This is a genomic window from Nostoc sp. DSM 114161 (genome assembly GCF_052692665.1).
The window spans coordinates 8,603,881-8,661,551 of sequence record NZ_CP195141.1; the positions used below are offsets into that span (position 1 = coordinate 8,603,881).

Annotated in this window: 45 protein-coding genes (2 of these 45 only partly in view); 24 read left to right on the forward strand and 21 right to left on the reverse strand. The window is 40.6% G+C overall.

The features are described from left to right. The 4 genes from NSTC745_RS35925 to NSTC745_RS35940 form a co-directional block, all read left to right on the forward strand. Nucleotides 1-560: the 3' portion of an ABC exporter membrane fusion protein gene (locus NSTC745_RS35925; RefSeq protein ID WP_445635286.1), read on the forward strand. It extends 658 nt beyond the left edge of the window; only the last 560 of its 1,218 coding nucleotides appear in the window; the start codon falls outside the window, past its left edge; its stop codon occupies nucleotides 558-560. Between the two features lie 162 nt (nucleotides 561-722). Next, nucleotides 723-1,895 carry an ABC transporter permease DevC gene (devC, locus tag NSTC745_RS35930; RefSeq protein WP_445635287.1) on the forward strand — a complete coding sequence of 391 codons (1,173 nt, stop codon included), beginning with the start codon at nucleotides 723-725 and terminating at the stop codon, nucleotides 1,893-1,895. 21 nt (nucleotides 1,896-1,916) lie between these two features. Then, nucleotides 1,917-2,609 carry a DevA family ABC transporter ATP-binding protein gene (locus tag NSTC745_RS35935; protein WP_445635288.1) on the forward strand — a complete coding sequence of 231 codons (693 nt, stop codon included), beginning with the start codon at nucleotides 1,917-1,919 and terminating at the stop codon, nucleotides 2,607-2,609. A gap of 881 nt (nucleotides 2,610-3,490) precedes the next feature. After that, nucleotides 3,491-4,261 carry a WGxxGxxG-CTERM domain-containing protein gene (locus tag NSTC745_RS35940; protein WP_445635289.1) on the forward strand — a complete coding sequence of 257 codons (771 nt, stop codon included), beginning with the start codon at nucleotides 3,491-3,493 and terminating at the stop codon, nucleotides 4,259-4,261. 70 nt (nucleotides 4,262-4,331) lie between these two features. Here NSTC745_RS35940 and NSTC745_RS35945 read toward each other — a convergent pair whose 3' ends face one another. Beyond that, entirely contained in the window at nucleotides 4,332-5,111 is a 780-nt protein-coding gene (locus NSTC745_RS35945) for a glucosamine-6-phosphate deaminase (RefSeq protein ID WP_445635290.1), read from the reverse strand. A gap of 836 nt (nucleotides 5,112-5,947) precedes the next feature. Between NSTC745_RS35945 and NSTC745_RS35950 the strand changes: the two genes are divergently transcribed. Continuing rightward, the gene (locus tag NSTC745_RS35950; RefSeq protein ID WP_445635291.1) at nucleotides 5,948-6,634 is read left to right on the forward strand and encodes an HAD family hydrolase; all 687 of its coding nucleotides are present in this window, start codon (nucleotides 5,948-5,950) and stop codon (nucleotides 6,632-6,634) included. 86 nt (nucleotides 6,635-6,720) lie between these two features. Here NSTC745_RS35950 and NSTC745_RS35955 read toward each other — a convergent pair whose 3' ends face one another. The 7 genes from NSTC745_RS35955 to NSTC745_RS35985 form a co-directional block, all read right to left on the reverse strand. Further along, nucleotides 6,721-7,344 carry a PadR family transcriptional regulator gene (locus NSTC745_RS35955; protein ID WP_445635292.1) on the reverse strand — a complete coding sequence of 208 codons (624 nt, stop codon included), beginning with the start codon at nucleotides 7,342-7,344 and terminating at the stop codon, nucleotides 6,721-6,723. A gap of 360 nt (nucleotides 7,345-7,704) precedes the next feature. Continuing rightward, the gene (locus tag NSTC745_RS35960; protein WP_445635293.1) at nucleotides 7,705-8,472 is read right to left on the reverse strand and encodes a ChaB family protein; all 768 of its coding nucleotides are present in this window, start codon (nucleotides 8,470-8,472) and stop codon (nucleotides 7,705-7,707) included. Nucleotides 8,473-8,689: 217 nt separating this feature from the next. Beyond that, nucleotides 8,690-9,229: a Dps family protein gene (locus NSTC745_RS35965; RefSeq protein ID WP_445635294.1), complete on the reverse strand. Its 540-nt coding sequence runs from the start codon at nucleotides 9,227-9,229 to the stop codon at nucleotides 8,690-8,692. Between the two features lie 325 nt (nucleotides 9,230-9,554). Then, nucleotides 9,555-9,911 (reverse strand): hypothetical protein, encoded by a 357-nt coding sequence (locus tag NSTC745_RS35970; protein ID WP_445635295.1) that lies wholly within the window; start codon nucleotides 9,909-9,911, stop codon nucleotides 9,555-9,557. A gap of 720 nt (nucleotides 9,912-10,631) precedes the next feature. After that, on the reverse strand, nucleotides 10,632-12,377 hold the full coding sequence (gene mutL / locus NSTC745_RS35975; RefSeq protein WP_445635296.1) for a DNA mismatch repair endonuclease MutL: 1,746 nt from the start codon (nucleotides 12,375-12,377) through the stop codon (nucleotides 10,632-10,634). A gap of 295 nt (nucleotides 12,378-12,672) precedes the next feature. Continuing rightward, on the reverse strand, nucleotides 12,673-13,722 hold the full coding sequence (locus NSTC745_RS35980) for an adenosine deaminase (protein ID WP_445635297.1): 1,050 nt from the start codon (nucleotides 13,720-13,722) through the stop codon (nucleotides 12,673-12,675). Between the two features lie 146 nt (nucleotides 13,723-13,868). Next, nucleotides 13,869-14,066: a hypothetical protein gene (locus NSTC745_RS35985; protein ID WP_445635298.1), complete on the reverse strand. Its 198-nt coding sequence runs from the start codon at nucleotides 14,064-14,066 to the stop codon at nucleotides 13,869-13,871. A gap of 441 nt (nucleotides 14,067-14,507) precedes the next feature. On the opposite strand from NSTC745_RS35985, the gene NSTC745_RS35990 reads away from it, so the two are divergent. Then, nucleotides 14,508-14,744 (forward strand): hypothetical protein, encoded by a 237-nt coding sequence (locus NSTC745_RS35990; protein ID WP_445635299.1) that lies wholly within the window; start codon nucleotides 14,508-14,510, stop codon nucleotides 14,742-14,744. A gap of 282 nt (nucleotides 14,745-15,026) precedes the next feature. Here the strand turns inward: NSTC745_RS35990 and NSTC745_RS35995 are convergent, their stop codons facing one another. Next, on the reverse strand, nucleotides 15,027-16,769 hold the full coding sequence (locus NSTC745_RS35995) for an ATP-binding protein (protein ID WP_445635300.1): 1,743 nt from the start codon (nucleotides 16,767-16,769) through the stop codon (nucleotides 15,027-15,029). Nucleotides 16,770-17,427: 658 nt separating this feature from the next. Between NSTC745_RS35995 and NSTC745_RS36000 the strand changes: the two genes are divergently transcribed. The 7 genes from NSTC745_RS36000 to NSTC745_RS36030 all read left to right on the forward strand — a co-directional run bounded on the left by NSTC745_RS36000 (nucleotide 17,428) and on the right by NSTC745_RS36030 (nucleotide 24,362). After that, nucleotides 17,428-18,771, forward strand: a complete 1,344-nt coding sequence (locus NSTC745_RS36000; protein ID WP_445635301.1) for an adenylosuccinate synthase — start codon at nucleotides 17,428-17,430, stop codon at nucleotides 18,769-18,771. 104 nt (nucleotides 18,772-18,875) lie between these two features. After that, nucleotides 18,876-19,478: a 50S ribosomal protein L25/general stress protein Ctc gene (locus tag NSTC745_RS36005; RefSeq protein WP_445635302.1), complete on the forward strand. Its 603-nt coding sequence runs from the start codon at nucleotides 18,876-18,878 to the stop codon at nucleotides 19,476-19,478. 644 nt (nucleotides 19,479-20,122) lie between these two features. Next, nucleotides 20,123-20,869, forward strand: a complete 747-nt coding sequence (locus tag NSTC745_RS36010; RefSeq protein ID WP_445635303.1) for a hypothetical protein — start codon at nucleotides 20,123-20,125, stop codon at nucleotides 20,867-20,869. 264 nt (nucleotides 20,870-21,133) lie between these two features. Continuing rightward, nucleotides 21,134-22,678 (forward strand): bifunctional aminoglycoside phosphotransferase/ATP-binding protein, encoded by a 1,545-nt coding sequence (locus NSTC745_RS36015; RefSeq protein ID WP_445635304.1) that lies wholly within the window; start codon nucleotides 21,134-21,136, stop codon nucleotides 22,676-22,678. A 12-nt stretch (nucleotides 22,679-22,690) separates the two neighbouring features. Next, complete coding sequence (locus NSTC745_RS36020) at nucleotides 22,691-23,194, forward strand: hypothetical protein (protein WP_445635305.1); 504 nt, start codon at nucleotides 22,691-22,693, stop codon at nucleotides 23,192-23,194. Nucleotides 23,195-23,340: 146 nt separating this feature from the next. Beyond that, nucleotides 23,341-24,132 carry a YdcF family protein gene (locus NSTC745_RS36025; RefSeq protein WP_445635306.1) on the forward strand — a complete coding sequence of 264 codons (792 nt, stop codon included), beginning with the start codon at nucleotides 23,341-23,343 and terminating at the stop codon, nucleotides 24,130-24,132. Between the two features lie 8 nt (nucleotides 24,133-24,140). Further along, nucleotides 24,141-24,362: a hypothetical protein gene (locus tag NSTC745_RS36030; RefSeq protein WP_096537219.1), complete on the forward strand. Its 222-nt coding sequence runs from the start codon at nucleotides 24,141-24,143 to the stop codon at nucleotides 24,360-24,362. A 1-nt stretch (nucleotide 24,363) separates the two neighbouring features. Here NSTC745_RS36030 and NSTC745_RS36035 read toward each other — a convergent pair whose 3' ends face one another. The 4 genes from NSTC745_RS36035 to NSTC745_RS36050 all read right to left on the reverse strand — a co-directional run bounded on the left by NSTC745_RS36035 (nucleotide 24,364) and on the right by NSTC745_RS36050 (nucleotide 31,279). Beyond that, nucleotides 24,364-24,606 carry a ferredoxin-thioredoxin reductase variable chain gene (locus NSTC745_RS36035; protein ID WP_445635307.1) on the reverse strand — a complete coding sequence of 81 codons (243 nt, stop codon included), beginning with the start codon at nucleotides 24,604-24,606 and terminating at the stop codon, nucleotides 24,364-24,366. Between the two features lie 514 nt (nucleotides 24,607-25,120). Then, nucleotides 25,121-28,396, reverse strand: a complete 3,276-nt coding sequence (locus NSTC745_RS36040) for a tetratricopeptide repeat protein (RefSeq protein ID WP_445635308.1) — start codon at nucleotides 28,394-28,396, stop codon at nucleotides 25,121-25,123. Between the two features lie 2 nt (nucleotides 28,397-28,398). After that, nucleotides 28,399-28,812, reverse strand: a complete 414-nt coding sequence (locus tag NSTC745_RS36045) for a hypothetical protein (RefSeq protein WP_445635309.1) — start codon at nucleotides 28,810-28,812, stop codon at nucleotides 28,399-28,401. Between the two features lie 478 nt (nucleotides 28,813-29,290). Next, nucleotides 29,291-31,279: a protein phosphatase 2C domain-containing protein gene (locus tag NSTC745_RS36050; RefSeq protein ID WP_445635310.1), complete on the reverse strand. Its 1,989-nt coding sequence runs from the start codon at nucleotides 31,277-31,279 to the stop codon at nucleotides 29,291-29,293. A gap of 528 nt (nucleotides 31,280-31,807) precedes the next feature. Here NSTC745_RS36050 and NSTC745_RS36055 point away from each other — a divergent pair. Both NSTC745_RS36055 and NSTC745_RS36060 read left to right on the forward strand, forming a co-directional pair. Then, a complete protein-coding gene (locus NSTC745_RS36055; RefSeq protein WP_445635311.1) occupies nucleotides 31,808-32,242 on the forward strand; it encodes an NfeD family protein in 435 nt (144 codons plus the stop codon). A 236-nt stretch (nucleotides 32,243-32,478) separates the two neighbouring features. Next, complete coding sequence (locus NSTC745_RS36060; RefSeq protein ID WP_445635312.1) at nucleotides 32,479-33,489, forward strand: SPFH domain-containing protein; 1,011 nt, start codon at nucleotides 32,479-32,481, stop codon at nucleotides 33,487-33,489. Nucleotides 33,490-33,611: 122 nt separating this feature from the next. Here NSTC745_RS36060 and NSTC745_RS36065 read toward each other — a convergent pair whose 3' ends face one another. After that, nucleotides 33,612-33,995 carry a Fur family transcriptional regulator gene (locus NSTC745_RS36065; protein ID WP_096537212.1) on the reverse strand — a complete coding sequence of 128 codons (384 nt, stop codon included), beginning with the start codon at nucleotides 33,993-33,995 and terminating at the stop codon, nucleotides 33,612-33,614. Between the two features lie 145 nt (nucleotides 33,996-34,140). Here NSTC745_RS36065 and purS point away from each other — a divergent pair, with 145 nt between their 5' ends. Together purS and purQ are read left to right on the forward strand one after the other, a co-directional pair. Continuing rightward, nucleotides 34,141-34,419 carry a phosphoribosylformylglycinamidine synthase subunit PurS gene (gene purS / locus NSTC745_RS36070; RefSeq protein ID WP_096537211.1) on the forward strand — a complete coding sequence of 93 codons (279 nt, stop codon included), beginning with the start codon at nucleotides 34,141-34,143 and terminating at the stop codon, nucleotides 34,417-34,419. Between the two features lie 167 nt (nucleotides 34,420-34,586). Then, the gene (gene purQ, locus NSTC745_RS36075; RefSeq protein ID WP_445635313.1) at nucleotides 34,587-35,264 is read left to right on the forward strand and encodes a phosphoribosylformylglycinamidine synthase subunit PurQ; all 678 of its coding nucleotides are present in this window, start codon (nucleotides 34,587-34,589) and stop codon (nucleotides 35,262-35,264) included. A 47-nt stretch (nucleotides 35,265-35,311) separates the two neighbouring features. Here purQ and NSTC745_RS36080 read toward each other — a convergent pair whose 3' ends face one another. From NSTC745_RS36080 to NSTC745_RS36090, 3 genes are all read right to left on the reverse strand, one after another. Further along, on the reverse strand, nucleotides 35,312-41,479 hold the full coding sequence (locus NSTC745_RS36080; RefSeq protein ID WP_445635314.1) for a WD40 domain-containing protein: 6,168 nt from the start codon (nucleotides 41,477-41,479) through the stop codon (nucleotides 35,312-35,314). Between the two features lie 83 nt (nucleotides 41,480-41,562). Next, complete coding sequence (locus tag NSTC745_RS36085; protein WP_445635315.1) at nucleotides 41,563-42,987, reverse strand: ATP-binding protein; 1,425 nt, start codon at nucleotides 42,985-42,987, stop codon at nucleotides 41,563-41,565. Between the two features lie 118 nt (nucleotides 42,988-43,105). Next, a complete protein-coding gene (locus NSTC745_RS36090; RefSeq protein WP_445635316.1) occupies nucleotides 43,106-44,989 on the reverse strand; it encodes an ABC transporter ATP-binding protein in 1,884 nt (627 codons plus the stop codon). Between the two features lie 268 nt (nucleotides 44,990-45,257). On the opposite strand from NSTC745_RS36090, the gene NSTC745_RS36095 reads away from it, so the two are divergent. The 5 genes from NSTC745_RS36095 (at nucleotide 45,258) to NSTC745_RS36115 (ending at nucleotide 50,806) form a co-directional block, all read left to right on the forward strand. Then, a complete protein-coding gene (locus NSTC745_RS36095) occupies nucleotides 45,258-46,046 on the forward strand; it encodes a DUF4058 family protein (RefSeq protein WP_445635317.1) in 789 nt (262 codons plus the stop codon). A gap of 552 nt (nucleotides 46,047-46,598) precedes the next feature. Next, a complete protein-coding gene (locus NSTC745_RS36100; protein ID WP_445635318.1) occupies nucleotides 46,599-47,621 on the forward strand; it encodes a tetratricopeptide repeat protein in 1,023 nt (340 codons plus the stop codon). Between the two features lie 130 nt (nucleotides 47,622-47,751). Then, the gene (locus NSTC745_RS36105; protein WP_445635319.1) at nucleotides 47,752-48,693 is read left to right on the forward strand and encodes a GNAT family N-acetyltransferase; all 942 of its coding nucleotides are present in this window, start codon (nucleotides 47,752-47,754) and stop codon (nucleotides 48,691-48,693) included. Nucleotides 48,694-48,993: 300 nt separating this feature from the next. Continuing rightward, entirely contained in the window at nucleotides 48,994-50,010 is a 1,017-nt protein-coding gene (locus NSTC745_RS36110; protein ID WP_445635320.1) for a zinc-dependent alcohol dehydrogenase family protein, read from the forward strand. 208 nt (nucleotides 50,011-50,218) lie between these two features. Then, complete coding sequence (locus NSTC745_RS36115; protein ID WP_445635321.1) at nucleotides 50,219-50,806, forward strand: acyltransferase; 588 nt, start codon at nucleotides 50,219-50,221, stop codon at nucleotides 50,804-50,806. A gap of 121 nt (nucleotides 50,807-50,927) precedes the next feature. On the opposite strand, the gene NSTC745_RS36120 is transcribed toward NSTC745_RS36115, so the two are convergent. Further along, nucleotides 50,928-52,514, reverse strand: a complete 1,587-nt coding sequence (locus tag NSTC745_RS36120; protein ID WP_445635322.1) for a glycosyltransferase family 39 protein — start codon at nucleotides 52,512-52,514, stop codon at nucleotides 50,928-50,930. A gap of 347 nt (nucleotides 52,515-52,861) precedes the next feature. Beyond that, nucleotides 52,862-54,244 (reverse strand): cytochrome P450, encoded by a 1,383-nt coding sequence (locus NSTC745_RS36125; RefSeq protein ID WP_445638776.1) that lies wholly within the window; start codon nucleotides 54,242-54,244, stop codon nucleotides 52,862-52,864. A gap of 200 nt (nucleotides 54,245-54,444) precedes the next feature. Here NSTC745_RS36125 and NSTC745_RS36130 point away from each other — a divergent pair, with 200 nt between their 5' ends. Together NSTC745_RS36130 and NSTC745_RS36135 are read left to right on the forward strand one after the other, a co-directional pair. Further along, nucleotides 54,445-55,077: a ParA family protein gene (locus NSTC745_RS36130; protein ID WP_096537204.1), complete on the forward strand. Its 633-nt coding sequence runs from the start codon at nucleotides 54,445-54,447 to the stop codon at nucleotides 55,075-55,077. Next, nucleotides 55,077-55,682: a hypothetical protein gene (locus NSTC745_RS36135; protein ID WP_445635323.1), complete on the forward strand. Its 606-nt coding sequence runs from the start codon at nucleotides 55,077-55,079 to the stop codon at nucleotides 55,680-55,682. Before NSTC745_RS36130 ends, NSTC745_RS36135 begins: the two co-directional genes overlap by 1 nt. Before the next feature lie 213 nt (nucleotides 55,683-55,895). Here the strand turns inward: NSTC745_RS36135 and NSTC745_RS36140 are convergent, their stop codons facing one another. Both NSTC745_RS36140 and NSTC745_RS36145 read right to left on the reverse strand, forming a co-directional pair. Then, a complete protein-coding gene (locus NSTC745_RS36140) occupies nucleotides 55,896-57,068 on the reverse strand; it encodes an acyltransferase family protein (protein ID WP_445635324.1) in 1,173 nt (390 codons plus the stop codon). Between the two features lie 429 nt (nucleotides 57,069-57,497). Then, nucleotides 57,498-57,671: the 3' portion of a glutamyl-tRNA reductase gene (locus tag NSTC745_RS36145; RefSeq protein ID WP_445635325.1), read on the reverse strand. It continues 1,113 nt past the right edge of the window; 174 of the gene's 1,287 nt are visible here — the last part of the coding sequence; its start codon lies off the right edge, out of view — the gene reads right to left on this strand; the stop codon is at nucleotides 57,498-57,500.

The following is a 57,671-nucleotide window of genomic DNA, read 5'->3' on the forward strand; positions in this document are numbered from 1 at the left end:
AAGCCTCTCTGCGTCGGACTATCGAAACTCTACAAAAGCAATTAATCGAGGCCAAAGCCAGACTCAAGAGTATTGCCGAAGTCCGTCCCACCGATATTGCAGCAGCAGAAGCTGATGTTGATAGTGCGATCGCCTCTGTCAAACAAGCTCAGGCGGAATGGGATTTAAGTGTGGTGCGATCGCCCATAACCGGACAAATCATGAAAATTAATACTTGGCCTGGAGAAATTATCGGCACTATGGGAATAGCTGATATAGGTCGCACACAACAAATGTATGTCGTTGCAGAAGTTTATGAAACTGATATCCAAAAAGTGCGTCTAGGTCAATCAGCGATTATTACTAGCGATGCTTTTCCAGGAAAATTACAAGGAAAAGTTGCTGATATTGGTTTACAAGTAGGGAAACAAAATATCTTTAATAACGCTATCCAATCAGACACAGATAACAAAATAGTTGATGTCAAAATTCGTATTGATAACCCAGTAGATAATAATAAAGCTGCTAGTTTGAGTGACTTACAAGTAGAGGTAATGATTTCTCTTGAAGGCAAGAATTAAAAATTGAAAATTTAGAAACCTTTGATACCCAAGTTTAATAATCAATAAGCATCGATAAATCAGGGAAATGTTAGATAAGCACGAATAATAACTCCAAATCAAAAATTAACAGCCAATAGTCAGTACTTACAATGACTAATTTCTATGTTTGAGGTTAACTAAATGATTCTCAATATACCTCTGGCTTGGCTACAACTAGCCCGACAAAGAATTCGCTTTCTTGTAGCTTTGGCTGGGATTGCTTTTGTCGCAGTTCTTATGTTTATGCAAATTGGTTTCCAAGATGCTCTCTATGACAGTGCTACACAGTTACATAATAATTTAAAAGGAGATTTATTTTTAATTAGTGCCCAATATAAATCTCTGACATCGAATCAAAGCTTTTCTCGTGCATATTTATATCAATTAATGGGTTTTGAAAGTGTAGAATCAGTTAATCCTTTATATGTACAATTCGCTAAATTTAAAAATCCTGATAATGGGTTAAAATATCCACTATACGTACTTGGTTTCGATCCAGTAAAATCAATTTTAAAATTTCCTCATCTTCAAGAAAAATTGAATATACTTAGAATTCCTAATATTGTTTTATTTGACCGCGATTCTCGTCCAGAATTTGGAGCGATCGCTAAAAATTTTGAGCAAGGAAAAACTGTAAAAGTTGAAATATACACCTATACTGGATTTGTTGGTTACAAAGTTAAAATTGGTGGTTTATTTAATTTAGGCCCCTCCTTTGGAGTTGATGGCAATTTAATTGTTAGTTCTTCAACTTTTTTGAGGATATTTCAAGATCGTTCGGTACAAAACATAGATATAGGCTTAATTAAACTCAAATCTAATGCCAATCCTGAAAAAGTTTTGGCAGATTTATCAATTAATTTACCCAACGACGTAAAACTTATTACTAAAAAAGACTTTATTGCTCTTGAAAAAAACTATTGGTCTTTAAGAACACCCATTGGGTTTGTGTTTAACTTGATGGTATTAATGGGGTTTGTTGTTGGTGTAATAGTTGTCTATCAAATTCTTTATAGTAATATTTCAACTCATTTAACTGAATATGCAACCTTAAAAGCAATGGGGTTTAAAAACAAATATTTATTAAGTGTGGTTTTTAAACAAGCTTTAATTTTAGCATCTTTAGGTTATGTACCGGGTTTCGTTATCTCTCTAGGTCTGTATGACATTTCCAAAAATGCTACTAAGTTACCAGTGCTCATGAGTACTGACAAAGCAATGATAGTATTAATTTCAGCAACGTTAATGTGTTTAACTTCTGCATTTTTATCTACAAATAAACTCAGAAAGGTAGACCCAGCAGATATTTTTTAATTAATCTGAAATTTATAACACATGGAACCAAAGCATATTGTTAGGATCGCAAACCTCAATCATTATTTTGGCGAAAACAGAATTCGCACCCAAACATTATTCGATATTAATTTTCATATCAAATTTGGCGAAATTGTCATTATGACTGGGCCATCAGGCTCAGGAAAAACAACTTTACTGACTTTAATTGGTGGATTACGCTCTGTTCAAGAGGGAAGTTTAAAATTTCTGGGTCATGAGCTTTTTGGAGCTAGTAACGAGCAATTAGTTAAAGTACGTCGTCATATTGGCTATATTTTCCAAGCTCACAACTTATTAGATTTTTTAACAGCTAGACAAAACGTTCAAATGTCGCTGGAGTTACACAAAAATATTTCCGAATCGGAAGCTCGTAGCAAATCAGAAGCTATTCTCAATGCTGTTAAATTAGAAAATAGGGTTAATTACTACCCATCCGATCTGTCAGGAGGACAAAAACAACGGGTAGCCATTGCGCGTGCTTTAGTAAGTCATCCTAAATTGGTTTTAGCTGATGAACCTACTGCTGCTTTAGACAGCAAGACTGGCCGAGATGTTGTCACTCTGATGCAGGAACTAGCAAAGGAACAGAATTGTGCCATTTTAATGGTTACTCACGACAACAGAATTTTAGATGTTGCCGATCGCATAATCCATATGGAAGATGGTCATCTAGTCAAAGAAGTTTTACAATAGCTCAGCTCGAAGAAAATCAAACTACACTATTCCCGTTTCTTTTAAAGAAGCTGGGAATTTAAGTAAATTGTCATATATCCTTGGTTACAACCTAATCGATAATAAAAATATTCCTTGAGTCTCAAGTCAGACACACCTGGAGTATGAAGTTATAACTTATTAACTGAAAGAAAATATATAAATAACATCATCTGAATAAATTTTCAACATTTGATAATATGATGTTGCTGTTTTAAATTTTTAATTTTTTCAGATAACTCTAAAATTGTCAGTTAACGACATAAAATAAAAATTTATATGGTAAAAGATTTGATTTTTTGTTTGCAAGAAGCAGCTTTACAATTTATCTTTAATAAGTCTTCAACACCCAAAGATGTTTCTGAATGTTATATAAATCCCCCTTGTGGATGTAGTAATCCAGGGCAAAATATAGAATGTGAAGATTGTGTCTATCTTGAGGCTTGTTTATCTAGTTTTAAGCGATGATAGATTTCGTATTGCTGTTAATACAAACCAATTTAATAATAAATTAGCTCCTTTGATATAGCTGGTTTTATTCTGATGATAGAAGTCAGGAAAAATAGCAGAGCGTACTATAAACAAGAGTGAATTAAATCAATAGGCGATTCGGTGTGTGAGTTTAAAGTTATGGAGGTCTCAAAAATAAAAAATTTTACGTTAACGCCATTGTACAAATAATTAATTTCACGCCCAAAGCATGATTTTCTGAGGAAAATGTTTTTTAACATTTTCAACGTATATGGAAGGCTCATCAATCTGTATTGTCTAAATCTACTTCATAAGTAGCAGGTTGAGTAGGAAATATCGGTTTTCAAAATCAACAAATCACAGCAATCTAGAACATACAAGGAACCTTAATCATGAGACCTTTTGATTTATCTAAAGCTGTTTTAGCTAGTCTCTTCGCCATCAGTTTTGCTTCTGCATCCTTACCAATTTCTGTTTCTGCTCAAACCGGAGGCTCTGGTGGTAGCAGTAGCTCAGGAACTACCTCCGGTACTGGTAGTACAGGTACTGGCACAACTGGCACCGGCACAACAGGTACTGGCACAACAGGCACCGGCACAACTGGTACCGGCACAACTGGCACTGGCACAACTGGCACTGGCACCGACACCACTGGAACTGGAACAGGTACAACCGGTACTGGAAGTGGTATAAACGGTACAGGTACAACTGGAACTGGAAGTGGTATAGACGGTACCGGCACAACCGGTACTGGAAGTGGTGTAAACGGTACAGGCACAACCGGTACTGGAACAGGTGCAACAGGAACAGGTACAACCGGTACTGGTGGAACAGGTACAACCGGTACTGGTGGAACAGGCACAACCGGCACTGATACAACTGGCACAACTGGAACAGGCACAACAGGTACTGGTACTGGGACGACCACAGATGGTACTGGTTCTGGTATTACAGGTAGTGATGGTACTGGTACTACTACTGATGGCACAGGTACTAACAGAAATACAGGTGCCACCACTTACCAAGAAAATAACGATCGCGGTTCCAATTGGGGTTGGCTAGGTTTGCTTGGTTTAGCTGGTTTAGCAGGTTTAACTCGTAACCGGGAAAAAGCCAGAGCTTATCAAGATCCTAATGAAGTAACAAGTTCTCGCTATAAATAAGCCGATCGCGGGCTACACCCACGATTTTTTCCTCTTCCAACAGATGTAGAGACGTTGCAATGCAACGTCTCTAACCATTTTGTAGCAAAGTAGCAGAGTTCACATCCAAAAATAACGTTGCTTGGGGTTGCTGACGGAGAATAGAAGCCGGACATTCTGTAGTTATGGCTCCTTGCAACATCTGTTTTACCACATTTGCTTTACGTGTTTCTGGAGCGAGACAAATAATTTTTTTGGCTGAACAAATTGTTGGTAGAGTAACAGTAAAAGCGTATTGTGGGACAGTTTCAATATTTGGAAAATGACCTGTGTTTACCTGTTGCTGACGGTTGACTTTATCTAGTTTGACAAGTTTTACACTGTAAGGATCTTGAAAATTTGCTACTGCTGGATCGTTAAAAGCTAAATGTCCATTTTCACCAACACCAAGACAGCACAAGTCTATTGGTTGTGCTTGCAATAATTTGGTGTAGCGATCGCATTCTGCCACTGGTTGCAGCGTATCACCTTCTATATAGTGAAATTCCTTAGGAGCAACTCTTTTCTCTACACGTTCTCGCATATAACGCCGGAAACTTGCAGAATGATTGGCACTAATTCCTAAATATTCATCTAAATGCAACAGAGTAATCCGCGACCAATCTACACCTCCTAATTTAATCAAACCATCAAGAAATTTCAGTTGGGAATTACCTGTGGCTAATAATATAGCTGCTGTATCCTGTTCGTTGAGAATTTGCTGTAAATATTGTTGGGTGATTTCTGCAACTGAGAACGCCATTTCAGCTTCAGAGTTGTAAATCTGCACTAATAAATCATCAACGCGAAAAAACTTTGTAGCGGCTACCATTTGGTTACACAGAAGGTTATTAATAATGTTGACTAGACCTCTTGCAAAAGTCTCTAAGAGGATGTTTGAAAAGTCTTCTTGTGGCTATCAAAACGTTTTCGATCCCCCTAAATCCACGCTACTTGCTCATGGGGGAAACCCCCAAGACCGCAGTGGCTCCCCTTATAAAGGGGGACTTTGATTCCAGTTCCCCCCTTTTTAAGGGAGGTTAGGGGGGATCTAAAAGTGTCCAAAATCACATAGAAATGCTTTTCAAACAACCTCTAACACCCCACCCCCAAACCCTCCCCTTGCTAAAGGGCTACGGTGTACACACAAGTTTTCTAGAGTTGCGCCGTAGACTTTCGATCCCCCCAACCCCCCTTAAAAAGGGGGGCAAAAACTTCTCAAAGTCCTCCTTTTTAAGGGGGGCAAAAATCTCTCAAAGTCCTCCTTTTTAAGGAGGATTTAGGAGGATCTACGGGGATTTTGGTTTCCTACAGAGATGTCTGTACACCGTAGTTCCTAAGGGGAGGGTAGACAAAGCGTAGCTTTGGCTAGGGTTCTTATTTTCGATTTATGCAAGAGGTCTACTGTTTAACGCGAAATTCCATCGACTTTTAGGGGTGGGATGAACTTTAATCCCTTATTTAGTTATAGAGGATAGATTTTGAGATTTAAAAAATTAATTGGCGGCTCTTAAGGTTAGGTTAAGATACTACACTTCCTAAGCAAATTTATTCCCCAGCCCTTAATCCCTAGTCCCTTGTATTCACAAAATAATAATCGCTAAAAGACAAAAACAATGTAAACTATGTAAATAAAGTTAACATTTATTTACATAATCACCAACAATTATGCTGGCTGCAATTCTTTTTGACTTAGACGGCACTATTGTCAACAGCGATCCTATACACTACCGAGCTTGGAAAGAAATGCTGCTAAGTTTCAGCATAGAAATTGATGAAAAATTTTATAAATCGAAAATTAGCGGGCGCCTAAATCCAGAAATTGTTCGAGACATTTTGCCACAATTATCACTAACAGAAGGGGAAAAATTTGCAGACGAAAAAGAGGCATATTTTCGCAAACTTGCCTCCGATCTACAACCTCTGAGTGGATTTTCGGAACTCTTAGCATGGACGCAGACACATCACTTAAAACGTGCATTAGTGACTAATGCTCCAAGATTAAATGCAGAGTATATGCTAGAAGTTTTAGGGATAAAAGAAGCTTTTCATACAATCGTTTTAGCAGATGATTGTATTGCAGGTAAACCCGACCCCGCACCCTACCAAGTTGCTTTAAACAACTTACGAATTCATGCAGAGGAAGCGATCGCTCTAGAAGATTCTCCTTCTGGAATTCGCGCTGCTGTGGGCGCAAATATTCGCACCATCGGTATAGCATCTACCCACAATCCCCAACTCTTACAGGAAGTCGGCGCATTTATGGCGATTCCAGATTTTACTGATTTGCAGTTGTGGACATTGCTCAACTCGCTTATCGAACCAGATTTAACCGCGATCGCTTCTGATTTTTAAGTCCAAAACCCAGAATTTTCAGAGTAGAGATGCCTAATACCATTCTTAATTTTGAATTTTGAATTGATATTATTTGGTGTCTCTATTTATTTTTCAGCCAAAATAGCGTAAATTTCCCGTTTAACTCGATCTAACAGTTCGCGCACGCGATTTATCCGCTCTACATTGCCGCTGCGGGCAACCTGCACCACTACACCAGCTAATTCTGTTGCAGCATTCCGTAACTCAATTAACTCTTGGGGCTTACCTGTGACGAAACTTTTGAAGGTATCCCAAGGAGAGTCTGAAGTTTCTTGTTGGGTACGTTCTGCCAAAAGTTGTCTACCCTCATCTGTAATGGTGTAAATCCGCTTACCCCCTTCCTGCGAGCTAGTTAAATAACCACCCTCTTCCAGTAATTGGAGTGTTGGATACACTGAGCCAGGGCTGAGACGACGAAAACCACCATAACGAGCTTCCATCTCTTTAATCAGGTCGTAGCCATGACTGGGATGCTCGGATAACAACTCCAACAAGATGAACTTGATGTCACCCCGACGAGTCCGATATTCATCTGGCCAACCACGACCAAATACTTCATCGCGAAAGTGTTTGCCATGATGTCCGCCACGCTCCTTGCGATGCTCAAACCAAGACTTGACAAAAAAATCATCTTCGCTAACTCCAGCCCATGCAGGTACGCCAAAGTGCGATCGAAAGTGTCTAAACATAACTCAATTTCCAATCAACTTTCTCTACTATACGATATATCGGAATATATCGCGATATATCGGAATAGAAGTTTGATGAAGATTTATTACAAGTTCGCTTAATTACTTATAAATTCTGAAACACCCCACCCGCCTAACGGCACCCTCCCCTTGCCAAGGGGAGGGTTGGGGAGTGGTAACGCGAGGACTGTAATCATAACTAATCATCCGAACTTGATATTATTACGGCTTCTAGAGACATTGGCCATTACATACGTTGGGGCACAGCAATGCTGTGCCCCAAAAAAGAAGTTTTAGAAATTGGTAATCTATTACATTTTGAAATTGCACAATTAGTAATGCTGCTAACCCGGAGGCTTATCAAGCTTTTACCTTAGCTTTTGACCAGACACCATTTTCATCTTCATCATATTTCTGGTGAACAGCTTCCCAAGCAGCTTGTTCGGCGTTAAACTCGTCATTTTTTTCATTGATTGCAGCGTTATAGCGGTCAATGAATGTATTCTGAGCTTCACTAGAAAGATGAGCGCGAACTTCAGGCGACAAGTCGTCTGGGCTGTTGCATAATCCCGGACAAGGACGAGCGAGGGTTTTTTCAATTACCTGAGTTTCTTCACCGCCAGCACTTTCGAGGAGCAATTGGAATTCGCCGGTGCGATCGCTTGGAACTTCTGCCATCAATAAGAACTCACCAGCTTGTAAGCGGGTTTGGTAGATAGCGGCCTTATCTTCTGGCATTCCCAAAGTAGTCAGAACCGATACTAAACCGGCACCTGCGCTACCTGCGATCGCTCCGCTAGCAGCCCCTAACAACACTGCACCAATAGGCCCGGCTGCTACAATCGAGCCGACAAAAGGAATAAATAATACACCCACACCCGTGAGTAAGCTGAGAAAGGAACCAAACAAGGAACCAAAAACTGCCCCTGTTCTCAAGCCTCCAAGAATCACATCCTTTTTACTAATAAAGCCAGAAATTCGAGTTTCTGACTCAAAATTTCTGCCCATCACGGAAATATGATCTCTAGGCACACCTCTATCTAATAAACGCCTAATAACATCATCAACTTGTTTTTGTTCTTTAAATACAGCAGAAATAGTACGTTCCGCCTGATACACTTCTGGCATTTAGATACTCCTGGGATTATGTTATTTTTGCCGTAGATATAGTCAAATAATTTTGGATTAACCCCATACTAGAAAGTATGGGGCTGAAAAAAGAATTGTAGATTTTGGATTTGTTCTACAAATAAATTTGCGGGCAATCTACCAGACCTTACACCAAGACACTTTTCTAGACTTTAAATTTGGAATTTACAATCCAAAATCTAAAATCTAAAATTCATTACACACCTACAGGAGTTTTAGCTTCTTTTGCAGGCTGTGTACCGTCTCCCTCAAGTGCTTGTCCTTCGATAAATGAGCGCAACATCCAAGCCATTTCTTCATGTTCTTCCATCAATCCAGTCAGAAAATCGGCAGTTCCTTGATCGTGGAACTGTTCGCCAGACTGATCTACATGATCTCTGAGGTTGCGAATTACTTGCTCGTGATCTTCGACTAGATTAGCTACCATTCCTGTTGCACTAGGAACGCTACCGGCATGTTCCTTAAGGGTAGCAATTTTGAGAAATCCTTCCAGCGTACCAACTGGATAACCGCCCAAAGCACGAACCCGCTCTGCTAACGCATCGATATTTACAGTCAGTTTTTCGTAGTGTTCTTCCCAAAGCTGGTGCAAAGAGCGGAATTGAGGGCCAACAACGTCCCAATGGTACTTTTTGGTTTTTACTAACAGTAAATAGGCATCTGCTAAATCTTGATTCAACAGATTAATCACACCTTCACGCTGTTCTTGTGTCAAACCAATATTAATCGCACGCATTGTTTTTCATCCCTAGACAAACTTATTAATTATTAACATCTCAAATTTTCAACATCATCTACATCAACCAAAGGGTGCATTGTCAGTTTAAATTAGTTACTATATTTAAAATTCTGCCTATGTCTTAGTAGGTAGTATCCTAATTTAGTTAGATTTATTTTTTTTGCTTAAGCCTTAAGAAGATAAGTTTAAAATGATAAGTTGAAATAATAGGCGATCGCTTGGATTAAATTAATTTTTTTAGCATAAATAATTAGTCATAAGTGATTTTTTACTCAATCACTTATGACTACTGAAAAATTACCAAAGTCAAGTATTAATTATCTTACTTACCTGTAACTTTGTCTAACACATTTTTGATACTTTCTTCTACTGAAGTTGAAGCCTGGGAATTTTCAGGACGCTTTTGTTTGTCAATGTCAGCAGTTCCTTGAACTTCATTGAGTCCTCCCTGAGTTTTCTCTTGAGTCTCTTCAAGTCCAATTGGTGGTTTTTTAGCGGCTTCGTCAGTTTTGCGCTGAATATCAAGTAGTTGTGTTTCCCCTTCGGTAGGCTTGCTTTGGTAGCTATCGATGGCAAAAGCAGGAAAAGCACTAGATAACAATACTAAAGCGCAAGTAAAAGCCACAACTACAAAACGTACAGGGCGCAAAATAGATAAAACAGAAGCAATAACTTTCATTTGAAATCCTCGATAACAGCGTTAACTACGCAAGACATCTACTCTACGGGCAAAGCTTATGGTTTTATTTGGTATTACCAATAAAACTACTAAGCGATGCTCCAATCTTCAAGTTACTGAAAAATCAACTTGGAGAAGTTACCTTCGTATTTGTGCGTTAACTTAGAATATGGTTAACGAGCAACTACTCTTGGCAAGTTCTTTACAAGTTCTTTATTTAATGTCGAACTGATTTATTTTTACTTTGCAAACCGTAAGGCATACATCAACCTGTAGAATGAAGTTATCACTATCTATAGTTAGAAAAAAAATCATTCTCTAGATATATCGACTTAATATAGTTTTGGTAGGTTAATGGCTCTGAGCTACTTGTCATCAGAGAATTGGTATTCACTATCCGCAGCGCTTAAAATTGATGCGCCCTTCACTATTGTTAGCCCTACTTGATAATCAGCGTCATAGCCGATATCGCCAACAAAAAATCTCCGGAGAAAATTAAATATTTGCTTGATATTTTATAGTGTTAAGTCTGAAGGAATTACTTTACTTGTATCATGTTTGAGTTTCTGTAACTCTTGAAAAAGATAAGAGTAATTTTGATATTTCACTTGATATTTTTGTAAAGACTTCTGGAAAAATCCGAGAAGAAAAAGTTCGACATATTCTTGTTGTATCTAAAATCTAGAATGCAATATCTTTGATTGTGAATCGCAAGATAATTCAAATTCCATGACTTTTGCCAATTACCCAATTACGTCGAAAAAATCTAGCTAATGCTGACTCTTCCAGCGATAAATAAATTGGGCGTCCGTGGGGACAAGTGCGGGGGTTACGAGTACGTTGCCAATTATCTAAAAGTGTCTGCATTTCTTGTAAATTCATTGGCGTACCGTTACGAATCGCACTGCGACAAGCGACAGCTACTTGGGCTGTTTGTAAGTCACCTCCCAAACTCAATTCTAAAATTGCTTCGGCACAATCTTCGCGCTGCTGCAACATTGCGGGTAGGTTACGAACAGCCCAAAGTTGTTCGCCAAAGGGTTCTATATCTAAACCGATGCGTTGTAATTGCGATACTTGTGCTGGCGATAATTGATAAAGAATAATTGGCGGTTCGACAGAAATTAGTTGCCAATTATCGCATAATTGCTCGTACAAAACCCGCTCATGAGCGATGTGCTGTTCTACTAACCACATCCCCCCAGGATGTTCGGCAACAATATAAGTATTACTTACTTGCGCCACAGCTTTTAAAGAGTGGTGAGTGCTATCTGATTCGTTTGATTTCTTCGGATTGAAGTTGTAACCGCCTTTAGCTTCTGCGGCTTTGAGTAATTTACTAACTCGTGTTGTGTGGACAGTTTCTTTGAGATTCGCAGAAGAAATGCAGAGTGCTTGGTTAATTCCTTGAGTAATTTGCTCTTGCCAATAAGTTATTTCATTGAGATAAATTTCTGTTTTTGCGGGATTGCGATTCCAGTTAATTCGATCTGGCGAAATGGCAAGATGGAGAAAACAAATTGGATAGCGATCGCGCGGTAATGTTTTGTGAAATGCTGATAATATTGTTTGCTCTAATTCCGCTGACTTCACCATCCGTCCGTTAATTGCCACACGTACCCAATCTGGACGATGACGATGGCAGCGATCGGGTAATCCTACCACTAAATGTATTGCTGAGTGGGGAGTGGGGAGTGGGGAGTGGGGAGTGGGGAGTGAGGAGTTAGGAGTGATGAGTCCTGAATTCTGAATTCTATTTTCCGAATTTACTGGGTTGGGTACTTCGAGTTTGACTTCTTGCAAATCGCCTTGTCGCACTTGGGGTAAAATCTGCGCTATTATTTGCCCAGTTGTGGCAGCTGGCGAGATGGTGAACCATTGGCGGTCATTTTGGCAAATCTGCCAGGTGACGCGGGGATGACATAGGGCGATTTGGTGAATTGTTGCTTGCACGGCTTTCATTTGCTGTGCTATTGGGGGTAGTCCTTGACGACGAGATGAACAGTTGCCGAAAAGATTAGAAACTGTGACTACTGTACCAGGTGCGATCGCAGTTACTTCAACTTCCAGAACTTTCCCGCCATAGCCGTACAGAACTCGCCATCCTAATTGTCCACCCCCAGGACGACTCAAAATTTCCAAATCTGCCAGATTTGTTAAACTGTGTAACGCTTCACCACGAAAACCCAAGCTATTAATTTTCCACAAATCAGCACTAGAACGAATTTTACTGGTGCTGTGGGTTGTGGCTGCTTGTTGCAAATCATCTAAGTTCATTCCACAACCATTGTCGGCGACGCGAATTCGCCATTGCTGCGGCCATAAAGAAACTATAATTCGCGTTGCACCTGCGTCTAGGGAATTTTCCACCAATTCCCGTACTACAGAGGCTAAAGAGTCAATGACCTCTCCCGCTGTAATTAGATATACAACTTCTTTTGGTAGAGCTTGAATAGTAGATGCCATAAGTTATAGTTTATAGCTTCTGGCGACAGAGGGAATAGGAGAGTAAATTTAGTAGAAATTTTTATTAATTGTAAAGAAACCTCAATTAAAAAGCGCCCAGATTTATCAACAAAGAATTCAGGAGTCGGGAGTCAGAATTTAGCATAAATTCTGTACGAATGGCGGATAAATAGTGAAAGTGTTACATCCTGCTGCAACGTCAAAGGCGAACGATCGCTGGCAGGTATTAATCCACGTTTAAAACATTGCTGAATTCTGACTTCTGACTTCTGACTTCTGAATTCTGACTTCTTTTCTAATTATTTTCGCTCAGTACCAAAACTTTAGGTGATTCATGTTTCAGCAACCCATTCAATAACGAGGCCGGACGTTGCCTGTAAGGCCAAGCAAAAGCATGGCGAAAAGCTGCATCCTGACAAGCTTGGAGTTGTTGGAAACTAATAATGTCGTAAGTCAAGAGATTTTCATATTCCCAAGGCAAACGTACATTGTGTAAACCAGCATTATCAGTACAAATAGCGATATCGACCCCAGCGTCAAAACAACGGTCAAAAACGATTTTGAGTTGACGTATATCTTGTAAAGTACCAGTTTTCAAGTAAGTTGTGGGGCAAACCTCCAAACACTGCCCGCGTCTAGCTACATCCTTAAGTAATTCTGGATACAATAAGGGAATTTGAATGCCGTGACCAATTCGCATGAGGTAGGGTAACAGTTGGGGGTAACAACCGGCGGTAGTTTCAAATAAATGTCCAGTGGTGTTAACGCCCTGCGATCGCGCATAATCGTATAGACTAATCCATTCATCGAGGCGATCGGCATAATAGCTATCACCCCCAGCTACATCTACTCCACAGACATACTGCTTATTTTGCGCCGCCAAATCAATAATCGCTTTGTTTACCTCATAAGGTAAACGCGTGTGCATACAAAGAATTTGGCTAGTAACAATCGGATATTCTGGCAAATGGCTAGCTTGTCCGACGACTTGCACAATTTCTGCCATTTTGTCAATTCTGTCTGATTGACTCAGATGCTCAGGTGTCCGTAAATACGGAGTGTAACGCAGTTCCAGGTAAGCCAAATTTTCAAAAATGTAAGCACCCCGCAGCAAGCGATAGATAAAGTAAGGCAAAGTCTCTACAGTTTGGACACTTTCTACCAGGGTGTGCAATTCTAAATACTCATCTAGAGTATTGCGCGGGCGAGTGTAAAAATCTTCAAATTCTGAATAGTCAGCAAAGCGGGAAATCAACTCCGAAGAATGTCGCTCGAAATATCGCCACAATACTCTGGGTACGACGGAACCGCCTAGATGTCTATGTAATTCTGCATATAAAGCCATAGTGGTATTTTTAGAGAAAAATTTCAATAATTGTAACAAAAACATAGAGAAAAAAATCTCTACTTGCAGCAAAATTATGTAAATCTACGTTAATTGATGCTAAATTTTGCACCAATTTTTGTCAAAAATCCTTTTTAGTCAGAGTTTTAAGCAAAATACTTGATACCAATGTCAGCAAAAGCCGCAACATTTTTACCTGAGAACAGCAAACTACTGATGTTAATTTCTACAATTTTTTCTAAATACTTCTTCCAAATCCCATCTTTCTCATCCCCGCACTCCCCAATTAACCTTCTCCAGTAACCGATTCGAGTTAAGGGTATTTGTTGGTTGGGTTGGGGCAATACCTTACCCAACAAATCCGCAAAATGTTGGGTTGCCCTACAGCCGTTCTTAGCCTGTAGTCCATTATAACTGTCGCGCACCTTGCGGTATAAGCTTTTTAAACACCTTTTACTCTTACAAGGCTTGAAAACTTTGCTATTATTTAGGCATCCGCGAAAGTAAACCTTAAAACCCAAATACAGCAAAGCTTTCAAAGGTTAGCAAGGTTGCAAAACACTTTCTCCCTATAAAGGATTGAAACTAACTAACTTTTCGATATCCTTGCTTTCTATCTGAGCTTGCAAAACACTTTCTCCCTATAAGGGATTGAAACACTTGAGACTTACTAAATCCCTGTAGGGATTGAAATTAAGACCATGTTAAAAAACACAAACCTAAAGAGTATCTCTAAAAAATTTCCTATAGCCAGAAATTGTGCTTGGTTGAAACAAAATGAGGCAATGAGAGCTATCGCATATAGTATGGATTTACTAATACCTGGTTTGTATATATGGCTACTTGGTTTTAGTTTTCGCATTGGTGGGAGCGTACCAGATGATATGCCCTATAAATATCCCGGTAAAATTCATAGTAACGCTGGAATTGCTTTAGTATTACCAGGGTACAGAATTTTTACGACTTACCAGGGTACTTATGACCCTACACAGACATCAGATACAGGGGCTAACAGCTTTTAATTGTACGGTTCTCGACTCAAATACTTTTGAAACTTTGATGACTCAGGCGGGATATTCAATGTCAGGTAGCGCACCTGCACAGTCTAATAGAATAAAAGTATGGTGGATTCATAACGAATACCCAAGAGTCGAGTCCGTATATAGTCCAGACAAGAGAATAGTGATAACGGCGTATTATGTTAACTAATATTTTTTATTTATATTAACCAATTTCTAATGCGAACAGAAAGTTTTGGTCGATAGAGTTTTTCTAATCTGTAATACTTTCACTACCCCAATCAATTAGCCATCTCCAGTAACTGATTCGAGTTTCTGAGAAACCGAAGGAGTTTGTGTGGATGTTAAAGCAGGCAAGTACACTGTGAATTGAGTACCTCTGCCTATTTGACTGTAAAGATTGACAAAACCACCGTGATTCTTAATAATACCTAGCGCAGTGGAAAGCCCTAAACCCGTACCTTTGCTTACATCTTTGGTGGTGAAAAATGGTTCAAAAATCCGTTGTTGGACTTCTGAAGACATACCTATACCAGTATCTGTCACCACGATCGCAATATAAGAACCGACTTTAGCATCAATATTAATCTGGGCAGAATGTTCGCTAATTAGGACATTTTCCGCCACAATTCTCAATTTTCCGCCATCAGGCATAGCATCGCGGGCATTGACTACTAAATTCATCAGCACTTGATGTAGTTGAGTTGCGTCTCCCCGGACTTGCCAAAGATTTTTGGGAATATCTATTTGGCAGATAATGGAGTCAGGGAATGTTTGAGCGATAATTTGCTCGATTTCTGCTATTAAAGGCTGAATTTCAAGAATTGTGCGTTTGCTTTCAATACCGCGTGCAAAAGTCAAGATTTGCTTGAGCAAATTAGCACTGCGTTTAACATTATTTTCTAGGGTTTGTAGTATTTTCTGGCTTTGGGAGTCAGGAAATTTTTTCTGCAACAGCTGAACTGACATCAAAATCGGCGATAGTAGATTATTGAGGTCATGGACGATACCGCTAGTTAGGCTACCGATACTTTCCAAGCGTTGCGATCGCAAAAGTTGAGCTTCTAATTGTTTGTGCTGTGTAATTTCAGTATTCGCGCTCAAAATAGATTTGAGTTGTCCGTTATCATGCACTAACAATATCCACCGACTTTCAACAATAATTTCCTTACCTTCTTTTGTCAGTTGATACAATTCACCCCGCCACTCACCAGTATTCATCACACTTAAGTAAGCATCTTCTACCTGTGGTGAAGTTCCTGGATATAAAAGTTGCCCAATATTTTTACCCACAGCTTCCTCAACTTTCCAACCGTAGAGACTCTGGGCGCCTTGATTCCAAAATAAAATTTGGTTGTCGATATTTTGCACTACGATTGCATCTTTAGCTACATCCAGAAACAATTTTTGTTCGCGAATTTTCTCTTCTGCTTGCTGAAGTTGTTTAACGTAATTACACAACAATTTATACAGTAAAGCTACTAAGAGCAAATGCAAAACAACAGTCATGAAAAATCTGATTGCAGCCTTTTGGGAAATTGGTTGCGACTTTTGTAGCTCTTCCTGTAAGAAATTTTCCTCTCTTTTTAAAGAGTCGTGGATTAACTGTTGAATTTCTTTACCAACTTGCTTGTCTTGTTTAGACAAAATTAACTTTTGAGTAGCTGATAATCCCTGGCTTTTTGTTAAGTAAATTTCTTGTTGCAGGGTGTTGAGTCTGGTACTAATTTTTTGCTGCAATAAAGAAAACCACTGCTGCTTTTGAGGATTATTAGCAATTAATTTACTGAGGTTTTGGAGATGGCGATCGCTTTCTTCATATCCCCGATTATATGCTTCGAGAGCTTCGATATCAAATGTAATTATATAATTACGTTGTGAGGTTTCAGTATTTTGTAGCGTACTTTGTATAATTTGCAGTTCTCTAATAAATTTGTGAGAGTATGTTACAGATTGCTGATTATCAATTAGCTTAATAGTACTGCCATAGGAAATTAGAGTATTACTAAATACAATTGACAATGCCAAAATGAATATTGCTTTGTGCTTTTGGATTCTAGACCATTTTTTTATCATGCGATCGCCCTTTTTGCTCCCGATGACCTCCATTACTTACAATTACAGATTGAAACCAAATACTGAGATTATTTGAAACACTTTTAAAACACGGGTAATAAGATACAAGCTCTTAAAGTTGTAAAAATATTGATTTTTGGGAACAATCATGTATACACAATAAATAGAAACCAAACCGCCAGGTTTTAATATATATTAATTTTTGAATTTCATATATATCATTGGCGATTAGTTATTGTTAATTAACAAATGATTAAGCCAAGCTTATGGTAATAGCGATCGTAGCTATGAAAAAGGGTAGCTAGAGACGCGATATATTGCATCTGTAGGAGAGTAGGGTATATTCCTTATTTATGTTTGTTGTGAAATTTTATTCTGAATTACCCAATCCAAAACACCTACAGCAATCCTATTTAATTGGTCAAAAATATCAGTGTTGCCAATCAACAGCCAAGAGGAGCCAGTGGTTTAGACGGGTTCCGAGACTTGTAGCAACTGACAGCCAGCAATCAACATACTGCCATAGATTATTTTGCAAAAACCTTGACATTTGTTTCAAAATATGTTGATAATTGTAGTTTGTGGAAACTTTACCTCTTAATATAAACGCTTGGCTAACGTAATTGTCATAGGTGCCCAATGGGGCGATGAAGGAAAAGGTAAAATAACAGACTTGCTCAGCCGTTCCGCAGATGTTGTGGTACGTTACCAAGGGGGTGTCAATGCTGGACACACAATTGTAGTTAAAGGTCAAACCTTTAAGCTGCACCTAATCCCCTCTGGTATTTTGTATCCAGATACCGATTGCATTATCGGCTGTGGCACAGTCATCGATCCACAGATTTTGATAGCAGAACTCGACCAACTAAAAGAATTAAATATTTCCACTGACCACCTGCTGATATCTGAGACAGCCCACGTAACAATGCCTTATCACCGATTGATAGACCAGGCATCAGAAGAACGACGGGGAAGCCATAAGATCGGCACTACAGGTCGGGGCATTGGGCCGACTTATGCTGATAAATCTGAACGTACAGGCATTCGGGTTTTGGATTTGATGGACCCCGATGGGCTACGGGAGCAGTTAGAGTGGACGATTAACTATAAAAACGTCATTTTAGAAAAGCTTTACAACTTACCGCCTCTAAATCCACAAGAAGTGATTGAGGAGTATCTGGGGTATGCAGAACGCTTGCGGCCTTACGTCATCGATACATCGTTAAAAATATATGATGCAGTTCTGCGACGGCGGAATATTCTGTTTGAAGGCGCACAAGGCACGCTCCTAGACTTAGATCACGGAACTTATCCCTATGTTACCTCCTCCAACCCTGTAGCCGGGGGGGCTTGCGTTGGTACGGGGCTAGGGCCGACAATGATAGATCGGGTGATTGGGGTATCGAAAGCGTATACCACAAGAGTGGGAGAAGGGCCATTTCCCACTGAACTGGATGGAGAGTTGGGAGAATTACTGTGCGATCGCGGTGCCGAATTTGGCACAACCACCGGACGCAAGCGGCGCTGCGGCTGGTTTGATGCCGTCATCGGTCGTTATGCCGTGCGAATCAACGGCATGGACTGTATGGCACTTACCAAACTGGATGTTCTCGATGAATTAGAAGAAATCCAAGTTTGTGTCGCCTATGAAATAGATGGCGTCCGCAGCGAAGACTTCCCCACCAGTTCCCGTCAATTTGCCAGATGTCGCCCCATTTATAAAACCCTACCAGGATGGCAAGTGTCAACAAGCCACTGCCGCACCCTGGAAGACTTGCCACAGCAGGCACTGGATTATCTAAAATTCTTAGCAGAATTGATGGAAGTCCCGATCGCGATCGTTTCACTAGGAGCTAGCCGCGATCAAACCATTATCGTAGAAGACCCCATCCACGGTCCCAAACGCGCTTTATTGCACGCCGACGGCACACCCGCCTCGTTGCTGAGTGCATAAATTGGTCATTAGTCATTGGTCATTAGTCATTAGTAAATTACAAATGACAAAGGACAAATGACAACTGACAACTGACAAATGACAACTGACAAAGGACAAGTTCTATGGCGATTACAGTCGAATGTCAAAAGCGACCAGAAGGTAGCAAGCCCAAAGCTTTGCGCCGTTCTGGAGAAATCCCGGCAAATTTATATGGTCACAAAGGTACAGAATCAATCTCTTTGACCATTAATGCCAAAACCGTTGAACGCTTGCTCAAAAGAGCTTCAGTCAACAATACTTTAATTGATTTAAACATTACCGATGCACCTTGGCGGGGCAAAGCCCTAATCCGGGAACTTCAACTTCATCCGGCAAAGGGTACGCCTTACCACCTCAGCTTTTTTGCTGTTGCCGGTCACGGAGACACAAATGTAGAAGTACGGCTGCGTTTCCTGGGGGATGCTGTTGGTGTTAAACAAGAAGGTGGTGTGTTAGACACCGTTGTTACCGAATTGCAGGTAAGTTGTGCGCCTGAAAACATCCCAGAGTTCATTGATATTGATGTCTCTAACCTAAAAATTGGAGACAGTTTAAGTATCAGCGATATATCTTTTCCTGAGGGCGTGACACCTCTAGCTGAATCAGAGCGAGTTATTGTCAGCCTTCTGCCACCCCAAATTAATGCTGCTGCGGAAGAAGAGAGTGAAACTGAAGCAGCCTCTTGAGGCACGCACTTGTAGAACGATGCAGCTGGTAGAGAGTAGTATTGCAACGTTTCTACATCTATTTAAATAGTGAAAAATCGTGGGGTTCAAGACCTCGCTAGCTAACTTATAAAATAAACCTCAGACCGTATTGTTCGCATTGAGCAATCCGGTCTTTTAATTTTGAGAACGGAATCTGCACAAATTGTTGATTAGACCTGCCTTGAAAATAGGGACTCTTTACTGGGGACTGGTGACTGGGAAAACCAGGATATTTTCATTGTTCCTTGTGCGTGCAACTCATGGAGTAAGAGTGCAAAAGTCCCTAACACCCCACCCCAAACTCCTCCCCTTGGTAAGAGGAGACAAAACGTAGCTTTGGCTCTTTGGGATTCTTATTGTTGATTTATGCAAGAGGTCTATTATTTTTGTACTTACAGCTATTTTCAGGTAAATAGACCACACGGTAAGGGCACAGCAATGCTGTGCCCCTACGAAAGATATGGTTGAGATACATGAAAAGTGCTGTAAAAACAGGCTTTTGCCCATATTATTTATTGCTTCACATCTTTGTCACTTCTTCAAGCGATCGCTGTGCATAAGTTCAAAAACCCAACGTTTAATTTAATAGCACCTCTACTTATCAATATTGAAGCACACAAAACATGAAAGCTACGTTACGTCATATTTTAAAGCTCAAAAAAGAGTATAGCCGCTTGCCATTTTTTGATTTCTTACGGGATGAAACTTTATCAGCTCGTCAGCGCCTAGAATTTTACCCTTGCATGGCTCCTTTTATTATGAGTTTTGGCGATTTAAATTGCTATGTTATGCGCCTAGAACCAACCTTAGATGTATATCAAGCTATGGTGAACGAACATTCCTATGAAGACGACCATCACTGGCCGTGGTATTTGGAAGACTTTAGTAAATTGGGCTTCGATCGCCAACAAATTTCACCCACTGAATATTTACAATTTTTCTACAGCGATCGCACCGCAGTCAATCGCCTGTTGTCACACAAGCTGGCTCATTTAATTTATGGCTCATCTAGTATCGTGCGTCTAGCTATCATCGAAGCCATTGAAGAAACAGGCAATGTATTATTTGAACTAGTTAGAAAATTGGCACAAAGCATTGAAGAAGAAACGGGAATGGAATTGCGCTACTGTGGAGAATTCCATTTTAGTAAAGAATCTGGACATGCTATTACAAACGAACATGCCATTATGGCAGAGATAGAAATGGATGAGCAAACCCGTGCCGAGGCTATTGAAAAAGTTAATTTGGTGTTTGCTTGGTTTACGGAATGGACAGAAGAATTGTTAGCATACGCCAAGCAAAACCTGAATTATTCCTACGAGCAACTCATAGGTGATGCCAAAAATGAGACTGAAATTTGTTTTGCATAAAGGAACTCGGATACGATTTGCGATCGCTATTTTTTACCCAAAGTCTTACTATTCTCAGTAAGTAGATATCATTAAATGTAAAATAAAAAAGTTTAAAACCCCGGTAAAAGCTGCCTTCTAGCTCCTGCCCCCTGCCCCGTGCCCCTTGCCCCTGCCTCCTGCCTCCTGCCTTCTACTTATAAGCTAGATAAACTATGTAATAATTTTTGATGTCACCAGGGGAAACTCCTGGTTTTTTTGTATTTGAACCCCAGAGGCTAATAGATGACAGAAGTAACTCTTCCGGCTCTAATTGAGCAAATGTTGAAGCCTGGATTTTATCCCCACGAGGTAACAGAATCTATTCAACTCATTCAAACTCACATTTCTTATGTGCTGCTGACTGGGGATTACGCTTATAAGTTGAAAAAGCCGATTAATTTCGGGTTTTTGGACTTTTCGACTTTAGAGAAGCGGCAGCATTTTTGCCAGGAAGAGTTACGGTTAAATCAACGGGGAGCAAGTGAGTTATATTTAGAAGTTTTGCCTATTACTCTGGCAGGGGAGCAATACCAACTAGGGGGAACAGGAGAAGCGGCAGAATATGTCCTGAAAATGCGTCAATTTCCCCAAGAATCGTTATTAAGCACGCTTTTTGAACAAGGCAAGTTAAATGAAACACGCTTAGATGAGTTGGGGCGAGTGGTGGCTCAATACCATGCTCAAGCTGAGACGAATGATTATATTCGCGGTTTTGGTGAAGTGCCAAATGTCCGGGCTGCCTTTGATGAAAATTACGAGCAAACTGAAAAATATATCGGTGGCCCCCAGACTCAAACGCAGTTTACAGAAACAAAGGAATATACAGATCGGTTTTTTGCCGAACGCCCAGAATTATTTGCTAGCAGAATCCACAGCGATTATATTCGTGAATGTCACGGGGATTTACACCTAAAAAATATTGCTCTGTGGCACGATAAAATCTTGCTGTTTGATTGCATTGAGTTTAATGAGCCGTTTCGCTTTGTGGATGTAATGTATGATGTGGCATTTACGGTGATGGATTTGGAAGCGCGAGGGCGCAAAGACTTGGGTAATGCCTTTTTGAATGCTTACATTGAGCAAACTGGAGACTGGGAAGGTTTACAGGTGTTGCCGTTGTATTTGAGCCGTCAAGCTTATGTTCGAGCCAAGGTAACTTCATTTTTGCTAGACGATGCGAGTGTACCCGCGACGGTGAAGGAAGAAGCGACAAAAACCGCCGCTGGCTATTACAAACAGGCTTGGGAGTATACTAAACCAAAGCAGGGGCAACTAATTTTGATGTCGGGGTTGTCTGGTTCTGGTAAAAGCACAACAGCGAGACTTTTAGCCCGCGAACTAGGAGCAATTCACCTTCGTTCTGATGCAGTGCGGAAGCATTTGGGGGGAATTCCTCTGTGGGAGAAAGGCGGCGACGATTTGTATACACCCGAAATGACCGAGAAAACTTACACGCGCTTGTTGTCATTGGGAATTATACTGGCTAATCGAGGTTTTGATGTCATTTTAGATGCCAAGTATGATAAACAACAGCTACGGCAACAAGCGATCGCTCAAGCTACAAAACACCAACTTCCTCTCCAGATTATCCAATGCACAGCCCCCGTGGAAGTGTTACAAGAGCGCTTGAATAAACGCACTGGCGATATAGCAGATGCCACTGCCGATTTGTTAGACTCACAACTCAAGCAAGCTGAACCCTTCACTGAAGAAGAAAAAACATACGTAAAAATTTTGGATACAACTCAGCCACAAGAGGCACAATTAAAAGCAGTAATTCCCCAATAGTTTTTTTACTTTATGGCAGACAAAAAGAACGATTTTTTCACCATTTCTCCCAGCTTCTTTTCTCAACTATTATTTGGGGCATTTCTAACATTTATATTAATAATGACCGGCTCGGCAGTACCCCTGAGCATCTTCTTAGGAATCTTGGGCGGTTTGATCTTAAGCTGGATTACAAATGCAACCAATAATAGTACTCAAGCTCCAACTGTAGCCTCCTCTGATGGCGTTGATACAGGACTGAAATACTGGTTATTTTTCATGCTTGGCTTTGTAGCTGTGGGCTATCCTGCACCCATGAGTATCTTCCTGGGCGCGATAGCCGCTTTCGGTGGAGGTTGGATTACTGCTTGGTGGGGAAGTAAAGAAGAAGCTAAAACTCAACTGCAAGTTGAAGAATCACAAGAAACTGCAATTGAAGAATCCAACGAAAGGATCAACAAACGCCAAAGAAGAAGACCCACCCGCCGTTCGCGTCGTACTAGTGGAAGTGTTAATTTCAGATTTTGGCAAAGATAGGGATTGGGCATGGCGCATTAGAGGTGTGGGAGGTGTGGGAGGTGTGGGAAGAGAGGGGGGCATAAATTCTCTTTCCCCACACTTCCTTGTTTCCTCTGCCTCCCCTGCTCCTCTGCTCCTCTGCTCCCCAGTTATCATTCCCAAATATGTTTTTATATCTTTCTAAATTACTGCCACTATTTTTTTATCCACTAGGGCTAGCTTGTGTAAGTTTGATAGTAGCATTAGTCACATTGTGGAAAAGACCGCGCATTGCAGCGATCGCCATTGCTCTGGCACTAACTTTACTGCTGTTTTGCAGCAATGCTTGGATTGCAAAATCGCTAGTGCGATCGCTAGAATGGCAAAATATTCCCAGCGCCCAAATACCCAATGCAGAAGCGATTGTGGTTTTGGGTGGGGCTACCAAATCAGCTTTTCCTCCAAGACCTACCGTTGATTTGAGTGAATCAGGCGATCGCGTCATTTACGCCGCCCAACTTTATCGCCAAAAAAAAGCACCCGCAATCATCCTCAGCGGCGGGCGCATCGATTGGCGTGGTAGCGGTTCGCCAGAATCGGCAGATATGGCAACAATCCTCACATCTATTGGTATTCCATCCCAGGCAATTATTCAAGAGCCTGAGTCTTTAAATACTTATGAAAATGCGGTAAATGTCCGAAAAATTCTGGAAGCGCGTGGCATTAAAAAAGTATTATTAGTCACTTCGGCAATGCATATGCCGCGATCGCTGAAGATTTTTCAACGTCAAGGAATCAACGTTATTCCTGCACCAACTGATTTTCTTGTCAGTGAGGGCGAACTGCAAGAACTCGGCAGCACTCCTAAAGCCGCTATACTGAATTTATTACCTGATACCGACAACCTGCACCAATTTACCACAGCTTTAAAAGAATACATTGGTTCTTTAGTCTATTGGTTACGCGGTTGGCTTTAATTAACGTTATGTCTAAAAATTTACCTTATATTATTCCATCGCCTCAACCCCAAATAGAGGAAGGCTTTGCAACTTACCAAACCACACATCAGTTTTATCATGAAGTTAAGACGCGGGAAGAGTTTCGGCGTCATTGTGAATGGTATTACTCTACAGCAGAACGCAACCGCCAAGACCTACAAAAAATGCGCGGCGAACTGAATATTTTCCAGTGGTTTCGCCGCCGATGAATTAAATTACTTCTAACTCATTTTCACGTAAATGTGCTTTAAATTTTTTAGTAAACTGGACTAAAATCGGCAGATTAGCGCTTACAGGTCTACCTTGCCATTGAGTGACAATACCTACGACTTCACCTTCTGTGCCTTTGATGTCAAAAGCCTCATTTCGATGTTCGGGATGATGATAGACTACCACCGAATCTTTAACGCGCACGCGATCGCCAACTTTCATAACCACATTTACACCTAGCATTTGCTTTTCCACAAGTATCTGCTACAAAATATATGATTAAACCGCCTCAAATTCGATTTAATCAGCTATTTCTTGACACTTCACAGGGGTGCGACGGCGCATTCAACCCTCCGCGTCCAGGCACGTTTTAGCCATCCGTGCATACTTTTCTCAGTTTTTTGCAGCGTTAACGCGTATCGCCCTCACCCTCCGCCTTCACCCAAAAACCAGGGAAACGAAAAAAATCAAGCGATATCAGATGTCTTTACTACTTTGGCAACAGATACAACCCTATTATCTTCACTCTAGGATGTTCCTTAGGTCAACTCTCTCACCAATTTTCTGGGCATTGGGTATGGGGCATGGGGAAAGGGAAAGGGGTAAGGGGAAAACGGGTAAGATTAAATTTATTCCTTTCCCCTTTTCCCTTTAACCTTTCCCCCTGCTCCCCCTGCTCCTTACTCCCTATCTTCAAGGCAAGTTTAACGATTTTGATTTGATGCACAATCGTTTTTTTAGCTCCGTAGAATTCGGGTTAGTGTAATTTGAGTTTTTTCTCCAGCAGTGCTTTTACTTGCTGGGCATGAGTATTTTCAGGAAACACTCGCAGCAAATCCTTCAAATATTGAATGGCATCTCGGATCTCGGATTGCAAAGGGGTTTCCTCAAGTGCAGTCTGATATAACTCTTGGGCGGTTGAGAGATTGCCTGCAACGAGATGATATAGTGCTAGGTTGAAGGTGTTTTCGTAATTGTCTAGTTTTTCGGTGTGTTTTTGCTGGGCGATTTCGATGGCAATGTTTAAATCAGCTTCAGCGGACTCGGCTTGCTGGAGGGCAAGGTAGACAATGGCACGAAGGTATCGGTGGAAATCATCTTTAGGGTCAAGTTTAATGGCGCGGTTGAAGTCTTCCAGCGCTTGGTCGTAGCGTTTCATTAAGAAATAAGCATAGCCTCGATGTGCGATCGCCCACTCATATTCGGGGTCAAGTTCAATGGCACGATTGAAGTCTTGCAGCGCTTGGTCATAGCGTTCTATCAAGAGGTAGGTTATGCCTCGACTTGTCATCGCCCACTTATATTTGGGGTTCAATTTGATGGCGCGATCGAAGTCTTGCAATGCTTGGTCGTAGCGTTCCATTAAGCGATAGGTTTCGCCTCGATGTGCAATCGTCCACTCATATTCGGGGTTAAGTTCAATGGCGCGATCGAAGTCTTGCAATGCTTGGTCGTAGCGTTCCATCAAGCGATAGATATCGCCACGACCTGCGATCGCCCAATCATCTTTAAGGTTAAGTTCAATGAAGCAATTGAAGTCTTGCAATGCTTCTTCATAGCGTTTCATTGAGCCATAGGTAAAGCCTCGCTCTGCGATCGCCCACTCATATTCGGGGTCAAGTTCAATGGCACGATTGAAGTCTTGCAGCGCATCTTCATAGCGTTCGATTAAACAATAGGTACGGCCTCGACTTACCATCGCCCACTGATATTCGGGGTTAATATCAATGGCGTGGTTGAAATCTTGCAGTGCATCTTCGTAACGTTCCATCAAGCGATAAATATCGCCACGATTTACGAGCGTCTTCTCATCTTGAGGATTAAGTTCAATGACACGATTGAAATCTTGCAGCGCATCTTCGTAGCGTTCCATCAAGCAATAGGTCTCCCCACGCTTTGCCATCGCCTCCATATATCGGGGATAAATTTCAATGGCGCGATTAAAGTGCTGCAATGCTTTCTCATACTGCTCCATCGAACGGTAGCTTTCCCCGCAACGAAAGAAAACTTGAGAGCTAATTAGGTGTTGATGGGTGTCGATTCTACGTTGAGCAAGAGACTGCCTCAACAAGTCATGCATGAAGCGATAGCGACCACCAGCACGCTGGAGCAATAGCCGTTCTGTAGCATAATTGAGAAAACGAGCATAGTGCCAAGGGATCGAGTTAGTGCAACACAAAGATAAACGCACTAGAAAATGATTGATGCAAACATATCCACCTGCAAACCCAATCCATAATAGTAAAGCTACAGACAAGGAAGTTAGTGCAATGTAATCAACGGAAGACATTGAACGTAGTACAAGACAGACTATCAAAGTATGCAAGGGCACGAATACGAATGTAATCGGGATTGCATTTAGCCACAAGTTTGTAATTCCTTGATTTGGTACTGATAGAGTTTTAATTTTGAAACGCCATTTTTCAAAGTTAAACCCTAATTTTGGAATGGTTAATTCATTCAATTTATAAATTAGTAAGCTAATTTGAGTACGGACTAATATATTCTTCCAAGATGACAGCTTGCGTAATAGTTTTTGTGCCTTGAGACTTGACACTGAGATTTCTATGCTTCCTAAAACTGATTCGATGTGTGGCAAATTTTTTAAGACATCTATTCCAAGTGCCAACCCATACAAACAGCCACCCAGCAATCCGACCAAAAAACGACGGGTTGGCGTAACCCCGCCTGGAGGAATCAATCTAAAGAATTGCGCCCAAAAAATTACAGCAAGCATTAGCCCCCAACAAATTACGCCACCGATTAGCCCCCAACAAATTACAGCAAAAATAGTGAATAGCCATTTTTGCAGGGGTGTTGACAGCCATGTTATTCCAACTTGCTCAATCAAAAACTCGGTTTCTGATTCTTGTAAAAGCTCTAAGGCGAGAATTTCTAGCCACTTCTGACTCTGTTCGCGGCTGGGAATTTTTCGCTGACGATAAGCGCGGCTAGGGGTATCCTGTGTTAGCATTCGTCGCACATAGGCATCTAACAGTAGATTTAAGCGATCGCCCGCTGAAGTTGCCCGCCGCCACTGGGTTGGCTCTAGTTCTTTATAGGCAAGTACCGCCATTGACAGCAACAACGGTCTGCGAATCAATGCCAGGAAATCCGCATCCGCTACCAAGCTTTCTTTGAGGTCATCTCGGTTTGTCTCTGTCAGAAAAGTCTGGATTTGTTCGTCGGTCAAGTCTTGAAGATAAACGGCTCCATCAAATTCCAGCTTTTGAGTATAAGCCTCATACTGCTCGCGCCGACAGCACAAGGCTATTTCTCTGGGACGCAAATCTGATTTTAACCACTCGTTAATTGCCCGCACGCAATCCTGCTGATACTCTGGGCGCACTTCATCCAGCCCATCGAGCAAAGGTATTAAGCGTTTTTCTTCTAGCCATTGTTTAATTTGGCGCGGTAAAAAGCCATATCTCTCTCGCACCTTACTAGCCAGCCAATTGGGCATCGACCAAATAGGGGCTTGTTCGGGAAGAGACTTAGAGAGATTTTTCTGGGAAACCCGCCGGAATCTAGATGTAGCCCCACTCTGCCTAGAAGCTGATTGAGATGTGGTTGGTTGCCAATCGGAAAGATCTATTACTACAGGAATGCGCTGTTGCGGATCGTCTTTTGCCCTTTGCAGTAGTTCTACAGCTAGGTCAAGCAAGCTTGTGGTTTTACCTGCCCCCGGTTCGCCCAAAATCAGTAACCGTCCCGCACATTGGTCAAATACTTCCCCAATAGTCGTTTCCGGTGATAATAACCGACTCGGTTGAGCGATCGCTACCTTTACCTCCATACCCCAAGGACGAACCTGTTGCGGCTGCGTCTGCTTGTGCAAATTCAGCCTGACGGCATGGTGCAGTTGTCCTTCAAGTCTGGATTCAACCCATTGTTTGACTGTTGCTAGTAAATCCCGTTCGGCGGAAGGGCGCACCGTTTCTTGTGACTTGAGCAGTACATCCCCATCCACCTGCTCGATGATAATTTGGTCGCGTCCTTGGTTGCCATACTCCCGCCTACCCCCTTTTCCCATGCCTATGACCCGCCAATTCTGGGATTACCTTCAATTTTTTCGATATTGATTTGGTCGCGCCCGTAGTTTTTATACTCTCGATTGGAGGTAGTTTGATTTTGAATATTAATAATCTGCTGCGCCACCTGCCGTAAATCGGCTGCAAACACAGCATCATCGGTCATGGCATCATCTAAATACACTTCCAACTTGCTCAGTGCTGCTGGAGAATGGTCTGTTTCCACTGCTGCGATCGCCGCTTCTGCTTTGGGATTTCCTTTAAATTTAGCAGTGATTTTATCCCGTAGCTCCTTCGCCAAAGAAATCGCCCCGCCCACAGTCTTCTTGGCAACTTCCCCAGCCCCCGATTTAGCAAACTCCTGAAATGCGAGGTTGAGAATTGCCCCTGCTGCGATTGTAGTCACTGGATCGGTCATTTCAATTTCTCAAAGTCACCACTTCTCCATTATCGTATGGTCTCCGTAGTGCGTATAAGATTTTCGGTAAAATCATGAACATTTTACGATTTACATAAAATACTTAGCGATCGCCCTTGCCAAATTCATGTAAAGTAATGTGTGGTGCGTTGGCGTAGCCCGTCGTAGACATCGCTTTTAAACTTTTACTACACCGCTTCCGAGTTAAGCGAGGTCACCTTCGAGTTAAGGAAGGTCACCTTTAAATTTGGCGAGGTCACCTCTGAGTTAAGAAAGGTCACCTCTAAATTTGGCGAGGTCACCTCTGAGTTAAGGAAGGTCACCTCTAAGTTTGGCGAGGTCACCTCTGAGTTAAGAAAGGTCACCTCTAAGTTTGGCGAGGTCACCTCCGAGTTGGGGAAAGTGGCTCCCGCTTTTATTATTGCCAACCCATGCCCCATGCCCCATGCCCCATGCCCCATGCCCCATGCCCCATTCCCTACTTCCCACCCGAACACACCTGCTGTACCCTTGAAGGCAGTTGACGGCACATTTGCCCAAAGCCTTGAGGATTAATTTGCGACCAAGCTAATAATCCTATACCTGTACCCCCTACAAGCAACGCCAGCACTCCCCCCAGCATTAGCAAAGGTTTACGCAAACGAGGTTTTTCGATTAAAGTTGGTGCAATTTCTGGGGTTGTAGGAATTGTGACTGGTTCCTCTGGAGTATCTAAATCTAGATCTAAATCTAGTGATTCTTCGGAACTTTCTGTGAAATAAGTTGGTTCTTCTAGTTCTGGCAATTCTTCTTCTACTAGTTGTTCTATTTCTGGTTCTAGAACTTCAACTGGCGGCGTGGGAGTAACTGGTGGTACATATTCTGGAGAAACACGGCAATAAGTCAGAACAACCGAGATATTATCTCGCCCATTTTTTTCATTTGCCACCTTAATCCAATTGCCGACAGCATCTTCAAGCGTTTCTTCACCTGCGAACACGGGTTTTGTATAGTCGCGCCAAAATTGTTCGACACAGTTGCGATCGCTTAAACCATCAGAACACAGCAACAATATACCATCTTCTTCCAGAATGAAACGCCCAATTGTCAAACGCAAAGATTCAGAATCTCTTGTTCCCAAAGCCTGAGTTAAGGTATTAGCATCTGGTCTCAAAAGTGCCTTGCGATAGAAGGTTTTTGCAAAACGCACTTCCCGCGCTGCTACATCATCATCTATTGTTAATAGCTGACAATAATTTGGCGTAATCCAATAAGCACGGCTATCACCAACATGAGCTAAGTATAGTTCGTGGCTGTTGTTTGATTGCTGCCCAGAAATAGTTTCAATTTGTTGTGGAACTTGCACAGCCATGACAATGGTTGTCGCCATACGTTCTCTGCCTTGGCGATTTTGCTCGTCATTGCGGGCAGAAATCACATTATTTGCTACTCGCAAGCTTGCTTCTAGTTGTTCTTGCAACAACTGTGGCGATACAAGTTGATTTTGGGCTGCTACCTCCGCTAACAAAACGCGAATTTGCAACTTTACAGACTCCACCGCTAAGCGGCTAGCAACTTCACCGCCTTCATGTCCGCCAATACCATCGCAAACAATCGACAACTCAGGTAGTAAGCGATCGCCATCACTCAAAGCATTAGGATAACAAGTATCTTCATTTTGCACCATTACTTTCCCAGTATCCGTTGAGCCAGCCACCTTGAGACTTAACGGCAACTCTGCCGCAGATGCTAATAATAAGTTATTCAGTTGAGTAGCGATCGCATCTAACTCCACCTGAGTTTCACACATCTGCTGGACTATATTCTGCAATGGTTTCGCTATGGATGTTTTTGCAGACGCTACCCAAGGCTGCCAACATAGTCCTAAATGTCGTAAACTCAGTTTCTCGGCTGTTGGTGTTTGGTAAAATTGCAACAATCGCACACACCAACCTTGGACTCTCAAATTATCTCGCACCAATAAACTGCGGCTAAGTCCCCATTCTGATAAAGGTGTCCAAAGCTGGAGAATTTGCCACAGCCAATAAACTTGTCTTACCGCCGTTGCTTGCTCCCATCCCTCAGTAATACTGGGGTAAATATGTCCCGTTTCATCTATCGGCACATTTTCCAATAAGAGAATATCGCCTGCACTTTCCTCAACGCCACGAGCAAACCCATAAACTTGAGGTAAATGTAACCGTTCTTGATGTAACCGTAAATAAGGAATTACTACTTTTGGCAATTCCTCAGGTACATCTGGCAACAGTCCAGGTTGACTATCGAGCCAAACTTGGTAACTAATTACATCATATCTATTTGCTACCTTTGTACCTGGCGGTATTGTGGCGGACACCGAGCCAACAGCCCAGAGATAGCGGCGAACCAGGGGAGTTTGGCAACTCGCACAAACAGCATTTTCCTCAGGATTTATAGGGTCGCTACACGTTGGATTTATACAATAAATTCTCGGCTGAATAGAAATCATAAGGGTATAAATTTAAGAAAAAAATCAACTCATGAATTTCGATTAAATTTAGCTGCCAACAACTTGAAGGCTAGAATAGACTGGACTTGTGTACCACTGGCTACAGCTTGTTACTGAAATTAATCAAATGTTCAAGAGGCAGGAGGTAGAAGGCAGAAGGCAGGAGGCAGGAGAAATCCATCTTTCAAAAAGTGGGATTTAAATTAAGGACGTTCTCTTACAAAGTTCAGATTGCCGGAAGCTGGCGCTCCGACGCGCTTTATACTTTGCTGCAAGCAGCGTCAGTATAATTATTGTTTTTTACTCAGCAAAACCCAGAGCTAAAGTTTTAACACTTCGACTACGCTCAGCGTTAAAGCCGAGCGAAGCCGAGGCTTTAATTAATACTCGTAACCTCCTGCCCCCTGCCTTTTAACTCCTGCCATTTTGGTAAAAAAACCAAATTTCGTTTTCCGTTAATAGCTTACGTCTGGGTGTATCTAATCGTATAAATGAATTTACGTCAATGTAGAGTCTTAGGATAGCGCTATGCCAAGTTTTACTTTAATTTGGCTTCTTGCAGGAGCAGTTCTATGTTTAACCGAACTGTTCTTACCATCAGCGTTCGTTGCCTTCATGATGGGAACTAGCGCTTTTATCGTAGCGCTGCTGTCTGGAGTCGGTTTAACAAGTGTATGGTTGCAAATTGTAGTTTGGCTGTTACTTTCTACAACATTAATTCTGCTTTCCCGCCGCTTTTTGCAACCGCGACGGCGCAAGTCAAAAATTCAAGATGCAGTTATAGCTGAAACTCTAACAGAAATTCCACCTGGTAAAGCAGGGCGAGTCCTGTACGAGGGAAACTCTTGGCAAGCACGATGTGACGATGACAAATTCAGCATAGCGCCCCATCAAAGAGTTTATGTAGTCAGAAGAGAAGGCACAACTTTGATTGTGATACCGGAAAATTTGCTGCATTCGTAATCAAGAGTGGGCATTGGGGATGGGGCATTGGGCATGGGAAGAGGACAAGGGGACAAGGGGAAAGACTTGATGCCAGTTTTCTCCATCTCCCCACCTCCCCATCTCCCCATCTCCCCATCTCCCCTGCCCCCCTACCTCCCCTGCCCCCTGCCCCCTGCCCCCCTGCCTCATCCCCATTCCCCGATATTTCCCCTTTCTAGTGATAGATATTTAATTAAAAAAATCAGGAGATTAAAATGGAACAGTTATTTTTACTAGTCTTTTTAGCCCTTGGTGGTTCTGCTGTAGCGGGGTCTGTGAAAGTTGTCAATCAAGGTAATGAAGCTTTGGTGGAAAGATTGGGTAGTTATAACAAAAAGCTAGAACCAGGTTTGAGTTTTGTCATTCCTTTTCTAGATAAAGTTGTTTACAAAGAAACCATCCGCGAAAAAGTTTTAGATATTCCTCCCCAAAAATGCATCACCCGCGACAACGTGAGCATTGAAGTAGATGCGGTGGTTTATTGGCGCATCGTGGATATGGAAAAAGCCTGGTATAAGGTAGAAAATCTCCAGTCGGCGATGGTGAATTTGGTGCTGACTCAAATTCGCTCGGAAATGGGACAGCTAGAGTTAGATCAAACTTTTACTGCCCGTACCCAAATCAATGAACTCTTGTTAAGAGATTTAGACATTGCTACCGATCCTTGGGGTGTAAAGGTAACGCGGGTAGAACTGCGCGATATTATTCCTTCCCAAGCAGTCCAAGAATCAATGGAATTGCAAATGTCAGCAGAACGACGCCGACGGGCAGCAATTCTCAATTCTGAGGGCGAACGAGAAGCTGCTATTAATAGTGCTAGAGGTAAAGCTGAGGCACAAGTCCTAGATGCGGAAGCTCGTCAAAAAGCGACAATTCTGCAAGCAGAAGCGCAACAAAAAACCATTGTTTTGCAAGCGCAAGCGGAACGTCAGCAACAAGTTCTCAAAGCCCAAGCAACCGCAGAAGCACTGCAAATTATTACCAATACTCTCAAATCTGAAGCAAACGCACAACAAGCGTTGCAATTCTTACTCGCTCAAAATTATTTAGAAATGGGTACAAAGATTGGCAGCAGCGAAAGCAGCAAGGTAATGTTTATGGACCCGCGCAATATTCCTGCCACTCTAGAAGGAATGCGTTCCATTGTTGCCGACGCTACTAATGGAAATTCCAACCCCTTGTTTACTGGGGAAATATCAACAGGGAATAATAATCGGGTTGGGTGAGGAGAGGGTAGGCGGAAGGGGACATGGGGAAAGGGAAAGGGGTAAGGGGAAAAAGGGAAAGATTAAATTTATTCCTTTTCCCTTTTCCCTTTAACCTTTTACCCTGCCTCTTCACATGCCCCTTACAAACTTTGACACTGGCTACACAAGCCAAAAAACTCCAGGGTGTGGTAAAAAATTTTAAATTTATGGTTGGTTTCTAACTGGTCTTCTAGGTTATGGACTGGGCATTGATTAATTTGAATAGAGGTGCCGCATTGTAAGCAAGTAAGGTGGTGTTTGTCTTGCTGCGTTAGGCTGTAAAGGGCTTCACCGTTAGCTAAATTCCGCATTTGTACCATCCCTTCTAGCTTTAAGGCTTCTAGGGAACGGTAAACCGTCGCTAAACCCATACCTTGATTGCTGTTGCGTAGTTCTACATAAATATCCTGGGCAGAAATGCCTTTTTTGATAGTTTTTAGCAGGTTCAAAATACGGTCTTGACTGCGGGTGCGTATGACTGTCATAGACAATTATTTAAATATGCCACTGGAATTTGAAGCTGTTGGAATGAATAATTAATAAACTAACTCTAACTGCTTCGTAATCTTATTTTCACTCAGTTGGAACAGAAAGTTATAGTATAGCGATCGCAGCATTCAGCAAAAAGCCGTGCAAAGGAAGTATCTAGCCAAAATTCATGTGACACTTCGTCCTTCTGTCTTAGACCCTGCTGGTGTAGCTGTACAATCCGGTCTTCAGCAAATGGGATACGCTAACGTTGAACAAGTAAGGATTGGTAAGTACATTGAACTACTCATCGTCTCCCCCGATGAGAAAAAAGCGCGTCAAGACCTCAATAACATCTGCGACCAAATGCTAGCAAATCCGGTAATTGAAAATTATCGCTTTGAGTTGATTGAAGTTGAATCACAGACGGGAGTGTTTTAGGGATAGGGAGTGAGGAACTGGGGAGCAGAGGAGCAGAGGGGCAGGGGAGCAGAGGAGAACAATTAAAAATCAATGCCTTCCCCCTTCCCCTTTCCCCCTTCCCCTTTCCCCCTTCCCCTTTCCCCTTTCCCCTTTCCCCTTTCTCCTTTCCCATTGACAAATGACAAATGACAAAATTCGGTGTTGTTGTTTTTCCCGGTTCTAATTGCGATCGCGATGTCGCTTATGTCACCAGAGATTTGTTGGGGCAACCAACTCGCATGGTTTGGCATCAAGACACGGACATTGCCGATTTGGATGTGATTGTTATACCAGGTGGCTTTAGTTACGGCGATTATCTTCGCTGTGGCGCCATCGCCCGATTTTCACCTGTGATGCAGCAGGTTATCGAACACGCCCAAAAGGGTAAGTTTGTCCTCGGTATTTGTAATGGTTTTCAGGTATTAACTGAAGCTGGTTTGTTGCCAGGAGTGTTGACCAAAAATCGAGATTTGCATTTTATCTGCGATCGCGTTTCGATAAAAGTTGAGCGTAACAATCTCCCTTGGACACAAGTTTATAAAGATGATGAAATTATCACTTTGCCAATTGCCCACGGCGAAGGAAGATTCTATGCAGATGCAGCGACTCTGGCAGCAATTGAAGATAACGGACAAGTCTTGTTCCGCTATGCAGGAGATAACCCCAATGGTTCATTAAACAACATTGCGGGGATTTGCGATCGCCGCGGCAATGTCTTGGGCATGATGCCCCACCCAGAAAGGGCGTCTGATGCGATGTTGGGCAATAGCGATGGCTTACGGTTGTTTCAAGGATTGTTAGAGAAGGTGGCGGCGTTGGTTTAAATGTGAAAGTGCGGCAACTTCAGTCGTTAGGTGCTGGAGTTGCTGTTTTACTTGATGTCGTCACAGATATGGCGATCGCTTTCTGCCTTCGGGTTATTCTCAAGATAATCACGCGCTATCTCACAACCGCGTTTGAGAAGTTGATTTAAGTCAAAATCCCATACGGAAATTTCGTCACCGCCGGATGCAATACTTTTACCATCTGGGCTAAAAGTGACATTAGTGGTAGCGAAGGCAGCGAAACTGGCATCAATGTTACCAAAGCGATCATAAGTTGTTAGTAAAGTACCATCAATGCTCCACAGTTTGACTTTTGTTACACCAGCTGAGGCAATCATTTTACCGTCTGGGCTGAAACTCACACTGTTAATAGGTTCTTCACCGTTTAAAGTTACTGAACTTTTACTGTCTTTGCTATCTATACTCCAGAGTTTTATCGTATTATCTTGACTGGCTGAGACAATAGTTTTACCATCTGGGCTGAAACTCACGCTCGTGACTTTGTTACCATGCTCCTCAAAAGATTTAATTACCTTGCCATCAAGTTGCCAGACTTTAACGCTTTTGTCATCGCTTGCTGAGGCAATCAGTTGGCCTTCTGGACTAAAACTAATACTGTTGACCTTTTTTTTATGTCCAGCGAAATTATAAAACAGAGTACCATCACCCCGCCAAAGTTTTACAGTGTTATCATCGCTTGCTGAAGCAAGTAACCCACTTTTAGAGCTAATACTCAAATTATTTATGAAATTTTTATGCCCTGGCAAAATCTTTAATAATTGAGCTTCTTTGCCTGATTGTTCAGGAAGCTGCCAGATTTTTACTACATCATCACTACCTATAATTGCTATTTTATTGCTATTTGGAATATACTCTATGCGTTCAATCCGGTTAGTTTGTCCCTTAATAGTCTTCAACAATTTTACTTTTGTCTTACCATTACTATTAATTGCCCAGAACTGCACTTCATTCTTATTAGTGCGGATAGCTAAAGTTTTACTATCTGACCTAAAACTAAACATGGGTTGCTCTTTGCAGAAAGTATCATTCCCAAGTTGGTCAATATTTTTATCGGCAACACACTCGAAACTTTTGAGAAAAGTACCGTCTATCCGCCACATTTCTACTGTACTAGAATCTCTGTATATAACTAATATTTGTCCATCTGGGCTAAATTTGATATCTGGGGTATTTGATGAATAAATATCAATTAGGTTTGTCTTCTGATTTTTGAGTTGAATAGTTCTAATTGCTGTTCCATTACGCTTCCAAAGCTTTACCTTATCATCACCTTCAACAGTAACTAAAGTCTGATAATCTGGACTCAAACTAACTACACGTTTATCAAAACTTGAGATAATAGAGCCATCGCGCTTCCAAAAATATAGTTTGCCACGGTCATTGTAACCAAACATTATCTGACTATCAGGTATAAAACTAAATTCTCTAATATAGCGGCTGTTCTCCTTGTTCTGAAGCTTTGCTAGGAAAGAGCCATCCATGCTCCATAGTTCTACTCCGTTGTGAGCATTATTTTGCACTCGATTTTGAATAACTATTATTTCGCCATCAGGAATGAAATTGACTGACATTTCCTGATCTGATTTCAGATTCTTAATTAATTTACCGTCTTTACGCAAAAATTTTATAGTGTTATCGTTGTCCCAAATAGCCAAAGTTTCGCTATTATGACTGAAACCAATATTTATGATATCGCCAATCAAGCTGGTAATAAGTGTCCCATCACTTCGCCAGAGTTTAATACTTTTATCTTCACTAGCTGTAACTACAATTTTTCCATCTGGGCTGAAATTAATTTGAGATACTTTGTTCAAATTATTCAGGCTGGCAATAGGCGTTCCGTCTTGTCGCCAGAGTTTGACAGTTTTATCTTCACTAGCTGTAGCAAGAGTTTCTCCATTGGGGCTAAAAATAATCTGAAATACTTTGTCCCTGTGACCTTTGAGAATTTTAGTTATCTTGCTATCAATTGAGAATAATTCTACAGTATTATCATTTCTTACGAGAGCAATTGTTCTTTTATCTGGACTAAAACTATTATCAATAAATTCACCTTGATAATTGTTGATAAAAGTACCATCTTGCTGCCATAACTGTAATTTATTAAACTGACTTGCAGAAAACAATTTATAGCTATTTTTACTAAAAAAAGTATCTAAATTATTTCCTGGCAAGGTTGTTTTTAAAGTACCATTACGTTGCCAAATTTTTAGTTCATTGTTAGTATCAATAGAGGTAAATATCTGACCATTGTGATTGAAAATAACTTTATTTATAACTGTCGAACCTTTATTATAAAGTAATTGGAAATTTCTACTTTCCAAGTTCCAGAGTTTTACAGTTTTATCCTCACTTCCAGAAGCGATAGTCTTACCATCTGGGCTGATCGTAACACTAGTGATTTTATTTCTATGTCCTGCAAACTCAAAATTAAGTGTTTTTCCGGTATTAACCTGTAAAATTGATGTTTGTACAATGTTTGATTTGTTTAGTAGATCGTCGTAATAGAAGCTAGGCAAGTAAATAGTCTTACCATCACCACTAAAAACTAGACTTTGTTTATCACTAGAGGAGGTATAAAAGAGTTTGATAAAAGAGGCGTCAGAACGCCTGAGTATAATGTTCCCATTGTCTTGTCCAACAATAGTTTGACCATCAGGGCTAAAATTGACACTATCACCTGCATCATTTAAGGTTTTTGTTTCTTTACCATCCAGACTCCATAATTTCATAATTTTGCCTATAGAAATAGAAGCAATTGTCTGACCATTGGGGCTGAAGGTAACACTTTTAATGCTCTGCTTATGTCCCCTGAAGGTCTTGATTTCTGTACCATCCAATTTCCAAATTTTTAAAGTTTTGTCCTGGCTACCAGAAATCACTTTCTGTCCATCAGGGCTGAAACTAAAACAAGTAATTTCCTCTTTATGCCCTTTGAAGTTGGCAATTTCCTTTCCTTCTAAACTCCACAATTTCAGAGTTTTATCTTCACTCGCAGAAAGTATACTTTGGCTGTTGGGGCTGAAGCCCAGACTAGTAATTTTCTTTTCGTGGGCTTTAAAATCTTTGATTTTTTTGCCATTCCGATTCCAAATAATTACTACGCCATCTGCACTACCAGAAACAACCATCTTCCCGTCAGGACTAAAACTAACACTGGTCACAGTATCACTATGTCCTTCTAAGGTGTTACGCTCTTTTATGGTATAAACTACATCTTGCAATGCAGCCTTTACTTGGATTTCGGTTTCAGGTTTTACTCCAAGTGACCACCACTGTTGCAGTTGTTTACCTGCTTTGATACTTTTGACCAGCGCCTCTAAATCTTGATTTGATTTCAGTAATCCTTTTACTTCTGTACTCATAGATGTGAGTTGGGTATTGTTCTGGCTTACTAACACCACAGGCAAGAATATTGCTAATGCTCCAGATATGGTTCCTAGTGTTACTTTCCAAAGCAATCCCTGGCGTGTTTCTAAAAGTTGTTGTTTGAGAACTTCATTGAGTTTTGCTTCTGTGAGCTTTCGTTGTTCTCTCTCTTTTTCCAACTCAGCAATTAATCTAGCTGATTGTTGTTGGCGGACAAATGGTACTAAATAATCATGTACTAATTGATAGCGGTCAGCTGGTGATGCTGGCACTCTTAACACTAAACCTGATTTCACTAATATTTCTAAAACTAAGTCGAGTTTTTCAGTTTTTATATCTAACTCTAATTCCAAATCGGCACGAGTTTTTAATGGACGGGTATTATTTTCATCTGTGAGCAGATATAAAACTAGTTTGGCTATCTGTTCATTATCAGCTCCACAGTCTTTAACAATTTCTTCTAAAAATCGCCCTACAAAGTTTTCTTTCAGGCCATGTTGTTGATACTGTTCTAGCTTGGTTATTTTTTCTGTTTGTAGTTGCGCTCCCACAACTTGCAATTCAATGGGGCGTACTTCACCTAAGTCTCTAGCTAAATCCTTGACTAATTCATCAATTAATAGTGTTTCTAAAACTAACTGGCTGTTTTGAGTTAAGTTTTGAATGATTAATTTGGCATCTTCTAATGAGAAGTTGTCTAAGTAGTAAAGAATATCTTTGTCTAAAATATTATTATTAATTACATCAAAGCTGGCAAGGCGATTATTGCATTCCAATAAATAATGTAAGTAATCTTCTCGCAAAGACAAGATTACCTTTACATAAGGAATATCTAAACATTCACGTAAAAACTCATAAAATTTGCGTCTACTGCTTGGATCTTTGTAAATAAAGAAAAATTCTTCAAATTGATCGAATATTAGAACTGTCAGCAGATTATAATTATCATGTTTTTCTAATTGGTTGAGGATACACTTTTGTGCTTCTATATCTCCTGTTTGAATAGGTGAGTATTCATAGCTTCTGCCTTCATAGGGGATGCGCGGTAAGTCAGCAAGAGCATCTCGTAAACGATTACCTAATTCAATAATCCAATCTGGATAAACTTGTTGTAAAACAGGTAAGACATCACGAATGCCAATGGATCTTTGTTTTAATGCCGGAATTAATCCAGCTTGTAAAATTGAACTTTTACCAACGCCTGATTGTCCATGAATAATTGTTAGTTTGCGGTCATGTTGAGCCATACGCTCGATGAGGCGATTAATATCTTGTTGCCTTCCAGAAGCTGCAATTTCTGTGGCTACTGTTGCTTGTTGTTCAACGGATGGCAGAGCGGGGTTATTTATGATTTGTTGAGCTTGTAATCTACCCGCACCAATGAAAGCACGAAAACGATATTGTTGTTCGAGCGATCGCCCTTCTTGTTTAAGATGAAATGCAGTCCGATATTCACCTTTTTGAAAGTACTTGGTTCGTAATTCTGCCAAAATTTGAATGTAAAGTTCTGGATCGTATTGAACTTTGGTTTCTGTTCTCGCAGTTTCTAAGGTTTGCAGTGCGGCTTCTGGTTGATTGAGTGCAGATTGTGATCGCGCCAATGCAAACAAATACCAACCCCGATGATACGATCTTTCCCAGTCTAAATCTGCTTTCATCTCTTCCGAGATTGGCAAAGACATATCTATTTGCACGTTATCCAGCAAAGAAAGTGCTTCTTCGGCTGTTTGCTTTGCCTCGTTCCAAGCTGATTTAGCGATTAGCACCTCAGCTAGATAGCTATAAGCTCTGGCTAATTTAAACTGATTGGGATAAGTTTGATGCAGCGCAATTGCTTTGTTAGCAACGGCTTCCAACTCTTCCCACTGTTGCAAACTTTGTAATACAGAACCCAAAGCATTAATAAATTTTGCTACCAAATCTTCGCGGTTAGCTTGTTCAAATACCTCAATACATTCCTGAAAATAATCTTTAGCAAAACCAATGGCAAGGTCTTTTTCTGGGTAATTTAATAATGCGTAGGTACGCCACCAAAGTCCAAGAGAGTAGAGTAAACACCCGCGTCGTTCTAAAAAGCGGGGTGATGGAGAATCGTGGACAAAAAGTGCTAAACTCCGTTCGTAATATTGCCTTGACAATTCCAATGAATTAGAATTTGCTCGACCGAGCATAAATTCCAAACTTGCTTCTAGTTCAGGATTTAAATTCAAACGACGATTTTGTAAATCGTGCCATGCTGACTCCAATTCAACCCGACGTGGAGAGCCAACTTGTAAATTCAGCGCCGTACTATCGAGATATCTACCTGCACCAGCCTCTAAGATTTTTTCAAAGACATCATCAGCAGTTTGTTCGATAAAATCAATTAAATCGTCAGTGGCGATCGCAAATTCCACAGTTGTACTCCAACTGTGTAAATCTGGTGCTAACCGCATGAGTTTGTGTAGCACATCATCCGTTACCCACAAGACTAACGGAAAGTGAAAATTTTTTCTAAACTCCTCCCTCACCTGATTAGCACCACTGAGGACTTGTTCTAGCTGAGTCACTGATTCTAAACCAGACACTACCAGCGTTTGCGGATGTTCCGAACCGAGTAAGTTATGAATAGTTTGGAAAAAAGTTTTAATCGACTTATCCAAAACTATCTCGCGAATTTCTAAATCACTTGATGCTTGTAGACTTTGCATCAAACGCCTTCGCAAACTAGCTGCATTACAAAGCGCCAAAATCAGCGAAAATTCTTTTTGAGAAGTAGCGAGCGCCCATAATAATTCTTGTAAAGAATTTTCATTATCAATTGCGATCGATTGTGGCTCATTCATGGCTAGGTCTATGGATGGGGAGATGGGGAATGGAGGAGCAGAGGCAAGGCAAGATAATTAATAACCAATAACTAATGGCTAACTCAACACTTTAACTCGGTTGTTTCTGCCAAAAGCGGATTAATTTCAAACCAAGACCCGTCACTGTCTCGGTATTCATAGACGAATCGACTGTGTACTAAAATTCGGTATCCTTCATCGCCGCTTACCCATTTGCGCTGTTGTACTTGGCGCAACAAATCCCATTCATCATCTGTGATTGCTAAGGTCATTTGATTGCGGTAGGCTCTAATTACAGTTTCCAACCCCCCACGCGATAAAGGTAATTTTCTTTCTTTTTTGATCCAATCATTTAGCAGTCTGAGTAATTCCCGAACATGACCGCCGCTAATTCGGCAGAGTCTTTCTAACGTTTCTGGAGTATCAAAAATCTCAGTAATCCAGGGGAGGCGTTCTTCTGGCTGAAAATCAGGATAAGCTCTAGCTAGTATCATCTGTGCCAAGAGTACCATACCTTCAGCGCATTCACTACCATCGCGTAATTGCACTGGCACCATCGGTAACACTTTTGGATATACCATAAATCGCTGCGTCAACCGACTCAGGTCATTGGAAAACATCAATTCTAAAGGCATGGTGTAAACAACATGGCACTTGAGTTGAGTTAATTGTTCTCCCCTGTCTACAAATAAATATTCAGGCTGGGGTCGTCCCCAAGACTTGGTAGTAGTTTCAACGCGATCGAGATTATCGACTATTACCACTAGTCCTTTTTTGCCGCGTTCCTTCAATTTAACAATGGCAGGTTCTAGGAGTTCTTCGTTAATTACATCAATAATACTTTTTGTCCGCGGCCCTAAATATTCTCTTAACTTGCTGCGAAGTTCGGGACTATTTTTCGCTTTGGCTGTAACTTTGCCAATACCCAACGCCACCAGTGAGACTCCTTCTTTCTCACTAGCTTTCAATTCCCCGAAACCTGGAATTTTAGCTTCGGCAGCAAATTTACCATCAGTGCTAGCAGAAACTTTACCAATGCCAGGAATTGAGGCCTCCCCAGAAACTTCAACTTCTGTCATCAACAGTTTAGCGGCTCCTTGGAGTATTTTCTTCAGGCCTTGGGGTTCCGGAATTTCCAATTTCTCCCAGCTATCGAGACTTTCACTGACTCGACGAGCTACGCTAAGTAAAATATCACTGATATCAACATCGCCCATTTCCAGGTCTTGGCTAGACTCAAAATATACCACATGAAAATCTGCTTGCTCTAATTCGGCTTTGAGTCTGAGCAATTCTGTAGACTTACCGCAGCCAATGTGTCCCGAAAATAGTTCGCAGGTAGGCTTATCAGGTGAAAAAAATGTGATATTTTCCCTTAACTCTTCAATAATCCTGCCACCCCGCACTGAGGAAAAGTCAATATAGTATTTTCGATCCTCGGCATTTTCCACAGCCAAGGTTTTACTAGGGTTACACGCCTGGTAAAATTTCTGTAAATCTAGTTTCATTAACTACCCCGCAACAAGGCTTTTCTTTATTTTCACCACAAACCTTGTTCCTTATTCCGCAAACTCCGCAAAATTTAAGTAATTTTTTGAGTAGATATTAGTTTTTTGGTATCCTCGCCTAAGTTCCCAACATCTGCAAGTTATGTAAAGTGGCATAAAGTCCACCTTGTTGTAGTAATTGTTCGTGACTTCCTTGTTCGATTAATTCACCGCGCTTCAAAACAAAAATCCGGTCTACATTGCGAATTGTAGACAAACGGTGAGCGATAATAATCGCGGTGCGTCTGAACAAAAGCTGGTCTAATGCTTCTTGAATTAAAGCTTCTGTGCCAACATCTAAACTAGCGGTGGCTTCATCTAATACTAAAATTTGCGGATCGCGAATGGCAGCACGAGCAAAAGCTAAAAGCTGCTTTTGTCCGCTAGAAATATTTGTGCCTCTTTCTCGAAGTTGAGTATCATAGCTATCGGGTAAATCTTCTATAAACTGGGCAATGTTGGTTTTTTCAGCTGCTTGCTGAATCTGTTCAATTGTATAACCATCCCCTAAAGAAATATTGCTTTTAACATCGCCAGCAAACACAAAACCATCTTGTAAAATTACTGCCATGTAACGCCGCAGTTCTGCTTGTGGTACTTCTTTAATATCTATACCATCAATGAGAATGCGTCCTTGGGTTGGTTCGTAAAGACGGCACAAAAGCCGAATGATAGAAGTTTTACCCGCGCCTGTGGGGCCGACTAATGCGACTTTTTCACCAGGATGAATGGTGAAATCTAAATCTTTAATGACATAATCATCGTTTTTATAAGCAAACCAAACGTGTTCAAAACGAATTTCTCCCAGTTCCGGCGGCGATTCGAGATCGGGAGATTCTAAATTTGCAACTATCTCGTCTATGTAACCGAATTTAGCATCCAGAATTGAGTAACGTACATTCGCCCGATCGCGGATTTCTATCGGTTCATCTAATATATCGCTGACGCGTTCAATGGCAGTAAAACCAGCTTGAATTACGGTAAATTTTTCGGCAAAGTTTCTTAACGGGTCGAATAATCGTTGGGCATATAAAATAAATGCTGACAAAGTACCAAAAGTCAACTCTTTATTTAAAAGCATCAAACCACCCAACCATAAAACACCTGCGATCGCCACCAGTCCAATCCATTCTAAAGTGGCGGAAACAGCTGAATCGTAAAAGATAGTTTTGTCTACTTGCTGAGTGTAGCGGCTGTTGGTAGCACGAAATAATTCGGCATTAAATTTTTCTCTGCGGAACAACTGCACTACGTTAATACCAACTACATTCTCTTGTAGTTGTGAATTGAGTATAGAAAGTTCTTCCCGCCCTTTGTAATTGGCTTTGCGATACTGTTTCTGTAAGTAAATTGTCACCCACGTAATTGGTAACAGCATCAATAGTAATAAGCAAGCAAGTTCCCATTGAAGAGAAAGCATTAAAGCTATAACCACCAGCATGGAGAACAAATCGGAAACAATACCGATCGCCCCAGTAGAAAAGACATCGCCTAATACTTCTACATCACTGGTAATTCTGGTAATTAATTTACCTACGGGCGTCCTGTCAAAAAAACGTACCGCTAGAGATGTTACATGTTGGAATAAGTCTTGGCGAATTGCTGTGGTGATTTGTTGCCCTAATTTTTGTACGAGATAGCCCTGATAGCCTGTAAACACTAATCGGATGGCGATGGCAACCAGTAACAACCCTTCTAAAATATTTAACGCTTGCGGGAACGGGCGATTCCTCAAGAATTCGTAAGTACTCGGTTCCTTGCGAATTAAGGAAATAATTTGTCCAATTAACAGCGGTTGTATGGCATTAGCAATGGCGATCGGCACGAGTAAGAACATCGAAAGTGCCAACAGTCCGCCATAGCGACGGGCATAAGGCACTAAACGCAGAAACAAGCGCCAGTCATTTTCACCGCGACCGTGTTGTGTGTATGATTTTTTTTTGAGAGATTGGTAGATGCTCATAATAAGAGCATTATATTCATGTTTCCTAAAAAGACACTTTTAATACTTGTTAGTTCGATCGCACAGTCAAACACTATACAATATTATCTGTTTTCACTGGTTTACATTTTGCGATCGTCAAGTATCCAGATTTGCCTCTCACGGATGTTCCTTGACTGCTAACGGTCAATCTCAACAGCCAACACAAAAACATGTACCATGTTAAATGCCAGAGCCTTACTGTGCGTAAGTTCTGTAGAATAAAAATGCACTCAAGCGAAGTTGTAGAATGCCTTCCCCGTTCCCTGGTATGGACGCATATCTTGAAGGCTACCTGTGGAGTGACGTACACAACGCACTTGCCAGCAAAATCCGTGCCTTCCTTACTCCACAGCTGCGTCCCAAATATGCCGCACGTTTAGAAGTATATGTCGTAGAAGATATTTCCCCTGCAAGTGAAATCGGCATTTTATATCCAGATGTGGAGGTATTGCAGATAAGACTTCGCCGCGACGTAACTCCTCCCATTGCCACATCGAATATTGCCACAACCCCGGCACCACTAACGCTTCCAGTTATTCAACCGATTGAAGTCCGCATCCCCACAATCGAAATTCGGGATACAGCCAAAAACGTACTGGTAAGCTGTATCGAAATTCTTTCCCCTGTAAACAAACGCGAACCTGGTTTAACCGACTACCGTAAAAAACGCCAGCGTTTATATAGTGCCAACGTCCATCTAATTGAAATTGACTTGCTGCGTCGAGGAAATCGACCATTTAACCACCCGCGTCTTCCGGATGTTCCCTACTTGATTACCTTAACGCGGGCTGGATCTGGAGTCATGGACGTGTGGCCTGTGACGTTACAAGACACTCTGCCGACGATACCCGTTCCCCTTTGTGAAGGCGACTCAGATGCGGTATTGGAGTTACAAGCTGCGCTGAATGCCATCTATGACGAAGCTGGTTATGATTTATCGATAGACTACACCCAACCTCCACCTCCACCTGCATTGAGCAATGCGGATATTGAGTGGGTGTATAAATGCTTAGGTAAATCTTCTTTAGGCTATTGAAGGAAGCAGGGGGCAGGCGGCAGGGGGTTTTACCTCAGTTCCCGCATTTCTCACAAGTTTGACGAGAACAGGGGCAGAGGGGCAGAGGGGAAAGAACTAGTACACTCTCCCCTGCTCCCCTGCTCCCCTGCTCCCCTGCTCCCCTGCACAAGGACAAGCAAATCGAGATGTGGTGAGAAATCCGGAGTTGGGGATTGGTGACCCCACAATAGCGAGAGCTACCAAATTTTTAATTTGGTGTTGTTGTCTTAAAGCCTTGTTCGCTCCTGTCTTCCCTAATAAATAGGCTTTACAGATATCTTGGAGAAAATTATATCCAGCGGTCTACGTAGACGGCTTGATATTACAGGCATCTCAGTTCGATACTCACTGTAGTATTTGTATGAATTGCTTCATAAGTATGCTTTTAAGTATGAAACAATACCATACTTCTCTCTTTACGTCTTATATCTAAAGGTAGAAGATATAGGTTAACTCAAATTTGGGAAACCTAAGAGAAGTCCATCCCAAGAAATATCTCGCCTATTTATCGCAGAGTGCAACTGAGGTCAGATGACGCAATCTTTAAATCCAGTCAAACAGTGGGAACAACGCCGCGATGAAGCAAACCATTATTACCAACGAGGAAAATTTCAAGAGTACCTCGATCTTGTGACTCAGAATTTACAGCTAGCAAGAGCGATCCCAGACCGAGTTAGAGAAGGCTACACATTGAACGACCTTGGTTTAGCTTATTTGGGTTGCTGGCAAACTCAAAGTGCATTAGAGCGGTTTCAACAAGCCCTTAGTGTTGCTGTTGAAATTGGTAATGCTTCCGCACAAGCAACTGCACTGAGCAATCTGGGTTCTACCTACAGCCGTCTTGGACGCTTTTCCCAAGCACTGGAGTATTTCGATAGAGCGCTTCTCATCTTCAGGCAATTGCAAGACATTCAAGGAGAAGTTTCTACTCTTAATGATGTAGCTTTGATTTATACGCGATTAGGAGAACCCAAACGCGCACTGTTGCTACAAAACCAAATTTTGACAATGCGTCGATTGCTAGGTGACTTTTCCGGCGAAGCAACTACTTTAAATGGCATTGGCTTTGCCTACAACGTTTTAGGCAAGTTCGACCAAGCTCTAGAATATTTTCAAGCAGCACTGCCAATTCAACGGGCTGTGAAGAATTTAGTTGCTGAAGCAACTACTTTGAATAATATTGCTTCAGTTTATAGCGATTTGGGACAACCCAAACAAGCGCTGTTGCTTTATTATCAAGTTCTTTTGACACGTCGAGCCATTGGCGACAAAGCGGGCGTTGCAACAACCCTTCACAACATTGGTTTTACCCATAATATTCTCGCCCAGCATCGCCAAGCCATGAAGTTCTACAAACAAGCCATTATCATTTACCAACAACTGGGCGATTCTCTGGGAGAAATCTCCACTTTGCTGAATATGGGAACCCTTTACGCCACAACCAAACGCAAAAAAATGGCACGATTGTGCTATGAAAATGCCCAACAGTTAGCTGAGAAAATCGAACATCAGCCACTATTAGAAAAAGTACAGCAGTTCATCGATTCTCTGTAGCCTTATTTATTGGCAGATAGGGGAAGCAAACTCGCAAAAAGTTGCCGATGTAGGGTAGCACAGCTGTGCTACCCTATCCTATGAGTTTAATTCCCTAGAAATTGCTGTAATCTTGGCAGTTATTAAAAAGATGAGTGTTTCTATTACGTTACTCCAAGAAAATGAATTAGCTGCTGCTGACCACATTTTTCGGTTGGCCTTTGGTACTTTTGTCGGACTGCCCGAACCAACCGAGTTTTACGGAGATGCTACTTACATACACCATCGCTGGAAAGCCAATCCAAGTTCAGTGTTTGGTGCTAAGATTGACGGAAAATTAATTGGGTCTAACCTAGCAATAAATTGGGGAAGCTTTGGCTATTTTGGGCCGTTGAGCGTTCATCCTGACTTTTGGAACCAAGGAGTAGGTCAGCATCTGATTGAAGCTGCGATCGCCTACCTTACTCAATGTAATACTTCTGCCATCGGATTATTTACTTTTGCCCAAAGTCCCAAGCATCACATACTATATCAAAAATTTGGCTTTCGTCTGCGCTTTCTGACAGCAATTTTGGCAAAAGAAGTACAAAAATTACAGCCAATACCCCAAACAAATAGATATTCACATATGAGTGAGAATGAACGCGTTGAAACTCTCAAAACAATTGTTCAACTCACTAATTCTATTTATGAAGGACTAGATTTATCAACAGAAATTCAGACAGTTCAAACTCAAGAACTGGGCGATACAGTATTGTTATGGGATGACGCAGGCTTGTCAGGATTTGCAGTTTGTCATTATGGGGCAGGTACTGAGGCCGGTAGTAATACTTGCTTTGTCAGATTTGGTGCTGTATATTCTGGGAACAATGCAGCCCAACGTTTCGAGCAGTTATTAGATTTGTGTGAAGCATTGACTGTAGCTCAAGGGATGTCACGTTTAGTAGCTGGCGTTAATACCAGTCGAGACGAAGCCTATTGCAGGATGCTGGCTCGTGGTTTTCACAGTGAAATCACTGGAGTTGCAATGCATAGACCTAACGAAGCGGGATTCAATCGCCCAGATGTTTTTGCAATGGATGATTGGCGATAGTACGAGGTATGAGGCATGGGGAGATATAGAAAATAACGGCCCTTGCTGAATCTAGAGATGAATGTCTCATGCAAAGGCGAAAAGACGCAAAGGAAAATCCATAAAATCATCCCGCAATGCAGCACCAATAACCAATGCCTAGTATTGTTACTTAATAGCTAAAATACTGGTGGAAAACCCAGCGGAGTCTATCGTGTCTAATTAAATTTATTCCTTTTCTCTTTTCCTCTGCTTCCTGTCTCCTTCAATAGTTGCTTCCCATGCTTCCTTTGGTTCCTTCGCTCCCACTCCCTATTAGTTATGAAAGTTTACCAAATTCAAAGCAATGCTGGCATCGATGCCCTTGCATTAGTCGATCGCCCCGAACCAAAACCGACAGCCGGTCAAGTTGTGATTCAAGTCAAAGCAACATCTTTAAATTACCGCGATTTGCTCGTAGCTGAGGGAGCCTACGGTGCTGGGCAGAAATATCCGTTAATTCCCATGTCTGATGGTGCGGGGGAAGTTGTGGCGGTGGGAGAAGGTGTGACGCGGGTGAAAGTAGGCGATCGCGTGGCTGCTACTTTCTTCCAAGACTGGATTTATGGCTCTTTAACTAGAGAGAAAATGAAATCCGCTCTCGGAGGTGCGATTGATGGAATGCTGGCGGAGTATGTCGTTTTACACCAAGATGGTTTAGTAATTCTACCAGACAATCTATCCTATGCGGAAGGTGCAACTTTGCCCTGTGCGGCAGTCACCGCTTGGCACGCATTGGTAACAAAAGGGAATATTGGGGCGGGTGAGAGTGTTTTATTACTCGGTACTGGCGGAGTTTCAATTTTTGCTCTCCAGTTTGCCAAGATACATGGTGCTAGAGCGATCGCTACTTCTAGTAGCGATGAAAAGTTGGCACGAGTCAAACAGCTTGGTGCTGACGAAATAATCAATTACAAAACAACACCAGATTGGGAAAAGCAAGTTTACCAATTAACTAATCGCACAGGTGTAGATTGTGTAATTGAAGTAGGCGGTGCAGGAACTCTACCAAAATCACTACAAGCAGTCCGCGTTGGCGGAAGTGTTAGCTTGATTGGTGTATTGTCAGACAGAGGAAGTGAAATTGACCCAATGCCAATACTTTTTAAAAGTTTAACAGTTCAAGGAATTTATGTTGGCAGTCGGGAAATGTTTGAGGCAATGAATCAAACAATACAACAACATCAAATCAAACCGATTATCGATCGAGTTTTCCCATTCGCTGAAGCACGGGAAGCATATCATTATCTCAAAAGTGCGGCTCACTTCGGTAAAGTTGTTATTAGTGTTAATTTATAAAAGCAAATTAGTATAAAACGTTAATTATAGCTGTGTGGAAATCTGGCTAAGCCAGACTCTCGGCATAATGCTATTAATAAATGCTACTCACGTTAAATAAAAAACTGTTATTGGGGAAACATAATATATGTAATATATGCCAAAGTACCCCCGTGCTTTTACTTTCCTCGGTTTAAGCCAAAGGTTTACTAAACTCACGTGAGGTTTTATGAAACAAATAAAAGAGAAAATTACCAATAAACTAGAGCGAGTATTTGAACAACAATTAGTACCTCGATTGGTACAGTGGGGAGACTACTTAGAAAGCAAAATCAGGCGATACAAGCATCAACAACTAAAGAATCAGTTAAAATTTTGTGGCTCAGGTCTACGATTTAAGCGAGATCTAAGAATTGAACATCCGCAAAATGTATCTCTAGGAAATAAAGTCTATATCGGACAAGATGTCGTATTAGACGGACGTGGTGGAATTACAATTGGCGACAACACAACAATTGGATTTAACGTTGTGATTCTCTCTGCAAATCACGACTATCAAAGTAACGATCTACCATACGAACATAACGTTTATATTCATAAGCCTGTTGTTATCGGTCGAAATGTTTGGATTGGTGGAAATGTCTTAATTATTCCCGGAGTTTCCATTGGAGATGGTGCAATTGTGGCGGCTGGTACAGTTGTAACTGCTAATGTAGAACCTTTAGCAATTGTTGGAAATCAGCCTATGAGAACAATTAAATACCGCGATAAAGAACATTATGAAAAACTTGCTTTTCAGCAAGAAAATAATAACTAGCCTTGCTGACACCTAAATATAAGCTTAAAAGCTAAAGCAAACTCCAGCGATCTAAAACTTTATTTTAGTTTTCTTTAATGGTTATTATTCCTTTATCAATCTTTTGAGATAGAATTTATTTTTATTTTACTTTCCAGAGTGATAGATTATTTTGATAAACTACATCTATTTCTAAATTTTGCTCTTTTTTAACGTAATTTCGGAATCTCTCAGAAGCATTGAGAAAAAATACATTGCTGTAATTTTTAATATCTTGGGAAATATTTATTCCTGGAAATATTTGAATTTTTACTGTAGGTTTCAAAAGATAACTCATAGATAATATACTTCCCCAGCATTTATCTCCACCGCATTCTGGATAAATTAATATTGGATCTGAAGTTTTATCGATAATATTCACAATAGGAATATTATCATAACTAAAGCCCTTATTTGCCCAAGTTGTTTTCGGAAAGATTACATAACACGAAACTAATTCTAGTAAAATAAATAAAATTAGTATTAACCTCCAAATTTTTCGTGCTAGGAAACTATTATCATTAAAAAAAGCTTTTTGAGCGAATAGATAAGCAATGGCTAGATGATAACCCAGAAACACAGGAATTGAATATCGGGAGACAATTGAACGTACACCACCAAACATAACATCTGGTAGTGCTTGAGATACCGAAGTAATTACAATTAATAGTAAAATGAATAACCAAACTTTTTTTGATGTCTTACGATAAATAAAATAAATTCCATATAAGAAAACTAGAGAAATAAATCTAATAACTAAAAACCAAAGATCGTTTTGTAATTTGTCTGGAAAACTATAGTTAGGTGTGATATCAAATAAGACGCGGCTTAAGTTAATTTGCCAAGCATCTATTAAATCAGATAATGGGATAATTTTCTTTGACCACCCTATTGTTTTCTCAACCTTTTCTAATTGTGTAACAATAAAAAATCCCCAAGGTAGAAAAGTTAAGATTCCTAATAATGTGGCAATTATATACTGCTTAACTGTTTTGTTGAGTTTAAAACCTTTAATTGTAAATACATAAATGCCTTGTCCAATTGCAACTAAAGCGAACAAGGAATGTGTATACAATCCTAATGATAAACTTAGCGCATAAATACTCCAGCTAAATTTAGTATTAATTCTCATTGCTCTAAGTAATGTTGCACTCGATAGCAGAATAACTAATGTATATAAACTATACATTCGCGCTTCTTGTGCATACAAAATATGAAATGGAGATACAGATAATATTGCAAGTGCTACTAATCCTATGCTTGATGATTGAAATAATTCTAAGCACAACCAATAAAGACAAGGAAATACTAACAAAGCGATCGCCGCAGAAAAACTTCTTGTAGCAGCTACAGTATTTCCAAAAATATCTACCCAAAATCGTACCATTATAAAATACAATGGCATATGTTTGGGATCTTCTAGTGCCAAGCCTCGGATGATATTTAAATAGTTTTTCTCTGGGGCTGGAAGTTGATATTTTTTTAATAAATCCTCAGAAGATAATATTTGACTTTTAAACACTTCCTCCTTTAATTCAGATTTAGTATGCCCATAAATCCTTAGAAGAGTAAATGTTTCATCTGCCCAAATAATTTTTTTATCGATATTTGCAAATCTTAAGAAGATTCCTAATATTATTAGGATAACGGTAATTAATTTAAATATTTTAGAAAAACTCTTTATCTTCACAAATGAAAAGATCATATAAGCAAAAACGAACTGAAAATTTTACTAAAAGTTAAACCTCATTTACCATTCCCAGACAACAACTTGGGAACAAATAATTAGTTGTATAGAGTAAATTAATACCTTTCCGAACTTAAGGCTTTACTTAGTCTTACTTTTAAAATAATCATTATTTATTAAAAGTTTACTACTTGATGCTCCAAACCTGGTAGAAATTTGAGATTTGTGATTTTTACGATCTGTTTGTTTCTATAAAGGCAATTTTAGTTACATTTGGACTTAATTTATATCTAACTCCTGCCTCAGAATTCATTCTGAGGCAGTTATTGAAAATGGTGCAAAATATTCAGTTATACTAACGCCGGGGTATTCGCCAGTTTTACTTGAGGACTTGGAATCATCCACATTCCAGTCGGTGCGGCGATGGTTAAACCACGGCGCACAGGACGCACGGGGCGTTTATTGACCAGGGATACTTGAAATTCTGACAAAATAGTTGCCAAGACAATTTTCATTTCATACTGAGCAAATGCCATACCAATACAGCGACGATTACCGCCACCAAATGGTAAATATTCGTATGGTGAATATTGTCTTTGTAAAAATCTTTCTGGTTTGAACTGCTTTGATTGTGGGTAGACTTCTTCGCGATGATGCGCTAAATAAATACTGGGAATAATTGCAGTTCCTTTTGGCAGTTTGTAACCCTCAATTTCAATTGGAGTTTTCACAATTCGCAAGAAAGCAGTCATAGCAATTGGGTAAATTCGCAATGTTTCTTGGCAAACTGCTGTCAAATAAGGCAATTTAGCAATAGTACTCAAATCTGCGTTCACACCAACAGTGTTGAGTTCCCGTAGCAATTTCTCGCGCACCTCTGGTAAATAATCAATCCAGTAAAATGCCCATGTCAACGCCGAGGCTGTAGTTTCATGTCCTGCAACTAGAAGTGTCATTAACTCGTCGTGTAATTCTTCATCTGACATCCCTTGACCATCGTCATAACGAGCAGCCATCATCAAACTGAGGATATCTTGGCGATTTTGATGAGACTGGGCGCGACGTTCCCGAAGCAGAGTATAAATAAGTTCATCAATTTTTCGCCGTTGTTCAAGAATCCAACCCCACGGACTCCATGTGCCAAAATCTTTTTGCATAAAGTTGAAAAAGAAGGCGCTAGACATTAAAGGCGAAGTCATGAATTCTAGTAGATCGCTAAGCGATCGCCTTAATTCCTCAAATCGCTCTCCTTCTTCTAAACCAAATACAACCCGGAGAATAACCCGCAAAGTGATTTCTTGCATTGACTCACGGATTTTAAAAGGCTTACCAATTTGCCATTCATGACTCACTTGTTGTGTTATTTTGCGGATATCCTCGCCGTAAGCCCGCATTCTCTCGCCATGAAAAGGAGGAGCTAATAATTGCCTTTGGCGTTGGTGGCGATCGCCATCGGTTAACATAAAAGAGCGATCGCCAAGTAAAAATCTTAACCCAATATTCCCCCTACCAACCTCAAAACCACTCGGATCGGCTGTAAAAATCTGCTCAAGTGCTTCGGGTTTACTAAAGTATACAAGAGCATTATCTGAACGACTACTCTTAATGGTGAAAGTGTCGCCATAGATTTTGGCAAAATCATCCACATATTTTACAGGCTGACTAATAAACTTAATCATCCGCAGCCAGCGCGGTATTTGAGGACCATCAGGTAAGTTGTAAGTTGTTGTCATTGGAGTTTGCAAAATTGATAGTTTCTGAATTTTATTGTTACGAGTTTTTATGTGATTGAGAGTCACACAAAGCGGTATATTCATCATTGGGGCATTGGTCATTGGTCATTTGTCATTTGTCATTGGTTATTCTCCATGTCCCCGTATCTCCCCATCTCCCCACCTCCCCATCCCCCCATCTCCCTCATCTACCCAAAGCAGTGCCAAAAATCATCGCTATTCTCAACGGTAAAGGAGGAGTCGGTAAAACGACTACCGCAATCAATCTAGCTGCAAACTTTGCGAAGAAAAAAAAGGTGTTGCTGATTGACGCAGATATTCAAGGTTCTGCCAGTTGGTGGTTCGGGCGCAGTCAGCAAGGAATGGGATTTGATTTATCTCAAGAAACAGATCCGACACTTTTAGGTGATTTAACAAAAATAAAAGGTTACGATTTAGTAGTGGTGGATACGCCTCCCGCGCTGCGCTCTGAAGCATTAGTAGCGGTAGTTGCGATAGCAGATTATCTAGTTTTGCCTACACCCCCGTCTGCAATGGATTTAGCTGTCCTCGTGGAAACAGTCAAGGAAGCCGTTATCCCCTTGGGAACGCCCCATCGGGTATTGCTCACTAAAGTCGATACGCGCAGTCTGGGGGAAGCGCTAGAAGCAAAAAAAACTCTGACTCGACTAGGTATTCCTGCTTTTGATACCCTCATCCGCGCCTACAAAGCTCACGAACGAGCCGCGCTTGAAGGTGTCGCAATTACTCAATGGCGCGGAGGAAATGCACGGGAAGCGGAGATAGATTATCGCCGCGCAGCTGATGAACTACAGCGTGATTGGAGGAAATAATGGCTAAGAAACAAAGTCTATCGGATTTGCTACAACAAGAGGCACAAAAATTTACATCCCCAGAAGATGAATCTGCGATCGAAGTTTCCGCAGAAGAAATTGCCCAAGATCGAGCTACAGCTGATGAAGAATCTTCACCACGAGCGCCAGAACCAAGTACTACTAGACGCACAAATCCTACGAAAGCTGATTTAGAAGTAACTGTCAAAGAGTTGACAAGTAATCTAGAAACAAGTCGTCAAAAACAAGCTGCTTTAGAACAAGAAATTGTTGATTTGAAATCAAAACTATTGCAACAAAAAACATTAGTCTCCGAACAAAAAATTCTAGCAGAACACCTAACACAAGAACTTGACGAAACAAAAAAAACGGCGCTACAACTTGCAGAAGCAAATTCTAAACTCATAGAAGAAATTAATGCTTTAAAACAAGCAGCAGCAAGCAAATCTCAAGTTGTTACAAAACAAACTAGTGCTATCAGACCAGTAAAAGAAACCTACAATCCACTAAGTTATAGAAAATCGCACCGTTCATCTGAAAAACTAGCAGAACAACAAACAGCAACAAATGATGATTTTGCAGAAAACACTTGGCTTTATGACTAGCATTGCTATAGTCAGTTCAAAAACTAACAAGTTTGTAAAATAAGCTCAAAAAGCACAATTTGAACTTAAGGCTTTGACCATTTGTACAGAGGTTGAGTAGGGTAGCACAACTGTGCGTCCCTACAGATAATTGTGGTTAAAATACATGAAATATTTGCTACGATTATCTAATTACAAGCTTTCATGAAGCCCGATCTTATTAATGTCTAGTTATTAGCTAACAAATTGTTTGAAACAAGTTAACTTTAACAAATAAACACTTAAAAAAGTAAAAAATATAACGAAAAATCCTTCAATTATAAACATTGTACTTAAAGGAGTTCCAAATAGTCCTCCAGTTATGTCAATTTTATAATGATAAATTAATAAAAAAAATAAGTATTGCCAGTATTTATGTAATGAAAATAAACCAAGAGAATATTTAGATATTTGTTGTATGATTAAATTCTCTTTGATATTTTTTCGATCGCGAACATAACAGAAAATAGTCACGGCTCCAAAAATAATGGCAATTCTTCCATAAATATTTGGGTGATAGCCATAATCACGCAAATATATATCATGGAAGGAAAACAATATATATGCAATTAGATAGTAAAATTTAAAGCTTAATATCTTATTAGGAAAATTAGCTAAATAGAAAGCTATAGGCACATAAATAACAAAATTAATCAGCCAGTGGTAAAGAATAGTAATATTTAGTAAATAACAAGTTTCAAAATAAAATAGACAAAATATTATTATCGTAAAAGACAAAATCTTTTTTAAAGAATATGATTTAATAAATTGATATAAAAAGGCAAAAGTTATCAAACAAATTAAATTAAAGAGAAAATAGAAAACCGAATCACCTACAAATGGTAAGTTTGGCTCTAAACCTATAATTAATTGCCACGATAAATTAGGAATTTGTCTTGTAGAAATAACAAAAAATATATTCTGAACAACTATCCAAAATAAATAAATTTTAATTAACTTAGTCAGTCTTTTTCGGAAATATTTTATATCGCTAGACTTTTGAAAAAATAAGTATAGAGAAACAATATAAAAAATTGGAACTGCTGTTAAAAATAATTGCACTTCCAAATCTCTGATGATTTTAGCAATCATTAGCACAGAAACCTGTGTGGAATCATCAATAATAAATTGAAAGGGTCGTAAATGCCAGATAAAAACAAAAGCAATGCTTAGTGCTTTTAATGTATCTAAACTATTATTTCTTTCTACTCTCATACCTATTTTTCCTGTGAATTGATTTTTGATAAATTTTTCAAATGTAGCAAAGCAATCTAGTGTCTGTTTTAAAGACAAATTTGCTCTAGGCTCAATCCTGAACTTTTTACCAATAATCTTTGACTGAATAGTATTGAGATATATAATTCCCAAAAATTCTGTGGAATTAACAGTAATATGGTAAAGTAAGTCCTTTTAGGCAAACTTTCCATCAATACTACGGGATTCCTATTTGATTTTTGAAAAAACTCTGTACGTCTCAAAAAGACTAATTCTCTATTAGTACTAGAAAATGCGGTATGTTTTGTTTATAGAATAGAGATTGTTGAAAAGAATCTGGCAGGTATGAGTTTTGTAAAATAAATATTGCTTTGATAGTTATAAAGATTTGTTAATAGAAAATAATAGTTGTTATTTCAAAGCGTTAGAAGAATTAAAGTTACAAGTAAATTTCTTTACCATCCACAAGATTGGAAAGCAATGGTTGAAGATATTAGAAATAATGAATAGACCTCTTGCAAAACCATTTTTGCAAGAGGTGAAAAGGAAACAAGAAGCGAAAAGCCGCGGTTGTTCTTCGCTTTAACTAAATTGCTCGCCTGCGTCTAAGTTAAACAGCATTTGTAGAGTTTGCATACAACGCCGTCTGGCTTCGACATCTTGCTGCGATCGCAGTTGCACCATCGGATCGTGTAAAATTTTATTAACAATACCTCGTGTTAAAGCTTCGATGACCTCTTGATGTTTTTCTGCGAA

Bases quoted from the DNA above. Each gene is read 5' to 3' on its own strand.
- NSTC745_RS36105 (WP_445635319.1), top strand. From the start codon at position 47,752: ATGAGTGTTTCTATTACGTTACTCCAAGAAAATGAATTAGCTGCTGCT.
- NSTC745_RS36095 (WP_445635317.1), top strand. From the start codon at position 45,258: ATGCCTTCCCCGTTCCCTGGTATGGACGCATATCTTGAAGGCTACCTG.
- NSTC745_RS35980 (WP_445635297.1), bottom strand. From the start codon at position 13,722: ATGGCTTTATATGCAGAATTACATAGACATCTAGGCGGTTCCGTCGTA.
- NSTC745_RS35935 (WP_445635288.1), top strand. From the start codon at position 1,917: ATGGAACCAAAGCATATTGTTAGGATCGCAAACCTCAATCATTATTTT.
- NSTC745_RS36060 (WP_445635312.1), top strand. From the start codon at position 32,479: ATGGAACAGTTATTTTTACTAGTCTTTTTAGCCCTTGGTGGTTCTGCT.
- NSTC745_RS35970 (WP_445635295.1), bottom strand. From the start codon at position 9,911: ATGAAAGTTATTGCTTCTGTTTTATCTATTTTGCGCCCTGTACGTTTT.
- NSTC745_RS35950 (WP_445635291.1), top strand. From the start codon at position 5,948: ATGCTGGCTGCAATTCTTTTTGACTTAGACGGCACTATTGTCAACAGC.
- NSTC745_RS36020 (WP_445635305.1), top strand. From the start codon at position 22,691: ATGGCAGACAAAAAGAACGATTTTTTCACCATTTCTCCCAGCTTCTTT.
- purQ (WP_445635313.1), top strand. From the start codon at position 34,587: ATGACAAAATTCGGTGTTGTTGTTTTTCCCGGTTCTAATTGCGATCGC.
- NSTC745_RS36100 (WP_445635318.1), top strand. From the start codon at position 46,599: ATGACGCAATCTTTAAATCCAGTCAAACAGTGGGAACAACGCCGCGAT.
- NSTC745_RS36040 (WP_445635308.1), bottom strand. From the start codon at position 28,396: ATGGGAAAAGGGGGTAGGCGGGAGTATGGCAACCAAGGACGCGACCAA.
- NSTC745_RS36125 (WP_445638776.1), bottom strand. From the start codon at position 54,244: ATGACAACAACTTACAACTTACCTGATGGTCCTCAAATACCGCGCTGG.
- NSTC745_RS36110 (WP_445635320.1), top strand. From the start codon at position 48,994: ATGAAAGTTTACCAAATTCAAAGCAATGCTGGCATCGATGCCCTTGCA.
- NSTC745_RS36025 (WP_445635306.1), top strand. From the start codon at position 23,341: ATGTTTTTATATCTTTCTAAATTACTGCCACTATTTTTTTATCCACTA.
- NSTC745_RS36015 (WP_445635304.1), top strand. From the start codon at position 21,134: ATGACAGAAGTAACTCTTCCGGCTCTAATTGAGCAAATGTTGAAGCCT.
- NSTC745_RS36115 (WP_445635321.1), top strand. From the start codon at position 50,219: ATGAAACAAATAAAAGAGAAAATTACCAATAAACTAGAGCGAGTATTT.
- NSTC745_RS36010 (WP_445635303.1), top strand. From the start codon at position 20,123: ATGAAAGCTACGTTACGTCATATTTTAAAGCTCAAAAAAGAGTATAGC.
- NSTC745_RS36090 (WP_445635316.1), bottom strand. From the start codon at position 44,989: ATGAGCATCTACCAATCTCTCAAAAAAAAATCATACACACAACACGGT.
- NSTC745_RS35945 (WP_445635290.1), bottom strand. From the start codon at position 5,111: ATGGTAGCCGCTACAAAGTTTTTTCGCGTTGATGATTTATTAGTGCAG.
- NSTC745_RS36135 (WP_445635323.1), top strand. From the start codon at position 55,077: ATGGCTAAGAAACAAAGTCTATCGGATTTGCTACAACAAGAGGCACAA.
- NSTC745_RS36035 (WP_445635307.1), bottom strand. From the start codon at position 24,606: ATGCTAGGTGTAAATGTGGTTATGAAAGTTGGCGATCGCGTGCGCGTT.
- NSTC745_RS36030 (WP_096537219.1), top strand. From the start codon at position 24,141: ATGTCTAAAAATTTACCTTATATTATTCCATCGCCTCAACCCCAAATA.
- NSTC745_RS36005 (WP_445635302.1), top strand. From the start codon at position 18,876: ATGGCGATTACAGTCGAATGTCAAAAGCGACCAGAAGGTAGCAAGCCC.
- NSTC745_RS36050 (WP_445635310.1), bottom strand. From the start codon at position 31,279: ATGATTTCTATTCAGCCGAGAATTTATTGTATAAATCCAACGTGTAGC.
- NSTC745_RS35960 (WP_445635293.1), bottom strand. From the start codon at position 8,472: ATGCCAGAAGTGTATCAGGCGGAACGTACTATTTCTGCTGTATTTAAA.
- NSTC745_RS35955 (WP_445635292.1), bottom strand. From the start codon at position 7,344: ATGTTTAGACACTTTCGATCGCACTTTGGCGTACCTGCATGGGCTGGA.
- NSTC745_RS36085 (WP_445635315.1), bottom strand. From the start codon at position 42,987: ATGAAACTAGATTTACAGAAATTTTACCAGGCGTGTAACCCTAGTAAA.
- NSTC745_RS35965 (WP_445635294.1), bottom strand. From the start codon at position 9,229: ATGCGTGCGATTAATATTGGTTTGACACAAGAACAGCGTGAAGGTGTG.
- NSTC745_RS36045 (WP_445635309.1), bottom strand. From the start codon at position 28,812: ATGACCGATCCAGTGACTACAATCGCAGCAGGGGCAATTCTCAACCTC.
- NSTC745_RS35940 (WP_445635289.1), top strand. From the start codon at position 3,491: ATGAGACCTTTTGATTTATCTAAAGCTGTTTTAGCTAGTCTCTTCGCC.
- devC (WP_445635287.1), top strand. From the start codon at position 723: ATGATTCTCAATATACCTCTGGCTTGGCTACAACTAGCCCGACAAAGA.
- NSTC745_RS35990 (WP_445635299.1), top strand. From the start codon at position 14,508: ATGAGAGCTATCGCATATAGTATGGATTTACTAATACCTGGTTTGTAT.
- NSTC745_RS36065 (WP_096537212.1), bottom strand. From the start codon at position 33,995: ATGACAGTCATACGCACCCGCAGTCAAGACCGTATTTTGAACCTGCTA.
- NSTC745_RS36080 (WP_445635314.1), bottom strand. From the start codon at position 41,479: ATGAATGAGCCACAATCGATCGCAATTGATAATGAAAATTCTTTACAA.
- mutL (WP_445635296.1), bottom strand. From the start codon at position 12,377: ATGGCATCTACTATTCAAGCTCTACCAAAAGAAGTTGTATATCTAATT.
- NSTC745_RS36055 (WP_445635311.1), top strand. From the start codon at position 31,808: ATGCCAAGTTTTACTTTAATTTGGCTTCTTGCAGGAGCAGTTCTATGT.